This is a genomic window from Massilia sp. NP310 (assembly GCF_019443485.1).
GTDB classification, from domain to species: domain Bacteria; phylum Pseudomonadota; class Gammaproteobacteria; order Burkholderiales; family Burkholderiaceae_D; genus Telluria; species Telluria timonae.
The window spans coordinates 684,079-738,797 of record NZ_CP080379.1; the positions used below are offsets into that span (position 1 = coordinate 684,079).

A 54,719-nucleotide genomic window follows, 5' to 3' on the forward strand; every position below is an offset into this window, starting at 1 on the left:
GCGGGGATCGCCGGCGCGGCCTTGGCGCCGAAAGGCAGGGAAAAGGCGGGCGCCGCGGCCGCGGTGGCCACCGCCGTGCCGTTGGCCTACCTGACCCTGGCCGGGCGCAAGCAGGCGATGGCGCGCATCGGCCAGACCAGGAGCGGCTTGATCGAGGACGCGCTGGTCGTGGCCGCCGGCGCCGCGATCGTGGCGATGGCCACCAAGCCGCAGCGCGGCTACTGAGTCCTACAGGCGGCCGAGGCGCTCCAGCGCCAGTTGCAGCGTCGCGTCCTTCTTCGCGAAGCAGAAACGCACCACCCGCGATTCCTTCGGCTGGCCGTAGAAGGCCGACACCGGAATCGCCGCCACCTTGATCTCGGTGGTCAGCCAGCGCGCGAAATCCGCCTCGGACAGGTCGGACACGGCGTCATAGCGCACGCACTGGAAATACGTCCCATCCGACGGCAGCAGGGTAAAGCGCGAGCCGGCCAGGCCGGCGCGGAACAGGTCGCGCTTGGCCTGGTAGAAGGCGGGCAGGTCGCGCCACGGCGCCGGGTCTTGCAGGTAGGCCGCGATCGCGTGCTGCATCGGCGCCGTGACGCAGAATACGTTGTACTGGTGGACCTTGCGGAACTCGGTCATCAATGCCGCTGGCGCCGCCACATGGCCGATCTTCCAGCCGGTGACGTGGAAGGCCTTGCCGAAGCTCGACACCACGAAGGCGCGTTCGGCCAGCCTTGGGTCACGCGATACCGACGCATGCGGCTCGCCGTCGTACACCATGTGCTCGTAGACCTCGTCGGACAGCACCAGGATGGAAGTGCCGTCGACGATCGCCGCCAACGCATCGAGGTCGGCCTGGCGCAGGATGGTCCCGGTCGGGTTGTGCGGCGTGTTCACCACGATCATGCGCGTGCGCGGCGTGACCGCGGCGGCTACCTCATCCCACGGCACGCTGAATCCGGCCTCGTCGAAGCGCATCGCCACCGGCGCCACCACGCCGCCGGCCAGTGCGATTGCCGGCGCATAGCAGTCGTAGGCCGGCTCGATGACGATCACCTCGTCGCCCGGATGCACGACCGCGAGGATCGCCGTGTGGATGGCCTGGCTGGCGCCGACCGTGACGGTGATCTCGGTGTTGGCGTCGTAGCGGTGGCCGTAGGTCGCCTCGATCTTGGCGGCGATCGCCTGGCGCAGCACCGGCATGCCGGTCATGGGCGCGTACTGGTTATGGCCGGCGCGCATCGCCTCGGCCACCAGTTCGACCAGCTTCGGGTCGCAGGCGAAGTCGGGGAAGCCCTGGCCGAGGTTGACGGCGTCATGCTCGAGCGCCAGTTGCGACATCTGGGTGAACACGGTGGTGCCCACTTGGGGCAGGCGGGAGACCAGGGGAGGGAGGCTCATGGGCGTAGGCGGGTGGTGATGATGATGTTGGATAGCTTATTCTAGCTTGCCTTCGGCTCTGGCCTTGAGCCAGGCCTCGGGCAGCATGATGCGAAACAGGCCGGCCTGCGCCGTCTTGCGGCCCAGCTTGAGCAAGGCCTTGTCCTTGCTGATCAGGACCGCAGCGCCGGCGTCGCGCGCCAGTTCCATGAATTTCTGGTCGTCGCGGTCGGTGCACACCGGCAGGCGGATCGGCTTCGCTTCCGGCGCGACCAGGCGCAGCAGGGCGTCGAAGCGGGCCGCGGCCCGTTCGCGGCCGGCCTCGTCCAGCGGCAGATGCGGGTAGCGCAGCACGGCGAGGTATTCATCGCGGCATTCGGCGCGCGTGATCGCGTCGACCTGCTTCGTCTCGATGGCCGCCAGCAGCTCGGCCCAGCGCGGATCGTGGAACACGAACAGGTCGAGCAAGACGTTGGTGTCGATGACGATGGATTCTGCTGGAGCGGTTATCATGTAGCTTGTTTATTTGCGGAAAATTTTTGTTCGTTCATGCTGATTGTCCTGTCCCCCGCCAAGTCGCTCGATCTCGAATCGCCCCTGACCACCAAGCAACATACCACTCCCGACTTCATCCCGCAGGCCGCGGAACTGATCGAGGTGCTGCGCGATTATTCGCCGGCCCGGATCAGCGAGCTGATGGACCTGTCGGATGCCCTCTCGGTGCTGAACGTCGGCCGCTACGCCCACTGGCAGCCCGACCATGCCGAGGCGCGCCCGGCCATCATGTCGTTCAACGGCGACGTGTACACCGGCTTCGACGCCCCGAGCCTGGACGCGCAAGGGCTCAAGTACGTGCAGCGCCATGTGCGCATCCTGTCGGGCCTGTACGGCCTGCTGCGGCCGCTGGACCAGATGCATCCTTACCGCCTCGAGATGGGCACCAAGCTGGCCAACGCGCGTGGCAAGGATCTGTATGCGTTCTGGGGCGAGACCATCACCCGGGCGCTGAACCGCCAGCTGGCCGAGACCCGGTCCACGGCGCTGGTCAACCTGGCCTCGACCGAGTACTTCAAGTCGGTCAAGCCGAAGCTGCTCGATGCGCCGGTGATCGAGCCGGTGTTCCAGGACTGGAAGAACGGCCAGTACAAGATCATTTCGTTCTTCGCCAAGCGCGCCCGCGGCATGATGGCGCGCTATGCGGCCGATCGCGGCATCACCGATCCGGAGCAGCTCAAGGAATTCGACGTCGACGGCTATGCCTATGAGCCGGGCGCTTCGAAGGAGCGCGCGTGGGTGTTCCGCCGCCGGATCGACGCCTGAGCGAGGCCCGGGCCGAAAGGACCGCCGGCGCTGGACGGCGCCGGCGCTGTGATCTTATTCGACCGCGTCCTTCGGCGATGGCTTCGGCCCGCTCTTGGCCCAGAACTTCCACCATGGCGCCTCGCCGCGCGCGTTCGGATTGATGAAGTAGCTGTTCGGATAGTTGAGCAGGAACACGCGCTGGGTATCGTCGCGCAGCAGCGGCATGCCGAGCTTGTCGTAGCTGCGCATCATGATGAACAGCGCTTCTTCGCGCGCCGGCGCGTCGCTGTAGTTGGTCACCGCATCCTGGGCGCGGTTGAGCGCCGCCAGGTAGGCGCCGCGGCGATAGTAGTAATTGGCGACGTGCACTTCGTACTGCGCCATCGCGTTGATCAGGTAGCTCATGCGCTCGATCGAGTCTTGCGCATATTTGCTGTTCGGGAACTTGTCGACCAGGGCCTTGAAGGCGGCGAAGGCTTCGCGCGTCGCGCGCGGATCGCGTTCGGTCGGGTCTTGTTCGTAGACGAAGCTGAAGAAGCCGAGCTGGTCGTTGAAGTTGACCAGGCCGCGCAGGTAATACATATAGTCGACCTGGGCATGGTTCGGGTGCAGCTTGATGAAACGCTCGACCGCGGCCAGCGCCTCGGCCTGGTCGCCCGCTTTGTAGTGGGCGTAGGCGATCTCCATCTGCGCCTGCGTTGCATAGACGCCAAACGGGAAGTTGGTTTCGAGCCGCTGGAACAGCGGAATTGCGGCTTCGTAGTGCCCGCCGGCCATCTCATCGCGCGCCTCAGCGTATAATTTCTCCGCCGACCAGTTTTTGGATTCGTCGGCAGGCTTCGGCAGAACACTGCATGCCGAGAGGCCGACGAGGGCGCAAGTTGCGACCAACACAGACAATTTTTTTTGCATAGCTTTTTGCAGAGAAGTTTTACCTAGATTCAACGAACGGCTGATTATAGCCGATGGGACTGACGTGATATTAACTCCTGCGCCGGATTCGGCGGATTTACCTATTGACCCTGACTTTGACGATGAACTGGAGGCCGGGTTCGCCCCCGCGCCCGGCATCGACCTGTCGCCGATCACGCTGGCGCTGCAAGAGGAACACTGCGGCCAGCGCCTCGACAAGGTGGTGGCCGGCCTCGTGCCCCAGTTCTCGCGCAGCCGCCTGCAGCAATGGTTCGAAAGCGGCCACATCACGGTTGACGGCAAGCCGGCGCGCGGCAAGGACACGGCCTATGGCGACGAGACGATCGTCGTCGAACCGCAGGCCGCGCCCGAGGACACGGCGTTCGCGCCGGAGCCGATGGACCTGAACATCGTCCACGAGGACGACGACATCATCGTCATCAACAAGCCGGCCGGCCTGGTCGTGCATCCCGGCTCGGGCAACTGGAGCGGCACCTTGCTCAACGGCCTGCTGCATCACTGCCCGCAACTGGTGGGCGTGCCGCGCGCCGGCATCGTGCACCGCCTGGACAAGGATACCAGCGGCTTGATGGTGGTCGGCAAGACCCTGGCCGCCCAGACCGACCTGGTGCGCCAGCTGCAGGCGCGCACCGTCAAGCGCGAATACTTCGCGCTGGTCTGGGGCACGCCGCGCGCCTCGGGCACCATCGACAGCCCGATGGGGCGCGACGCCAAGGACCGCGTCAAGATGGCGGTCTCGAACAGCCCGTTCGCCAAGCCGGCGATCACCCATTACGAGCGCGTCGTCACCGGCGAGCTCGATCGTCGTCCGGTGTCGCTGGTGCGCTGCCGCCTCGAGACCGGCCGCACCCACCAGATCCGCGTCCATATGCAGTCGCTGGGCTTCGCGCTGGTGGGCGACGCCGTCTATGGCAAGCGCCACCTGACGCCGGTCTTCCACCGCCAGGCGCTGCAGGCGCGCCGCCTCGGCCTGGTGCATCCGGGCACCGGCGAGCAATGCGAATGGACGGTGCCGCTGGCCGACGACTTCGCCGCGCTGATCGCCCAGGCGGGCATCGAGGAGCCGCAGGACGGCGACGTCAAGAACGAGATCGACGACGAGGATGACGACGACGGCGTCGTCACCTACCGCGTATGACGCATCGAGCGCTTGGCGCCGCCGACCTGGTATGGCCGGACTGGCCCGACCTGCCGGCCTCGATCGGGGCGCTGGCCACCAGTCGCGATGGCGGCATCAGCGCCGCGCCGTATGACGACGGCAAGGGCGGCGGTGGCCTGAACCTGGGCCTGCACGTGAACGACGACCCGGACGCCGTGCGCGCCAACCGCGAGCGCCTGCAAGCCTGGCTGCCTGGTCGTCCGGCCTGGATCGCCCAGGTGCATGGCGCCGACGTGGTCGATGCCGTGAAGGTGGGGCCGGAGCGGCCGGTGTGTACCGGCGACGCCAGCACGGCGACGGCGCCGGGCATCGTGTGCGCGATCCTGACCGCCGACTGCCTGCCGGTGCTGTTCGCCGACCTCGATGGCAAGGTGGTGGGCGCGGCCCACGCCGGCTGGCGCGGCCTGGCCGGCGGCGTGCTGGGCGCGACCGTGAGCGCCATGCGCGCGGCCGGCGCCGGCGAAATCACCGCCTGGATGGGTCCGGCCATCGGTCCCGACGCCTTCGAGGTGGGGCAGGACGTGGTGGACGCCTTCGTGGCGGCGATCCCGGGGGAGGCCACGCGCGCCTGCTTCCGTGACTATCCTGACCGTCCGGGTAAATACCTGGCCGATATGTTCACCCTGGCGCGCCTGATGCTGGCGCGCGACGGCGTCGAACGCGTCCATGGCGGCGGCTTGTGCACCGCCAGCGCGCCCGAGCGCTTCTATTCCTACCGCCGCGACGGCGTCACCGGCCGTCAGGCCAGTTTGATCTGGATCAAGTGACAGATCGGCATCCTGGCCGATACTGCTCAGTCGCCGTCACCATCCGCATCCGATGGGGCGGCGGCATCCCCGGTTCCACCGTTCTCCCCCGGTTTGCGCGGGCCCTGCGCCGCCGTTCGGCTACGCTGCCGACGCCGCTTTGCGCCAGTGAGATAAAAAAGAATGGATAATGGCACTGCGCAATAAAAAACGAAGGTCATGATCCCGCCGACCACCGTCGGTTCGGTCGCCGCCATGAGCACGACAACATATATCCAGGCGATGGCGACGATCCACATGATGTTCTGTTTTTTTGGTTGAAGAGACGAGATTCTAACAACGGATGCCCACATGAACATGCCTGACCCGCAAGCTGTCGCCGCAACCTGGCTGTCCCAATTCACCGATCCCAAGGCCTGGGAGGGCTGGATGAAGATGGCGCCCATGACGCCGCCGCCGGCCTCGGCCAATCCGCTAACCGGTTTCCTGAAAGACGTCGGCGCCGGCATCGACCCGCTCAAGCTCGAATCGATCCGCGACGACTATCTCAAAAAGGGCGCCCAGCTGTGGCAAGATTTTGTGTCGGGCAAGACGCCCGAGCTGCATGACAGGCGCTTCTCGGCTTCCGAATGGACGGCGCATCCGCTGTCGGCATTCTCGGCCGCCTCCTATCTGCTCAATTCCGAGTTCATGCTGGCGCTGGCCGACGCGGTCGAGGCCGGCCCACGCGAGCGCCAGAAGATCCGGTTCGCGGTCCAGCAAATGGTCGACGCCATGTCGCCCGCCAATTTCTTCGCGACGAATCCGGAAGCGCAGAAGAAGATGATCGACACCAAGGGCGAGAGCCTGACCAAGGGCATGGCGAATATGCTGGCCGACCTGCAGAAGGGCCGCATCTCGCAATCGGACGAATCCGCCTTCGAGGTCGGCCGCAACGTCGGCAACACGCCAGGCCAGGTGGTGTTCGAGAACGAGCTGTTCCAGCTGATCCAGTACACCCCTGGCACGCCGACCGTGCGCAGCGTGCCGCTGCTGATGATCCCGCCGTGCATCAACAAGTTCTACATCCTCGACCTGCAGCCCGAGAATTCGCTGGTGCGCTACGCGGTGGAGCAGGGCAATACCGTGTTCATGGTGTCCTGGCGTAATCCGGACCGCAGCCAGGCGAACCTGCGCTGGGACGATTACGTCGAAACCGGCGCGATCCGCGCGCTGGACGTGGTGGGCGACATCACCGGGCAAGAAAAGGCCCATGTGTTCGGCTTCTGCGTCGGCGGCACGATCGCCGCCACCGCGCTGGCGGTGCTGGCCGCGCGCGGCCGCCAGCCGGCCGCCAGCCTGACGCTGCTCACGACCTTGCTCGATTTTTCCGATACCGGCGTGCTCGAAGTGTTCGTCGACGAGGCCCAGGTGGCGCTGCGCGAACAGACCCTGGGCGGCGGCGGCCTGATGCCGGGACGCGACCTGGCGACAACGTTCTCGGCCCTGCGTCCAAACGACCTGGTATGGAACTATGTGCAGCAAAACTATTTGAAGGGCAAGGAACCGCTGGCCTTCGACCTGCTGTACTGGAATGCCGACAGCACCAACCTGCCGGGGCCGATGTTCTGCTGGTACCTGCGCAACACCTACCTGGAAAACAAGCTCAAGAATCCGGGCGCATTGACGGTGTGCGGCGTGCCGGTCGACCTCGGCAAGATCGATGCGCCGGTGTTCATGTACGGCTCGAAGGAAGACCATATCGTGCCATGGCAGGCGGCGTATGCCTCGATGGGGCTGCTCAATCCGAAGAAGCCGAAGGCGAACCGTTTCGTGCTGGGCGCGTCGGGCCATATCGCCGGCGTCATCAATCCGGCGGCGAAGAACAAGCGCAGCTACTGGGTCAACGACGAGGTTGGCAAAGCGGGCGGAAAAGCCGGCGGAAAGTCGCGACCCAGGGACGATGCCGCCTGGTTCGACGGCGCGGTCGAGCACAAGGGGAGCTGGTGGCCGGAGTGGGCAAAATTCCTGGCGCAACACGGCGGCGCCGAGGTGCCGGCGCCAGAGACGCCCGGCAATGCGCAATACACGGCGCTGGAACCGGCGCCCGGCCGCTACGTCAAGGCGCGTGCCGATTGACGGCGGGAGTGGTTTGTTGACAGAAAAGCTAATACAGTGAATAAACTGGTAATTGCTGCACCTGCGTCAATTGCATGGTATGGTGTCTGCTGTCCGTTTACTGCCGACCTGGCAGCGGGGGGGGCAGGAGACGAACCGGCCATGCCGGCGCACACAATTCTAAGTACGAGGCTCACGAAGCCGCGGCGCAACCTATGGAACGAGAGATGAGCAGTGTGAAGAAAAGTACGGAACGCCTGATCAAGAAATACCCGAACCGTCGCCTGTACGACACGCAGACCAGTTCATACATTACGCTGTCCGACGTCAAACAGCTCGTGCTCGACGCCGACGAGTTCACCGTGGTCGATGCCAAGAGCAATGAAGACCTGACCCGTAGCATCCTGCTGCAGATCATCCTCGAAGAGGAAGCCAACGGCGTCCCGATGTTCTCGAGCTCGGTCCTGGCCCAGATCATCCGCTATTACGGCCACGCGATGCAGGGCATGATGGGTTCTTACCTGGAAAAGAACGTGCAAGCCTTCACCGACATCCAGAACAAGTTCACCAGCAACGCCGCCGGCGCGCTCGAAGGCAAGCCGTTCAGCCCCGAGATGTGGACCCAGTTCATGAACGTCCAGGGCCCGATGATGCAGGGCATGATGAACAACTACATCGACCAGAGCAAGAACCTGTTCCTGCAGATGCAGGAGCAGATGCAGAACCAGAGCAAGGCAATGTTCGGCGCTTTCCCGTTCCCGGGCATGCCGACCAATCCGACCGACAAGAAATAAGCGCGTCGCACAGCGCTGCAACACAGCGGCCCGGCGCTCCCACCGGGCCCCCGGGTTCAGGTACAATCGCGGATTGCCCAAATCATTTGTTGTCCGCCCATGCCTGAACTCCGTCGTAATCCTTCTGCCAACTCCAGCAGCATCGCGGCCGCCGCGAAAGCCCCAGCCATCGTCATCCCGACGCCAGCCGCGGGTGTGACTGCGCCGAAGGTCGGCTTCGTCTCGCTCGGCTGCCCGAAGGCGCTGGTCGATTCCGAGCAGATCCTGACCCAGCTGCGCGCCGAAGGCTACCAGACCGCCAAGTCGTACGACGGCGCCGACCTGGTGATCGTCAACACCTGCGGCTTCATCGACGCCGCGGTGCAGGAGTCGCTCGACGCGATCGGCGAGGCGCTGGCCGAGAATGGCAAGGTGATCGTCACCGGCTGCCTGGGCGCCAAGAAGGATGCCGCGGGCGACGACATCATCACCAAGGTGCACCCGAAGGTGCTGGCCGTGACCGGCCCGCACGCCGTGACCGAGGTGATGGAATCGGTGCACCTGCACCTGCCGAAACCGCACGACCCGTTCATCGACCTGGTGCCGGACCACGGCGTCAAGCTCACGCCCAAGCACTACGCCTACCTGAAGATTTCCGAAGGCTGCAACCACCGCTGCAGCTTCTGCATCATCCCGTCGATGCGCGGCGACCTGGTGTCGCGCCGCATCGACGAGGTGCTGCTCGAGGCTGAGAACCTGTTCAAGGCCGGCGTCAAGGAACTGCTGGTGATCTCGCAGGACACGTCCGCCTACGGCGTCGACGTCAAGTTCCGCACCGGCTTCTGGAACGGCCGTCCGATCAAGACCCACATGACGCAGCTGGTCGAAGCGCTGGGCCAGCTGGCGCGCCAGTACGATGCGTGGGTGCGCCTGCACTACGTCTATCCTTACCCGCACGTCGACCAGGCGATCCCGTTCATGGGCGACGGCCATGTGCTGCCTTACCTCGACATCCCGATGCAGCATGCGCATCCCGATGTGTTGAAGCGCATGAAGCGCCCGGCCAGCGGCGAGAAGAACCTCGAGCGCATCCTCAACTGGCGCAAGATGAACCCGGACCTGACGATCCGCTCGACCTTTATTGCCGGCTTCCCGGGCGAGACCGAGGCCGAGTTCGAATACCTGCTGGACTTCCTGAAGGAAGCGCAGATCGACCGCCTGGGCTGCTTCGCCTATTCGCCGGTCGAAGGCGCGACCGCCAACGAGCTGGCCAATCCGGTGCCCGAAGAAGTGCGCGAGGAGCGCCGCGCGCGCGTGATGCTGCTGCAAGAGGAAATCTCGGCCAAGCGCCTGCAGGCGAAGGTCGGCAAGACCTTGCGCGTGCTGGTCGACGAAGTCGGCCCGCGCGAAGCGATCGGTCGCTCGGCCGCAGATGCGCCGGAAATCGACGGCGTGGTCCACATCAAGCGTCCGCTGGTGCCGGGCAAGCAGAAGCTGGCGGTCGGCCAGTTCGCCGACGTGGTCGTGACCCGCGCCGATGCCCACGACCTGTGGGCCAACCCGCTCTGAAGCATTCATCACAACCCCGGCGCGCGAGTCCTATGAACGAGAAGTCGATCCAGACCACCCTGATCCATAGCGACTACGTCGCGCCGAGCGGCTTCGATGCCTTCCCGCCCGGCATCCACCGCGCGTCGACGGTGCTGTTTCCGAACACCGCGGCGATGCGCTCGACCGAGTGGCGCGACAAGCAGGCGTATACCTATGGCCTGCACGGCACGCCGACCACGTTTACGCTCGAGGCCAAGCTGGCCGAGATCGAAGGCGGCGCGCATTGCTTGCTGACGCCCTCGGGCCTGGCGGCGATCGCGATGGTCGACTTCGCCTTGCTCAAGAGCGGCGACGACGTCCTGCTGCCGGATAACGTCTACAACCCGAACCGCGAGCTGGGACGCTGGCTGACCCAGGACTTCGGCGTGTCGGCGCGCTACTACGACCCCATGATCGGGGCCGGCATCGCGGAGCTGATCCGGCCGAACACGAAGTTGCTGTGGACCGAGGCGCCGGGATCGGTGTCGATGGAAGTGCCGGACCTGCCGGCCCTGTGCCAGGCGGCCCATGCGCGCGGCGTGGTCGTCGCGCTGGACAACACCTGGGCGGCCGGGCTGGCGCTGCGCGGCTTCGACCACGGCGTCGACATCGTCATGCATGCGCTGACCAAGTACCAGTCGGGCGGCGCGGACCTCTTGATGGGCGCCGTGATCACGCGTGACAGGGCGCTGAACGACCGCATCGCCCAGGCGCATATGCGGCTCGGCATGGGCGTGAGCCCGGACGACGCCTACCTGGTGCAGCGCGGCCTGCCGACGATGAAGCTGCGCTTCGAGCGCCACGACGCCAGCGCGCGCGAGTTGGCGGCCTGGTTCAAGGCGCGCCCCGAAGTGAGCAAGGTGCTGCATCCGGCGTTCGAGGATTGCCCTGGTCACGCGTCCTGGAAGCGCGATTTCACGGGCGCCGGCGGACTGTTCTCGGTCGTGTTCGATCCGCGCTTTGATGAGGCCCAGGTCGACCGCATGGTCGACGCCTTGACGCTGTTTGGCATCGGCTACAGTTGGGGCGGACCGAACAGCCTGGTGATGCCGTACCGGATCAAGAGCCTGCGCGACAAGTGGGTCGATCCCGGCGTGCTGGTGCGCTTCAATGTTGGCCTGGAAGAGCCAGGCGACCTGATCGCCGATCTGGAACGGGCGTTCGGCCAGCTGTAAACTGGAAATGGGGCCTGGTCGGCCCCATTCGTTTTTAAACCGGCATTGCCCGGTTACTGTTCAGGTCGAGGAAGCCGCGCACCAGGCGGTAGGCCTTCCATACCCAGACCACGAACCACAGCAGGTAGGCGATCGGAATGCCGATCACGGTCATGAACAGCACGCCGCCGACCGCCATCCAGGCCACGTACCACCAGAACGAGCGGATCATCCAGGTGTGATGGCTGTGGACCATCGTCCCCGCGGTTTCCGGGCGCTTGATGTAGTTGATGATCACCGGGACGATCGACAGCATCCCGAGCGAAAAGAAGAACGTCAGCGCATGGATGACGTACAGGATGCGCGCCCACTGCTTGTTGTCCTCGACGCCTCGTTCCAAAACCAGTTCTTGCGACATAATGGCTCCTCATAAGGACGGGATCGGCCCCGTTCGTTGCCATTGTAGCAGCGTCGATCGCGCAGGCCCGGGTCATGCCGGCCGGAATCACGAAGGATTCAGCCTACATGTTGCTGGACCCAGGCCGCGAGCCGCCCCGCATCCATGGCGCCCGACTGGCGCGCGATCTCGCGTCCGCCCTTGAACAGCGCGAGCGTCGGGATGCTGCGGATCGCGAAGCGTGCGGACAGGTCCTGCGAGCGCTCGGTATCGACCTTCAGCAGGCGCACCTGTGGCTCCAGGCGCTGGGCGGCCTGGGCATACGCCGGCGCCATCATCTTGCACGGGCCGCACCATTCGGCCCAGAAGTCGACCAGCACCGGGATGTCGTTGCGGCCCACGTGGCGCTCGAAGCGGGCGCTGTCGACGTCCAGCGGACGGCCGCTGAAGATGGCTTGCGAACATTTGCCGCAAGTAGGGGCGTCCTGCAGGCGCGCCTGCGGCATGCGGTTGACCGCATCGCAGTGCGGGCAGACGACGTGGAGCGGGTCGCTCATGGGTGTTCTCCTTCGGTGTGCGATGACGGTATTGTAAGCGGCGCCGCGCAATCCCGTCGCCGCCCCAGCCATGCGCCGCGCCCGGCCCGACTTGCATAGAATCGGGGAAACGACACGACCACGATAGTCCCATGCCTCAAACCGAATCGCCCGGGCGCCTGCTCGTCGGCTGCGCCGGCTGGAGCCTGCCCAAGGCTTGCGCCGACGCTTTTCCCGTCGAGGGAAGCCACCTGGAACGGTATGCCGCCGTTTTCCCCACGGTGGAAATCAATTCCTCGTTCTACAAGCCGCACAAGCCGGAAACCTATGCCCGCTGGGCCGCGAGCGTCCCGGACGACTTTCGCTTCGCCGTCAAGGTGCCGCGCGCCATGACGCACGAGGCGCGCCTGCTCGAGGTCGACGAGCAGCTCGACCGCTTCCAGCGTGAGGCCGGCATGCTGGGCGACAAGCTCGGCTGCCTGCTGGTGCAGCTGCCGCCGCGCTTCGGCTTCACCGACGCGCCGGCGCATGCCTTCTTCGATGGCCTGCGCGCGCGCTTTGCCTGCAGCATCGCCTTCGAGGCGCGCCATGCGAGCTGGTTCTCGCAGCCGGCCACGGACTTGCTGCGCGAGTGCGGCGTGATCCGCGTGATCGCCGATCCGGCCGCCGGCCAGCCGGGACCGCACGAGCCCACCAGCGACAGCGAGGTCTACGTGCGCCTGCACGGCACGCCGCGCATCTATTACTCGCGCTATCCGCAACAAGAGATCGCACGCTGGCGCGCCGAATTCGATGCGCTGGTTTCCCAGGGGCGCAAGGTATGGTGCATCTTCGATAATACGGCGGAAGGCGCGTCCGTCCCGAATGCGTTGGAATTGATGCACGGATAGGTCGTGCAGGTAAATTAGGATTTTGCGATACTGCTGGCATCATGGTGACCGCGACTTTTCGTTTCTATCAGGAACTTAGCGAATTCCTGCCGCGCGAGCGGCGCGGCCGCACCTTCGCCGCCGATTGCGCGCGCCGGTCGACCACCAAGCACATGATCGAGGCGCTCGGCGTGCCGCATACCGAGGTCGAGATGGTGCTGGTCAATGGGGCCGAAAGCGGTTTCGACCGGATGCTGGAAGATGGCGACCACGTTGCCGTGTATGCGCGCTTCGCGCTGCTGGAAGTCGGCCCGCATGGCGGCGTGGGGCCGGAGCGGCTGCGCGAGCGCGCGCGCGAGCGCATGCGCTTCGTCGCCGACGCGCACCTGGGCGGCCTGGCGCGCCTGCTGCGCATGGCCGGCTACGACACGCTGTATGACAACCATTACCACGACGACGACGTCGCGGACCTGGCCGAAAACGACGACCGCATCGTCCTGACGCGCGATCGCGAGCTGCTCAAGCGGCGCTCGATCGTGCACGGCTGCTATATCCACGCCCTCGATCCGCCGCAGCAGCTGCGCGAGCTGTTCGGGCGGCTCGACCTGGCCGGCGGCGCGCGCCCGTTCTCGCTCTGCCTGCACTGCAACCTGCCGCTGCGCGCGGTCGACAAGGCGAGCGTGCTCGATCGCCTGCCGGCGTCGGTGCGCGCGCTGCACGACAGCTTCACCACCTGCGACAACTGCCTGCGGGTCTACTGGAAGGGTTCGCACTACCAGCGCATGGCGGCGCTGCTGGCGGCGCTCGGCCAGCGCAGCGAAGGCCCCCTGGACGACTTTGCCGATGTAGAATCGCCGGAGGAATCCGACTTCCATCCGTGAGCGTGACTACCTCTGCCGCAGCCTCATCCCATTCTCCGGCGTTGACCGCCGGCATGCCCCTGCGGGTCGAATGCCCGCCGGGCGCCTGCGTGTGCGAGCGCGAACGGGTGCTGGCCGACCCGGCGGCCGACCAGCGTCCCCTCCTGATCACGCGCCAGCAAGAGCAAAAGCTGATCGAGCGCATCGAACGCGTCGACAGCTATGCCGACCTGCGGCACGTGCAAAACCTGATCCGCAAGAACGTCGGCAGCGAGCTGCGCATCGCGCCCGGCCCCAACGAGGTGCGCACCGTGCGCGGCATCCTGATCGTGCTCGAGGAGCGTCCGGGCCTGTGCAAGAAGCTGCGCCAGTCGGTGCCGGCGGCGGTGCGGCGGCGCCTGGCCGAGCGGCCCGAGATCGCCTGGGCGATCCTCGATGCCCATGACCTGTTTGGCGCAGGCTGACGCGGAATGGGTGCGCTGCGGGCCTGGCCTGTACGCGAACCGTCCGGCTCTTATACAATCGATGACAGAGCGGCATCGGCCGCCCGTGAACCACCGCGCGCGGTTTTGTTCCTGCGCGCAGCATCCTGGAGAATCCCATGTCGGGCTATAGCATCAATATTGAAGAAAAAACGCTTGCAGGAAACAACTTCCGCGAAGTGCTGTACACCACCAAGCGCAGCCAGCTGGTCATCATGACGCTGCAGCCGGGCGAGGAGATCGGCCTCGAGCACCACGATGGCCACGACCAGTTCATCCGCGTCGAAGCGGGCGAGGGTGTGGCGCTGCTGGACGGCGAAGAGCACAAGCTGGAAGACGGCGTCGCCGTGGTGATTCCGGCCGGCACCGAGCACAACGTCATCAATACCTCGAAGACCGAGCCGATGCGTCTGTACACCCTGTACACCCCGCCGGAGCACCCGGATGGCATCATCCACGCCACCAAGGCCGAAGCGGACGAGTACGAGCGCCAGCACGGGCATTGATGCTCAGTAGGCGACAGAACACCGGGAGGGCAGCGAGCCGCTCCCGGCGCTCGCCCTCGTCGTCATGACAGGCCCAGGTCCAGACTGAGCCTGGTGACAATGACGTAGGTGAGAAGTGCCAGCCCCAGCAGCGACAGCACGAAGATGGCGGCTACCTTGGCCGCCGCGCGCAGCACCGCGCGCCTCTCCTCGATCTTCCCTTTCTTCCCCTGGTCGTAATGCCACTTGATGGCGAAGAACATGCCCGTGCCCAGCACGAGTCCCTTGAAGATGACGAAGACGACAGGGATCCATTCCATGATGTTGAGTACTTCCCGGCTATTTACTTGACACTGAATCGAGGAACGCGGCCTCGGGTCGTTGATTTGTATGGCGTAGGTGCCAGCATGTTGAGGCATACTACTTGAAAGCAATCTCCATACATCGAGACAAAATGTCCCAGTTGAAAGCCATACAAGATGATCAGGCGCCAGGCTGGTTGCCGCGCTTGGCCGTGCACGGCGGACCCCGGTTCTTACAGATTGCCGATGCCTTGCAGGCGGCGCTGGTGGATGGATCGCTGAAGCCGGGCGATCGTCTACCGCCGCAGCGCCAGCTGGCAGCGCAGTTGCACGTCGATTTGACGACGATCACGCGCGCCTACGATGAAGCCAGGCGCCGCAACTTGCTGGAAGGTCGGGGCGCCCGGGGCACGTATGTCGCGGCGCCGAAAGTCGAACTGAATCCGATCCTCGACCTGAGCATGAACACGCCGCCGCCGCCGGCTGGCGTGGACTTCGACGATTTGATGAAGCAAGGGTTGTCCCAGGTGTTGATGAGTGCGGACAGTGAATTGCTGATGACGTATCACCTGGGCGGGGGCAGCGACGCCGACCGCAAGGCCGGCGCGACATGGCTCGCACCGATGTTTGGGCAGCTGGATCCCGGCCAGCTCGTCGTCTGTCCGGGTGCGCAAGCGGCCATCGCCGCCGCCATCCTGGCGCTGACGGAGCCCGGCGCCGTCATCCTGGCGGAGCCGATGACGTATCCCGGCTTGCGCGCCGCGGCGACCCAGTTCGGCCGCCATATCGTCGCGGTGGAAGCGGACCGGCACGGGATGGTGCCCGGGATGCTCGAGGAGGCGTGCCGTCGGCATCGGCCCGGGCTGGTCTACCTCAATCCCACGCTGCAGAATCCGACCGCCATCACCATGCCGGAACGCCGGCGCAAGGAACTCGCCGCGATCGCGCAGCGCTGCAATGTGCGCATCCTCGAGGACGATCCCTACTGGCTCCTGGCCGACGCTGCGCCACCGCCTGTCGCCACATTCGCCCCGCAACAGGTGGTCTACGTCTCGACCCTGTCGAAATGCCTGACGCCCGGCTTGCGTGTCGCTTTCGTGCTGATTCGCGATCCGCACGAACGTGAACGTTTCCTGGCCGCGCTGAGATCATTCGCGCTGATGGTCGGCCCCTTGAGCGCCGCGCTGGCGACCCAGTGGATCCTCGACGGTTCGGCCGAGGGATTGATGCACGGCGTGCGTAACGAGGCGCGCCTGCGCCAGCGGATGGCGCGGGATATCCTGGCGGGGCGCGATCGCGGCCTCGGTGACGGCCTGCACGTCTGGCTCGAGTTGCCGTCGTACTGGAGCTCCTCGCAGCTGGCGCGGGCGGCCGACAGCGAGGGCATCGCGGTCACGCCGGCGGAAACATTCGCCACCGGCGGCGCAGCCGTGAACGCGATCCGCATTTCCCTGGGCAGCATCAAGGACCGTGGACGTTTGCAGGCGGGTCTTCAACGGCTGTCTCATCTGCTTGCGCGGCGGCCGGAGTCGTTCAGCGCTGCCGTGGTTTGACTGCCCAGGCAACAACGATCATTGAGCCGGGCATAAAGGCGACAAAGCCGGCATGCGCCGGCTTTGTTTCTTCTTTGTTGCTTACCAGCCGTAAGGCCAGCGCGTCCCGATACTCGCACCCCAGCCACGATGGCGGTGACCATGCCAGCTGCTGCGGCCGAAGTCGAAGCCCAGGCCGATCGAGATCGGCGGATACCAGTAGCGCGGCTGCTCGACGACCACCGGCTGCGGCACATAGACCGGCTGCTGCTGCACCCACACCGGTTGTTGCTGCACGACCACCGGTTGCTGGGTGCGATAGACCGGCGTCACCGACGTCGTCGTCCAGCCCGAGCCTGGCGCCGCAGTGGCGATCGGCGTCGAGGTGACGACCCCGCCCTGGCCGGAGGCCGCGACCTGGGCGCCGGTGCCGACCGGCACCGGGGTGACGGACACGACCCGCCATTGGCTGGGATCGGACGGTTGCGCGTAGGTATACGTCGGGCCGGGCGCGGCGCAGCCGGCCAGCAGGCCGAGTGACCCGAGAATGATGGCGATATTTTTCATGGCGGTCCTCCTGATATTGCCATCATACGGGCTACCCTGGCAGTGTGCTTATGCAATTACACCCTGTTACATGGCGCCCCGTCGCGGCAGGGCGCTAGGCGCCCATCAGCGACGACAGCGCCGCCAGCGGCACCGCCGCGGCCAGCGCCTCGTACCCGACGTCGTTCGGATGCAGTCGGTCGCCGCTATCGTACGCGGCGCGCAGCCGCTGCGGATCGTTCGGATCGCGCAGCGCCAGGTCGACGTCGGCCAGCAGGTCGAACGGCAGCGCGCTGCGCATCCAGGCATTGGCCGCCTGCCGCACCGCCTCGCGCGCCGGGGTGTAGTAGACGAAGCCGAGGAAGGGCGGCAGGGTCGCGCCGAGCACCGGGATGCCGTGCAGGTGGGCGCGCGCCACCAGCTGCAAGTAGCCGGCAATCAGGTCGTCGACCGGGATCGGCGCCGACGACGGGCTGTAGACGATGTCGTTGATGCCGATCAGCACCGCCAGCCCGCCTACGCCGGCGGTGGACAGCACGTCGCGGTCGAAACGCTCCAGCAAGTCTTTGCCGGCCAACAGGGCGGTGGGCGTATCGGCCAGCATGCGGTTGGCCGAGATGCCGCGGTTGACGACGCCGATGCGATTGCTGCCGAGCTCCAGCTGGATGCGGCGCGCCAGGAAGTCGGGCCAGCGCCGGTTGCCGTTCGAGGTGCTGCCCACGCCGTCGGTGACGGAGTCGCCCACCGCCACCAGCACCGGCGCCGCGCGGTCGACGTCGACTTCGGTGAGGAAGGGCCAGGAGGCGAAGGCGCGCTGGACCGGGAGCGAGGCCTGGGCGCCGAAGTCGCCCGTGGTCGAGGCATAGCTGGCCTGGTAGGCGGCGTTATGGATCGTGCTCGCCTGCACCGTGCCGGGGAAATACAGGCTGATCGCGAGGTCGGTGAGCGGCGCCACCGGCAGCGAGACCGGATCGGACACCACCGGCGCGCCGGCTGGAATCGTGACCGCGGTGCGCCCGCCGAAGGTGAGCTGGCGGCTGGTGCCGGCGGTGACGACGGCGCCGCCGGCGCGCAGGCCGACGTGGGCCCCGGTCAGCCGCAACGCGGTATCGCCCATCTCGTTCGACAGCCGGATGCGGATGCGGTTGCCGCCGAGGCTGGTGCGCACGATCAGGCGCAAGGTCTGGTTGGTGAAGGTCAGCAGCGAGGCGGACGGCGGCGGGCCGGCCGGCGCGCAGCCCCAGCACGCGCTCCAGCGCTCGGGCAGGCCCGCCTGGGCCTGCACGTCGGCCATCGGCGCGGCCAGCGCGCCCGCCAGGGCCGGCGCGCCGAGCAGGATGCGTCGTCGGCTCTGGTCGACGCCATGGCCGGCCTCGAGCTGCGACGGGGAAGGAGTGACAGGGGAGTCGGAAGCACTGGAATCCGGAAGGGACATGGCGGGCTCCTGAGTAAGGTCGAGAACTGGCGGTCGCGGTACGCGCGCCAGTCCACGATAGCGCAGAGCGCATGCGACGCGGGTACGGTCGCTTATATTGTTTGCGCTGCGTCGTGCGGATTTCTGATGGGCAGGGTTGCCAGCTAAAAATCAGCAGATGCCCAGGAACAGCAATGCAGAAAGGTCAGGCGAGAATGTTCAGCAAGCCGTCCAGGCCCGAGAAATTGAGGGCGACATTGGCCTGCTCGCGCACCACCGGCTTGGCGCGGAAGGCCACCGACAGGCCGGCGACGCCCATCATCCTGAGGTCGTTGGCGCCGTCGCCCATGACGATCGCCTGCGCTGGATCGATGCCGAGTTCCGCGCACACGCGCAGCACCGTGCGCTTCTTTTCCTCGGCGTCGACGATGCCGCCTAGCACGCGGCCGCTCAGCCTGCCGTCGATGACTTCGAGCACGTTGGCGTGGGTGTGGTCCAGGCCCAGGCGCGGCTTGAGACGGTCGGTGAAGAAGGTGAAGCCGCCCGACACCAGCAGGGTCTTGAGGCCGGCCGCCTGCACCGCCTGCAGCATCGCTTCGCCGCCCATCGAGATGCGCAGGCGTTCGTCGTAGACGCGCTGCAGCGCGCCCGCGTCCAGGCCCTCGAGCAAGGCGACGCGCCGCGTCAGGCTCTCCGAAAAATCGAGCTCGCCGCGCATCGCGGCCTCGGTGATCGCGGCCACCTGCGGCTTGAGGCCCTGCATGTCGGCGATCTCGTCGATGCACTCGATGGTGATCAGGGTGGAATCCATGTCCATCGCCACCAGCCTGAAGTCGGCCAATGTGCGGCCGGCCGCGATGAAGGTGGCGTCGACGCCGGCCTCGAAGGCGGCGGCGTCGATCTCCTGCCTGAGCGCGGCGCTGTATTCGACGCCTTCGGCGCGCAGGCAGCGCGCGCCGAGCGCGGTCAATCGTTGCGGCTTGGCCAGCCGCGCCAGGCGTTCGAGAGTCTGTTGGTCAGCCTGCGGTCCTTGCAGCACCAGGTTCGTGGTCATGAATGTCGTTCTCGTCAGGCGAGCAGTTGTTTGATGGTCTGTTTGATCTGGTTCACGCGCGCCGCCAGGTCGGGCATGCTGGCCGTGATGCGCAGCTTGTCCTGGCCGGCCAGCTTGACCTGGCGGTTCTTCTGGATCAGCGTGATGATCTTGATCGGGTCGATCGGCGGCTGTTCCATGAACTGCAGGCTGGCCGCCTCGCCATGGGCGTCGATCTTGACGATGCCCACGCTCCTGGCCGCGATGCGCAGGCGGTGCGTCTCGACCAGCGCCTTCACCGCATCCGGCATCTTGCCGAAGCGGTCGATCAACTCCTCTTGCATGCCGTCGATGCGGTCCTGGCTCTCGCAATTGGCCAGGCGCTTGTAGATCGACAGCCGCTCGTGCACGTCGCCGCAGTAGTCGGCGGGCAGCAGGGCCGGCACGTGCAGGTTGATCTCGGTGGTCGACGACAGCGGCGCCGCCAGGTCCGGCTCCTTGCCGGCCTTGAGCGCGCGCACTGCCTCGTTGAGCATGTCGGAATACAGCTGGAAGCCCACTTCGAGCATCTCGCCGGACTGGTTCTCGCCCAGCACCTCGCCGGCGCCGCGGATTTCCAGGTCGTGCATGGCGAGGTAGAAGCCGCTGCCCAGTTCTTCCATCTGCTGGATCGCGTCCAGGCGGCGCTGCGACTGCTTGGTCAGGTTCGACAGGTCGTTCACCAGGAGGTAGGCATAGGCCTGGTGGTGCGAACGGCCGACGCGGCCGCGCAGCTGGTGCAGCTGGGCCAGGCCGAACTTGTCGGCGCGGTGCATGATGATCGTGTTCGCGGTCGGCACGTCGATGCCGGTCTCGATGATGGTCGTGCACAGCAGGATGTTGAAGCGCTGGGCCACGAAGTCGCGCATGACCTTCTCGAGGTCGCGCTCGTGCATCTGGCCGTGGGCCACGCCGATGCGCGCCTCCGGGAGCAGCTCTTGCAGCATCGCGCGGCGGTTCTCGATGGTGTCGACTTCGTTGTGCAGGAAGTAGATCTGGCCGCCGCGCTTCAGTTCGCGCAGGCAGGCTTCGCGGATGATCGAGCCGTCTTCGCTGCGCACGAACGTCTTGATCGCCAGGCGCTTCTGCGGCGCGGTGGCGATGATCGAGAAATCGCGCAAGCCTTCCAGCGCCATGCCCAGGGTGCGCGGGATGGGCGTGGCGGTCAGCGTCAGCACGTCGACCTCGGCGCGCAGGGCCTTGAGCGCCTCTTTCTGGCGCACGCCGAAGCGGTGTTCCTCGTCGATGATCACCAGCCCGAGGCGCGTGAATTTCACGTCAGGCGACAGCAGTTTATGGGTGCCGATCACGATGTCGAGCGTGCCGTCGGCCATGCCCTTGATCGCGTTGTTGATCTCCTTGCCGGTGCGGAAACGCGACAGCTCGGCGATCTTGACCGGCCAGTCGGCGAAGCGGTCGGCGAAGGTCTGGGCGTGCTGCTCGGCCAGCAGGGTGGTCGGGGCCAGGATCGCGACCTGCTTGCCGCCCATGACGGCGATGAAGGCGGCGCGCAGCGCGACCTCGGTCTTGCCGAAGCCGACGTCGCCGCACACCAGGCGGTCCATCGGCCGGCCCGAGGTCATGTCCTTGATGACGTTGTTGATCGCCTCCGCCTGGTCCGGGGTCTCGTCGAAGCCGAAGCTCTGGGCGAAGTTCTCGTAGTCGATGCTCGAGTACTCGAACGAGTGGCCCTGGCGCGCGGCGCGCCGCGCGTACAGGTTCAGGAGTTCGGCGGCGGTGTCGCGCACCTGCTCGGCGGCCTTGCGCTTGGCCTTTTCCCATTGGCCCGAGCCGAGCGTATGCAGCGGCGCGTCCTCGGGCGAGGTGCCGGAATAGCGCGAGATCACGTGCAGCTGCGAGACCGGCACGTAGAGCTTCGTGTCCTTGGCGTATTCCAGGTGCAGGAACTCGGTCTCGCCTTCGCCCAGGTCCATGCTGGTCAGACCCATGTAGCGGCCGATGCCATGGTTGATGTGGACCACCGGATCGCCGATCTTGAGCTCCGACAGGTCGCGCACCATCGACTCGACCTGGCTGGTCGCTTCCTGCTTCTTCTTGCCGGCGCGCCGGCCCGAACCCGCATACAGCTCGGTTTCGGTGATGAAGACCAGGTGGCCCGATTCGGCGTCGAGCAGCTCGAAGCCGGCCTGCAGCGGCGCCACGCCCAGCGCGAGCCTGGCGTCGCTCTGGCGGAAGCCCTCGAAGCCCTCGACCGGCGCCAGCTCCAGCCTGTATTCGCCGAAGTACTGCTGCAGGGTCTCGCGGCGGCCGGCCGAATCGGCGCAGATCATCACGCGGGTGTCGCTGCGCTGCAGGTAGGCGCGCAGATTGGTCAGCGGATCGTCCAGGCGCCGGTTGACGGCGATGTCGGGGATCGGCGCCGACAGCTCCGAGGCTGGGGCGGCCGGATCGCGCGCGATATTCCAGCGGCCGTGCGGCTTGATGCAGGTGAAGAACTGCTCGGCGCCCAGGAACAGCTCGTGCGGCTCCAGGATCGGACGCTCACGGTCGCTCTTGAGGAAGCGGTAGCGCGACTCGGTGTCGAGCCAGAAGCGCTGGATCGCCGCGTCGATGTCGCCCACCAGGGCCACTGGAGCATCGCCCGGCAGGTAGTCGAACAGGTTGGCCGTCTCTTCGAAGAACAGCGGCAGGTAGTATTCGATGCCGGCCGAGGCGATGCCGTTGCCGATGTCGCGGTAGATCGGCGAGCGGGTCGGGTCGCCCTCGAACCGCTCGCGCCAGCGGCCGCGGAAGGCGGTGCGGGCCGCGTCGTCCATCGGGAACTCGCGGCCCGGCAGCAGGCGCACCTCTTTCACCGGATACAGCGAGCGCTGGGTGTCGGCGTCGAAGGTGCGGATCGATTCGATCTCGTCGCCGAACAGGTCGAGCCGGTACGGCAGCACGGAACCCATCGGGAACAGGTCGATCAGGCCGCCGCGCACCGAGTACTCGCCGGGCGACATCACTTGCGACACGTGGGTATAGCCCGCCAGCGTCAGCTGGGCCTTGAGCTTCGCCTCGTCCAGGCGTTCGCCCTGGCGGAAGAAGAAGGTGTAAGCGGCCAGGAACGAGGGCGGCGCCAGGCGCACCAGCGCCGTGGTGGCCGGCGCCACCAGCACGTCGCACTGGCCGTTGCGGATCTCGTGCAGGGTGGCCAGCCGTTCCGACACCAGGTCCTGGTGCGGCGAGAACGCGTCGTAAGGCAGCGTTTCCCAGTCGGGCAGCAGGTGGCAGGACAGCTTGCCGTCGGCAAACCAGGGGATTTCGTCGAGCAGGCGCTGGCCGTCGCTCGCATTGGCGACGACGACGGTGAGCATCTGGCCGTTGGCCTTCAGGGCCAGCGCGGCGGTGGCGAGGGCATAGGCGTCGGACGAGCCGTGCGCCAGCGGCAGGACGAAACGGTGACCTGGCTTGGGGAGGTGCTTCTTGAGATCGAAGGGCATGCAGCGTGCTGTTACGTTCGCGTCAAAAGTAGGCGTCAATTATAGACGAAGGCGCAATGGATCGCCTTCACGTGCGCCCCGACGCTTGCATCGACCCCGTTAACGTAATATTCTAAGTTACGAAAAAGCCCGATAAGGAATCCAATGTCCCATTTTCACGATCCGGCGATGGTGGCGCGCTACCACGAAGGCCCGCCGAAATTCGTCCCCGGCTTCGCCGACATGCAGCGCATGGCGCGGGTCCTGCTGGCCGAGCGCGCGCCGTTTGATGCGCGGGTGCTGGTGCTGGACGCCGGCGGCGGCCTGGAACTGAAGGCGTTCGCGGACGGCCAGCCGGCGTGGACCTTCGACGGCGTCGATCCGTCGGCCGCGATGATCGAGCTGGCGCGGCAACTGGTCGCGGCGCACGGCGACCGGGTGCGCCAGCCTGGCGGTGCTGGCCTCGGGGGCGTGCTCCGCGGCTGGATCTGCCGCGCCTGAAGAAGCGCAGTGGTTGTGGTCGGGCTGAAAGTCGCGCATGATCCTGTTTCCACAAAATAAATACAGGAGACCTTCATGCGCGCAGGCCTGGCCGCCGTATCCCTATCGATCGCATCCATGCTGCCCGCGCTGGCGCATGCGGCGCCGCCCGTCGACCTGGTCTTGTTCGACGGCGCGCCGCGTCAGGGCGTGACCATATCGGCGGTCGCTCCCGATACCGAGCATGTCCTGCTGGGCGAACGCGTCGACGCCGCTGCGGGCATCCGCGACACATTCCCCGGCAGCGCGATCGAACTGGCGCGCGGCGAAGGGCCGGGCGGCGGCAAGGCCTTGACCCTGCGCTGGAACAGGATCTGGAAAAGCGGCGTGCGCTTTGCCGGTCCGCCGTTCGACCTGCGGCCCTACCTGGCGGCCGGCACCCTGGCCTTCGACCTCAAGGTGGATGCGCTGGACCAGGGCGGGATCCTGTTCCGGGTCGGTTGCGGCGACGACTGCGAGCGCCACGTGTCCTACGTGCTGCCGGGACGCGCCGCCGAGGGCAAGGGATGGCAGCGCATCGTGCTGTCGATGTCGTGCTTCGCCCGCGACGGCGACGATTTTGGCGCCGTGAAGCGACCCTTCCTGCTCGAAGGCACCGGCAGCGGCCAGGTCGCCATCGCCAACGTGGCATTCTCCCAGGCCGGCACGCCCAATACCCCATGCCCCGACTGGCGCACGGTGGCCGTCACGCCCGACACCCTCAACGAATCGTGGTCCACCGCCTGGTGGCTGCCGCGCCATCGGCAAAAGCTGGAAGAGGCCCGGCGCATGGTGCTTGAGGGCCGCAGCCCGCAACTGGTCTTCATCGGCGATTCGATCACCCAGGGCTGGGAAAAGGAGGGCGCGCAGGTATGGCAGCAGCATTATGCGCGCCACCATGCGCTGGCGCTGGGTTTCGGCGGCGACCGCACCGAGAACGTGCTGTGGCGCCTGCAGCACGGCGAAGTGGACGGCATCGATCCAAGGGTGGCGGTGCTCCTGATCGGCACCAACAACACCGGGCATCGCCGCGACTTCCCCGCCATCACGGCGGCCGGCATCGAACGCAATCTCGAAGAACTCAAGGCGCGCCTGCCCCGCACGCGGATCCTGCTGCTGGCGATCTTCCCGCGCGATGCGGCGGCCGACGGTCCGCTGCGGCGCCTCAACGAGCAGGTCAATGCGCGTCTGCCGGCCCTGGCGGACGGGCGTCGCGTGTTCTTCCTGGACGTGAACAAGGCTTTCCTGGGAGCGGACGGCAGCCTGCCGGCGAACGTGATGCCGGACTGGCTGCACCCGAACGAAGCCGGCTATGCCATTTGGGCCAGGGCTATGCAGCCGGAGCTGGATCGCCTGCTGGCGTTGCCTCGGCTGTAGGCGCTGCGGACACCGTATCGGCCGCGCGCCGGTTCGCGATCCCGAACGGCACGTGCACCATCGGGATCGTGGCGCCGGGTCCGGAGTCGAGGTGGGCGAGCTGGTCGTCGAAGAAGATATGCGGCTTGAACACCGACAGCACGCGGCTCTTGTCCATCCCACCCAGGAAGAAGGTCTCGTCGGCCGACACGCCCCAGCTGCCCAGGGTGGTGACGACGCGCTCGTGCGCGGGCGCGCTGCGCGCCGTGATGATGGCGATGCGCACGATGCGGCGGTAGTCCGGGTCGTCGCGCTCGGCGGCCTTTTCGAGTTGCTGCAGCATGGCCAGCTTGCGGAACATGCCGGCCAGCGGGCCGGGCTGGTGAGGGCGCGCCACGTGCAGCGTCTCGTGGGCGTGGAACTCGCCCAGGCCGTCGCGCTTGTAAACCGTCTCGGATTCGTCGTCGGCCAGCACGCCGTCGAAGTCGAAGGCCACCCGCAGCTCGATGTCGTCTTCCTCGTCGGCGATGCGCGAGGGCAGCACCAGGCCGGCCGGATAGTCGACGTCGATCGCGCTCTTGACGTCTTCCTCGTTCGCGCTCAGGAACAGCGCGGCGTTGAAGGCCGGCAGGTAGGGGTAGGGCGATTTGCCGGTCATGAACACTGCGCGCGAGATATCGAGCCCGTAGTGGGCCATCGAGCGCATCACGCGCAGCCCCGTCTCGGGCGAGTTGCGCGAGAACAGGACGACTTCGACCGGCGCCTGCTGCGGGAAGCACTTGTTGATGCTGAGGAAGCGCCGGATGAACGGAAAGGCCACGCCGCGCGCCAGCACGACGTCGCGCTGGCGTTCCTGGTAGGCGCGGTACTCGTCGGGCCCATGTTCGAGATAGACCTGGTGCGATTCGGACAGGTCGAACAGCGCGCTGGAGGCGACGCCGATCACGAGTTTTTCTTCGATGGGAAAGGGCATTCAGGCGTCCTGTCGGTCGGATTGTTCGAGGAGTCGGTCGTAGACGTGGCGCGCCTCGGGCGGCAGCGCGAGCACGGCGCGCACGAACAGGGGCTGGCTGCCCATGGCCAGCATCTGCAGCTTGGCCAGCCGGTCGGCGTCCTGCAGCAGGGTCGGCAGGGCGCCGGCGTCGCCGGGGTGCGCGATCGCGTGGCCGATCGCCGGCGGCAGTTCCCACTCGTCGGCGATACGGGCCGAGATCAGGCGCGCCGCCGCCACCAGGCGCGCGCCGAAGTCATCGGCGTCGGGCAGGGCGCCCGGCGGCACCAGCTGCTCGACCACGCGAAAGGCCACCATCAGCCCGACGTTGTGCATCAGGCCCGCCAGATAGGCCTCGAAGGGATCGGCCCCGTGACGCGGCGCCAGCAGGCCGGCGGCCTGCGCGCACAGTTCGGACTGGCGCCACAGTGGCGGCGCGAGCAGCCGCAGCAGCGGTCCGGCCTGCTGGCTGATGATCGGTCGAAAGGCGACCCGCGCCAGCAACATGCGCAAGCCGTTCTGCCCCAGCAGCAGCACCGCGCCCTCGAGGCTGCGGATGGGGGACGCGGGCTGGTAATAAGGGCTGTTCACCTCGCGGATCACCTCGGCGACCAGCACCGGGTCCTGGGCCACCTGGCGCGCCAGCGCGCCGGCGCCCGTCGCATCCGAGCGCAGGCTGCGCAGCAGTTGCGGAATCACGGCGGGCACCCGCGGCACCAGCGCCGCCGCGCCGTGCGGATCGCGCGCCAGGCGCGCCAGCTCGTCGAGCACGGGGCCGTCGGGGGCGGGACGCCCTGTCACGTGCGGGCCGGCCAGCCAGTGGAAGAAAGCGAGATCGAGGTCGAGTTCCGCCAGTGTCGGATCGTCGGCGGCGGCGCCGGGACGATTTCCCGCGATGTCGGCAGGAACGGCGATCGGTACGCCCGCGTCGCGCGTGCCGAACAGGCGGGCGAGCCAGCGTTTCATGGGCGTGCGAAGTTCAGCGAAGTGGGCATGATTCCATTCTACAGCGAACAGCAAACGGCCCGGCCGCCGCTTGCGCGGCGCCGGGCCGTTTGCTGTTGCAACGCTTACTGGCCGTTGTTCGAGCCGGTGGTCGTGTGACCGGTATTGGTCGGGGTCGAGGCACTGCCGGTGGCGTTGGCCGGACCGGTATTCTGCACGTCGTTCGGGCTGATGCCCATCTGTGCATCGACGGTCGGGTTGCCGGTCGAACCAGCCTGGGTCGTGCCCATGGACGAGGAACCGCTGGTGGTGCCGGTCGAGTCGGTGGTGTTGCAGGCGGCCAGGGCAAAGGCCATCACGCCGCCCAGCAGTACGGTCTGGATCGTCTTCATCGTGCTTCTCCTTGATTGGTGAGGTTGCTCATCATGCGAGGTCAGCCGTACACATGAAATAGGAAGACAACGTCAATACCTGTAGGATCAGGCTCACGCATTGTGAGCCCAATTCAGGCGCTGCGACTCAGCGGCTGACAGGCATGTCCGTGGTCTGCTGGTTGTTGCTGGTGGTGCCCGCGGCGGCATTGACGCCGCTGGCGCCGTTCGCGCCCGAATTCCAGCTGTTTGCGCCGCCGTTGGTGCTCGGGGTTTGCACCCCGCTGCCGGTGGTCGCGCCGGTGCCGGTGCTGCCGCGCATCGAATCGGTCGTGGTGTCGGTCGTGTTGCAGGCGGCCAGGCCAAATGCCATCATGCCGGCGAGAACTGCGCTTTGAACGGTGCGTTTCATGGTGTTCTCCTTGGGTGCTTGAATGTTTGTATTCTCGCAACGCCGCCGCGACGCGAGAATAGGAACACATCGGATACCCCTGTAGGAATCCATCTTATCAGGCTGTGGCTGTTTCCAAGGCGAGCCAGTCGAGCAGTTCCGCCGCCGGCAGTGGCCGGCTGAAATAATATCCCTGCACCTTGTCGCAGCGCTGGTCGCGCACCACGTCGAGCTGCGAGCGGGTCTCGATGCCTTCGGCCACGGTCGTCATGCCCAGGCTCTGGGCGACCTTCACGGTGGCCTCGATCAGCACCCGGTGGTGCGAGCTGGTGTCGGCCTGGCACACGAAGGAGCGGTCGATCTTGACCGTGTCCACCGGCAGCAGGTGCAGGCTCGACAGCGACGAGTAGCCGGTGCCGAAATCGTCCAGCGCGAGCTTGACGCCGAGCGCCTTCAGCTCGTGCAGGCGCAGTTGCGTGTCCTGGTCCTGGGCCGCGAGGCTTTCGGTGACTTCGAGCTGCAGGCTGGCGGCCGGCATGCCGGTCGCGGCCAGCACGGCGGCGACGCTGTCGACCCAGCCGGCCTGGCCGAGCTGGGCGCGTGACAGGTTGACCGCCATCAGGCCCGGCGCCGCGGCGCCAAGGCTGGCCTGCCAGTCCATGAAGTCGCGGCAGGCGCGCGCCAGCACGAAGTCGCCCAGCGCGCCGATCAGGCCGCACTCTTCTGCCACCTGGATGAATTCGATCGGCGGCACGATGCCGCGCTGCGGATGGCGCCAGCGCACCAGCGCCTCGACCCCGGCGGCGCGATCGACGCCGCCGTCCGGCAGCAGGCGCACCACCGGCTGGTAGACCACGAACAGCTGTTCCTCGGCCAGGGCCTGGCGCAGGTCGGCCTCGATGTCGGCGCGCCGCGCCGCGCGCTCGCGCATGCAGGCTTCGAACACGGCATGCCGGTTGCCGCCGGCGCGCTTGGCCTCGACCATCGCGATGCCGGCGTCGCGCAGCAGGCTGTCGGGATCGTGCTCATCGCGCATATCGAGCGCCGCCGCATCCGGCCCCCAGGCCAGCCCCAGGCTGGCGCTGCACACGATCTCGTGGCCGCCGATCACATAGGGATGGGCGAGTGCTTCCAGCAGGCGCAGCGCGACCCGCTCGGCGTCGTGCCGCGCGCGCAGGCCGTCCAGCACCACGACGAATTCGTCGCCGCCGATGCGCGCCGCGAGCTGGCCGCTGCGGGCGGCCGGCTCGATCATCGTGGTGGGCGGGCGCAGGGCGCCGCGCAGGCGGTCGGCGATGTGCATCAACAGCTGGTCGCCGCCGGCCTGGCCCAGGCTGTCGTTGAGCTGGCGGAAGCGATCGCAGTTCAGGGTGAGCACCGCGAAGCCGAGTCCGTCCTGCGGCCGTGCCAGCAGGCGTTGCAGCTCGTCGCGCACCGCCGCGCGGTTGGGCATGCGGGTCAGGCTGTCGGTGCGGGCGGCGCTGCGCAGGCGGCGCGACAGCATCTCTTGCTCGCGCTGGACTTCGAAGGTGGCGTCGGCCACGGTGGCCATCAGGCGCTCGGGGTCGAGCTTCGTCAGGTTCAGCGACAGCACCTGCAGCGAGCCGCTGGCGGCGTGGTGCACGCCGACCGGCAGGCGCAGGCCTTCGCAGATCATGCCGGAAGGTTCGATGAAGGCCTCGACCATCGCCGGCAGCTGCGGCGCGACCGGCGCCAGCAGGTCGAACAAGTTGTCCAGGCCGGCGTCGGTGGCGAGCGGCATCAGGAGGTTCGAGGCCATCGGATTGAGCATCTCGACCGTGCCGTCGAGCGTGGTCTGCGCCAGGCCGATCGGGGCCCGGTACAGGAACTGCACCAGTGTTTCGTACGCGTCGCCTGGCTCATGCTGCATGGGCGTCCTCCTGGCGGCGCGCAGCCGTGTCTTGTGGCTTGCCGAGATCGCGCAGAATCAGGCAATAGGCGGGGCAGCAGGCGGCGCCATCGAGCTCGCCGGGCAGCGGCTCGCGCTCGGGCAGCGGCGCCACCAGCGTGCTGCCCCAGAACACGGCGCCGTCGGCGCGCAGGCGGCGGCCCTCGTCGAACGACCAGCCGCTGGCGTCGGCTTCGCGCAGGCGGTCCTGGCGGTATTCGAGCGCGATCGTGTCAGGCGGGTAGAAGATCGTGAACGGCCGGCCGACGGCCTCGGGGCCGAAACCGGTGACGCGTCCGACACTCGCGTTCCAGTCGCACAGCCGGCCCTGCAGGTCCAGACTCGCCAGAGCGTAATCCTGGACCCCGGCCAGGATGGCGCTCAGCCAGGCGTCGTTCTGGCGCAGCCGGCGCTCGCGCCGCACCTGTTCGGTGATGTCGTTGATCACCGCCATCACGCGTTCGGGATCGAGCTTGAGCAGGGTGAGCGCCAGGATCTGCGGCGCGCGCCTGGCGCCGGCGCCGGCTTCCAGGTAGACGTGCAGGCCGTCGCAAATCTTGCCGTAGGGTTCGCCATGCTGGGCAGTGCGCTCGCGCAGCTCGGGCGCCACCCGGGCCAGTGCCGTGAACAGGTTGTCCAGGCCGCCGTCGTGCGACAGCGGCATCAGGAGCTGGGCCGCGACCGGGTTCATCATGGTGACGTCGCCCTGGACGTTCGTCTGCACCAGGCCCACCGGCGCCAGGTACAGGAACTGGATCAGCGCCTCGTGCTCGGCGCCGAAATCGGGTGCATCGCGGCTCATCCAGGCTTACCGTGGCTGGCGCTGGACCAGCACGTAGCGCCGGCTCCCGCCCGGGTTCGACAGCAGGCGCAGCGCGACCTTGACCGGACGCATGCGCAGGGTCAGGACGTAGTCGATCGTGGCGTCCAGCACGCTGTTGTCTTCCTGGGCGTCTTCGAAACGCTGCGCCACCATGAAATTGTTCATGCAGGGCGCGACGTTCGTGAACAGGGGCTGGCCCAGCACCCGCTGGGGCGACAGGCCGGCCGCCTGGGATTCGAAGGCGTTGTACAGCGTGACGTTGGTGTCGGCGCCGAAGCCGATGACGCCGAAGTCGAGCGCGTCGAGTTGTTCCGGCGTGCATTGGTCGAGGCGCGCAGCCAGGTCGGGCGCGTCGAACGCGAGGGGCGTAACGGTCATGGTGTCGGAAGCCGCGACGCGGCTATTGAATATGAGAAACAGATGTTGGCATGTGAAAAGGCGCGGTGTCAATCGTGCGCGCCTTCGTCGCGTCACATTTTCGGTTGGTGTGCCGTTCCGACACACCCGGTACTTACAGATCGACCAGGTTGTCGAATCCGCCGAAGAACATGCGCTTGCCGTCGAAGGGCACGCCGCCCGGCTTCATCATGTCGGCCATGCGCGGGTCTTGCATCACTTTTTCCAGCACGGCGTCGCGGTGGCTGCGCGATTCATACACCGCCCAGGCCAGGATGACGGTCTCGCCGTCCTCCAGCTTGACGCTCTGCGGGAACGAGGTGTGTTCGCCCGGCTTGACGTCGTCCGCGATCCATTCGCGGTATTCGAGCGCGCCGTGGTCGCGCCATACGCTGCCCGACAGCTCGGCCTGGGCCCGGTACTGGTCGAGTTTCGATTTGGGAAGGGGAAGAACAAAACCGTCGACATACGCCATGATGATCTGCTATCGAAAAGGTGCCTAAACGTGCGCACCGTTCTCTTCCTGCCCCGAGCCGTCCTGTTGACCGTGCTCGTACCTGACAGGCGTGACTTTCCCGCCTGCCGCTGGAACCGCTCCAGCGGCAGTGCCATGCGTTGCCGCATGACTCGCCTCGGGTAGCGCCGTTCTCACCACGAGGGCGTCGGTGGCGAGCCGTTGCAGATTGATCGCGGCGTTCACATCACGGTCGTGACGGACACCGCAGGCGCAAATCCAATTGCGCTCACCGAGTTTCAACCCGGTGTAATGCGCGCCGCATGTCGAACACAGTTTGCTGGATGGATACCAGCGATCCGCCAGCACCAATAACGTGTCGTAACGTTGCGCCTTGTACTGGAGCTGACGCCGGATCTCGTAAAATCCAACGTCAGCGATCGCACGCGCCAGCCGATCGTTGGCCAGCATGCCGCTCACGTTCAGGTCCTCGATCGCTATCGCTTGGTTTTCGCGGCACAGTCGAGTAGTGAGCTTATGGATGAAATCGGTGCGTACGTGCGTGATGTGCGCATTTAGGCGCGCCAGCGCATGCGCATCCTTTTGTCGGTTGCGCGACACCGGCAAACGTACCCCTTTCGGGATCGCGCCCGTGATCCCGGCACCGGCCTTCGCTGCTTTCAGCTTGCGTGCATGGCGCCGCGAGCGGATGCGCAGGCGCCGCTGGCTTGCACGTAGCGGCCGTGGGGCCGCGATCTTCTCGCCGCTGGACAGAACGGCCGCGGCGCTCACGCCAAGATCGACCCCAACCACGCCATCGCCCTGACGCTGCAGACGGGCCAGTTGCTCCGGTAGCTTGACCTGCACGGCCAGATACCAATGGTCGGCTTCGCGCGATATGCAGGCGCCCATGATCTTGCCGGGGAGCCGTAGAACCTCGGTCAGCAAAACCTCGCCGATCTTTGGCAGCACGGCGCACTTGCCCTCAAAACGAATCTTGTCGTTGGCAATATAAAACGCGTCCCGGCAGCGACCTTTCCGTTTAAACGTCGGTGGATAGGCTTTCTTGCCGGCTTGCCGTTGCTCGACGTAGCGACGCCAAGCTCGCTGAAGATGCGCGAAAGGCTGTGCATGCGCATCGCGGTGGATTGTTCGCAACCACGGTTTGCCTTCGGCGTCGAGCCAGTCCGGGTGGGCATACTTGATGCCATTGAATTGCTTCTTGAGTTTCATGGCATCCGGCCGCTGGCCCAGCGCGGTTTGCCGCTGCCACTCTGCCAGCGCCCAGTTCCAGACCTTGCGCGCCGTCCCTGCCGCACGTGCGAAATAGTCGCGCTGCTCGGATGTGGCTTCAAGCCGGATGCGATGTGACAGCAACATTGCGCACATCCTTGTTCAATGCAACATCCAACTGGCGGCGATAGTTGCGCAGCCCATCTAAACGACTTGAAAAGCAATGCACGATGGTCATCATGTCTTGCACCATTTCCTGCTCGGGGGACAGGCGCTCCTGATTCAGTACGAGAAGCTCGCAGCCATGCACGTGCGCTATGTGTTCGAACCATTCGTACCCGAAGCGCGCCAGGCGATCCCGATGCGCCAGCACCAGGGTGCGGACCTCGCCTCGCCCGATCGCGTCGGTCAGCTCCAGCAAGCGCGGGCGCTTGAAATTGAGCCCGCCGCCGATCTCTTTGATGAACTCGACATTTGCCAGTCCACGGGCTGTGCAAAATTCTTCCAGAACCCGGCGCTGATTGCGTAAATCAGGCTTTTGCGCAGCGCTAGACACCCTACAGTAAGCGATGATCCGGTATGGCACCGGGCGTGACTGCAAGCCGATCCGCTCAGCAATCTGCGTTTCGCTATAGAGGCGCAGGCCGGTTGGGCTACGCGCCAATGGAGAGAACGTGCCACAGCGATCCCAGCGTTGCAACGTCTTGGGTGTCACGCCAAGCCGGCGCGCTGCCGCGCCGGTCTTCAGCATCATTTCCATGGTGTTCTCGCATGTACGCTTACGTAGATTCAGACACCATCATTGTGACTAGAGTTCCGCTCCTGTGAGGTGATGCATGAAGTGATGCGTGAGGTGTTGCTGAGAGAGTGTTGCTGAGAAGGTGTTGCTGAGAAGGTGTTGCTGAGAAGGTGTTGCTGAGAAATTGTGCGAACCGCACCCGTGCCGGCCGTCGGACTGCTGGCCGGGAACTGGTGAGATTACCACATGGATTACCACATGGATTACCACATGGGGTTTTGCGCGGGTGGTGGATTTGACGGCGCTGGCCCGGCCGCTGGCGCAGGGGCCGGCGCCAGCGGCGGACCTACCTGCGGCGCCACCTGCGGCAGAGCCTCGATGGCCGGCCGTTCGTCGAACGGCGAGGCGTCGGGCGGCACTTCCTGGCTGCCGGGCGGGATGTCCAGCGGCTGCTCGACGGGCGCCTGCTCGATGTCGATCGTGCGCGTCTCGCCGGCGTCGATGAATTCAGGGTAGATCCAGTCTTCGCCGTCGTGCACCACGTCCTCGGGCGGGGTGCGTTCCACGGGTGGCGCCTTGGCCAGCGCCGCCCGCATGTAGTCGATCCAGATCGGCATGGCGAGCGTCGAGCCGAACTCGCGCCCGCCCAGCGAACGCGGTTCGTCATAGCCCATCCACGACACCGCCACCACATTGCCCGCATAGCCGGCGAACCAGCCGTCGACGGCATCGTTGGTGGTGCCGGTCTTGCCGGCCAGGTCTTGCCGGCCCAGCTGTCTGGTGGCCCCGGCGGCGGTGCCGAAGCGGGCCACGTCGCGCAGCATGCTGTCGACCACGAAGGCGTTGCGCGCGGTGATTGCGCGATTGGCTTCGTTCTTCGCTTGGGGCGGCGCGGTCGCGAGGATGACGGCGCCGTTGCCGTCCTGGATGCGCGCGATCAGGTAGGGCTTGACCCGGTAGCCGCCGTTGGCGAACACCGCATAGCCGCCAGCCAGCTGCAGCGGCGTGACGGCGCCGGTGCCGAGCGCCATCGTGTAGTTCTTTGGGTGGCGCGCCAGGTCGAAGCCGAAGTGCTCCAGGTACTGATGGGCGAAGTCGACCGACACGGCGCGCAGCACGCGCACCGTCGGCACGTTCTTCGATTTCACCAGCGCCTGGCGCAGCGTGACCTCGCCGTCGAACACGCCGTCGTCGTTCTGCGGCGTCCAGGGCGTGTCGAGCGTGGCGCCGGGCAGCTCGATCGGCTCGTCCAGGATGCGGGTGGTCGGCGAATAGCCTTTTTCCAGCGCCGCCGAATACACGAAGGGCTTGATGCTCGATCCCGGCTGGCGCCAGGCCTGGGTCACGTGGTTGAACTTCTGCAGGTTGTAGTCGAAGCCGCCCACCAGCGCATGGTAGGCCCCGGTGTCGGCGTCGATCGCGACGAAAGCCGCGGCCACCTGCGGCACCTGGGTGATCGCCCAGTCGCCATCCCTGTCTTTGTCAGTGCGCTTGCTGATGCGGACGATGGCGCCCGGGGTGATCCTGACGTTCTCGCGCGCCTTGGCGGACAAGGCATTGGCCGCGAACCTGAGGCCGGCGCCGCGGATGGCGACTTCTTCGCCCTCCAGCGTATCGACCAGCACTTCCTGCGCACTCGCCTCGAGCACGACGGCCGGCAGCAGGCCGTCGCTGCCGGGGCGCTTCTGCAGCGCGTCGACGATCGCTTCCTCGCGTTCCTCGGCTTCCAGCGGCAACACGATGCGCGCTTCCGGGCCGCGGTAGCCATGGCGCTGGTCGTAGGCCAGCACGTTGCGCCGCACCGAGTCGTAGGCGGCGTTCTGCTCGGCCGCCAGGATGGTGGTGGTGACGGTGATGCCGCGCGTGTACGAGTCTTCGCCGAATTGCTGGTAGACGGCCTGGCGCGCCAGCTCGGCCACGTATTCGGCGCGGGTGTCGAAGGATTGGCCGGCGTCGTGCTTGACGCGCAGCGGTTCGGCCAGGGCCTGGCGGTACCGGGCTTCATCGATCTCGCCCAGTTCCAGCAGGCGCTTGAGGATGGCGTGCTGGCGCGCCTGCGCGCGCTTGGGATTGGACACCGGATTGGTGCGCGCGGGGTTCTGGGGCAGGCCGGCCAGCATCGCGGTCTCGGCCAGCGTGAGCTGGTCGAGCGTCTTGCCGAAATAGCTGCGCGCCGCGCTCGAGAAGCCGTACGAGCGCTGGCCCAGGTAGATCTGGTTCATGTACAGCTCGAGGATCTGGTCCTTGGTGAGCGAGTCCTCGATCTTGTAGGCCAGCGCGATCTCGGTGAGCTTGCGCGCGATGGTCTTCTCGTTGGTGAGGAAGAAGTTGCGCGCCACCTGCATCGTGATGGTCGACGCGCCTTGCCGGAAGCCGCCGCGCAGGTTGGCGCGCGCCGCGCCCAGCGCGCGGATGAAGTCGATGCCGCCGTGTTCATAGAAACGCGTGTCCTCGATCGCCAGCACGGCGGTCTTCATCATCGGCGGGATCTTCGCGATCGGCACGAAGTCGCGGTGCTCGACGCCGAACTGGCCGATCAGCACATTGTCGGCCGTGTAGATGCGCAGCGGGATCTTGGGACGGTAGTCGGTCACGGCGTCGATCGGCGGCACCTTGGGCAGGATCGCCGTCATCACGTAGACCACGGCGCCGGCGCCGACCAGCAGCACGGCTGCCAGCACGATCAGGATGAACGCACGAATGTGTTTCATGCGGATTGGGTGTCCAGACTTCTTGTCGGTGTCGCTCACTGCCTTACTCTCGCTATTGCGCCATATTTACGGCCATGAGCGGGCGATTATAATCGCTTTCAATCGGCGCTTTCTTTCCGTTCGTGCATGTGCGATATTCTCGCTTTGGTCCGCCGCCGGCATGGCGGGCCGCATCCGTAACGAAGGAATTCCATGCCATTCGACTCGAAACCGGTGGGCTTCAAGCCCTACATCCCCGCCACCGCCCAGCTGCCCGAGATGACCCCGCGCGCCCTGATCATGGGCGTCATCCTGGGCATGATCTTCGGCGCGTCCTCGCTCTACCTGGTGCTGAAAGTGGGCCTGACGGTCAGCGCATCGATCCCGGTGGCGGTGATCGCGATCACCCTGTTCGGCATGGCGAAGAAGCTCGGCGCGCGCGAATCGACGATCCTCGAGAACAGCGTGGCCCAGACCGCCGGTTCGGCCGGCGAATCGCTGGCCTTCGGCCTGGGCGTGACCATGCCGGCCATCATGATCCTCGGTTTCGACCTCGAGATCTCGCGCGTGATGCTGGTCGGCGTGCTGGGCGGCCTGCTCGGCATCCTGATGATGATCCCGCTGCGCCGCACGCTGATCGTCGACCAGCACCGCGAACTGAAATACCCGGAAGGCACGGCCTGCGCCGAGGTGCTCAAGGCCGCCGCCACCGACGTCTCGCGCGAGGCTGCCGGCGAAGTGCGCGATTCGGCGAGCGCGGAAGGCAGCGAGGCCATGAAGACGGCGAAGCGGCGCGCGATGCTGATCTTCGGCGGCTTCGGCATCGGCATCCTGTATAAGACCCTGAGCGTGTCGTTCAAGGGCTGGCGCGACACCATCAACTTCGAGTTCGGCGCGCCGCTCAAGACCGGCAGCATCGGCGCCGAAGTCTCGCCCGAACTGGTGGGCGTCGGCTACATCATCGGCCCGCGCATCGCCTACACGATGGCGGCCGGCGGCGTGCTGGCCTCGCTCCTGCTGGTCCCGATGATCAAGTTCTTCGGCGAGCTGGCGACCGTGCCGCTGTCGCCAGCCACGATCCCGATCCGCGACATGACGGGCGACGACATCCGCGCCTCGTACATCCTGTATATCGGCGCCGGCGCGGTGGCGGCCGGCGGCCTGATCTCGCTGGCGCGCTCGCTGCCGACGATCTGGAACGGCCTGCGCGGCGGCCTCGCAGGCGTGAGGCAGGGTTCGAAAGGCGACGAGTCGCTGCGCACCGACCGCGACATCCCGATGAAGTGGGTGATGATCGGCTGCCTGGCCATCATCGCCATCATTTCGCTGGCCGCGCCGCTGCACATGAACGTGCTGGGCGCGGTGCTGATCCTGGTGTTCGGCTTCCTGTTCGCCACCGTCTCGTCGCGCCTGACCGGCGAGATCGGCTCGTCGTCGAACCCGATCTCGGGCATGGCCGTGGCGACCCTGCTGTTCACCTGCCTGATCTTCCTGGTGATGGGCTGGACCGGCGGCCAGTACTACGTGACCGCGCTGTCGGTCGGCGCCATCGTCTGCATCGCCGCCAGCAATGCCGGCACCACCTCGCAAGACCTCAAGACCGGCTACCTGGTCGGCTCCACGCCGCGCATGCAGCAGTATGCGATCCTGTGCGGCGCCTTCGCCTCGGCCCTGATCCTGGGACCGATCCTGCTCAAGCTGAACGAAGCCGGCACCGTCTACGTGCCGGCGGCGCAGGTGGCGCCCGGCCTCACGGTCGACGCCTCCCAACTGACCGACACCGCGCAGCTGCAGGGCCCGCAGGCCAAGGACGACCCGAACACCTATAAAGTCTGGCACAAGACGGACACCGTGGGCGGCCCGGCCGGCAAGTACTTCGTCGACGCCGCGGGCAAGGTGGTGTACCTGGTCGACCCGGGCATCAACGGCCACCACAGCACGCGTCCGGACGGCACCGAGGTGAAGAAGTACGATGCGCCGAAGGCGGTCTTGATGTCCTACATCATCAAGGGCATCCTGGACCAGGAACTGCCGTGGACCCTCGTGCTGTTCGGCGTGATGATCGCGATCGTGCTGGAAATGGCGGGCATCGCCTCGCTGGCGTTCTCGGTCGGCGTCTACCTGCCGCTGGTGGCGACCCTGCCGATCGCGATCGGCGGCACCGTGCGCTGGCTGGCCGATCGCCGCAACAACAAGCTGCCGCACAACGCGCATCTCAATGAGGAAGAGCGCCAGGCCGCGGGCGACCGCAGCGCGGGCGTGCTGCTGGCCTCGGGCTATATCGCCGGCGGCGCGCTGGCGGGCATCATCATCGCCATCACGGCCGGCGTGTTCACCGACTTCGACGCCGCGATCGGCGCCTGGGCCCAGGCCTCGAACCCGTTCTTCGCCGGAGAGAGCGCGAACTGGCTCAGCATGATTCCGTATGGCGCCATCGTGCTGCTGCTGTGGTGGGTGGCGCGCGAGAAGGCGAAGAAGGCCTGAACCCAAAACGACAACGCCGGCTTCGCGCCGGCGTTGTGTTGGGTGGTCAGTCGATCAGACGTAGGCCAGGTCGTGTTGGCGGATCGCGCTGTCGATCCAGTCGTCGGCATGGCTGAAGCGGTAGCCGAGTTCTGTTGCGCGGCCGGTGTCGAGCGTCAGCGGCGTGAGCAGGTCGAACGGCGACGGACTGCCCGCGGCGACCTTGCGTGTGCGCGCCGCGACGCCCAGCGCCGCCGCCACGCGGCCATGCAGCTCGTAGGCCGAGAATGCGCCGTCGGACGCCGCGTTTACCGGCCCCGTGAAGTCCTGGGCGCCGGCCCAGACCAGGAAGTCGGCCGCCTCGCGCGCCTCCAGGAAGGAGGTGCGCGCCCTGGCGCTGGTGTACTGCAGCACGGCGCCCTGGCGCACCAGGTCGACATAATGGGCCAGGCGGCCGGTGAAATCGTCCGGTCCTCCCAGCACGTGGCCGAGGCGCGCGCTCACCACCGGCATGCTGCCGGCGCGGTACAGATAAGCCTCGGCCTGCACCTTGCCGGCGACATAGCTGCCCGTCGCGTGCGCCGGATCGTGCCATGGATAGGCGGTATCGATCCGCTGGGCGTCGACATGCAGCGATTCCTCGTCGAAGGCCTGCGACTGCGGTTCCAGCGCGCGGTAGACGTCGATGGTCGAGGTCATGACGTAGCGCCCGACGTTGCCGCCGAAGACGCGGCTCGAGATCGCCGCGTCGAGCGGCGAATAGCACATCTGGTCATAGATGATGTCGAACTTCACGCCGCCAAAGGCGGCGCGCATGGCGTGTTCGTTGCGGCGGTCGACCCGGACGCGCGTGATGCGCGCGCCGAAGGGATCCGGCGCGTAGCCGCGGGTGGCGATGGTGACGTGGTGGCCGGCCCGGACCAGGCGCTGCACCAGCAGCTTGCCGAAAAACCGGGTTCCACCGATCACGAGAATATTCTTGGGCATGGCGCTTCCTTGTGTGATCACCACTATTTTCCTAGCGGCAGTACAATTCATCAAACGAGAAAAAGACAGGTCAATGAATAAGAAAAACTTAGTCATGGAAGCCAAATGAAGGCCTTACGCAGTCTTTCCGGCCTGATCGACTTCGAATGCGCCGCGCGCTGGGGCAGTTTCAAGCTGGCCGCGCACGAGTTGCACAAGACGCCGGCCGCGGTCAGCCTCCAGGTCAAGCAGCTGGAGGAGAGCATCGGCTTCGCGCTGTTCGTGCGGCATCCGCGCCACATCGCGCTCACCGAAAAAGGGCAGGAACTGGCGATCGCCACCGCCCGCATGCTGGGCGAGCTGCGCGCCAAGGTCACCGCCTTGCAGAGCGGCGACGAAGAGGCGGTGCTGCGCATCGCCACCACCCATTCGTTCGCGATCAAGTGGCTGGTGCCGCGCATGCACCGTTTCACGAAACTGTATCCGGAGCTCGACATCCGGCTCGATTCGAACGACGCCCCGGTCGACCTGCAGGCCGACAGCACCGACGTCGCGATCCGCTACGGACCCGTGACCGACGGCGATCCGACGGTGCTGTTCCGCGAGCGGCTGGTGCCGGCCTACAGCCCGGAGCTGCTGGCGCCCGGCCAGGCGGCGCTGACCTTGGCCGACCTCACCGAGCATCGCCTGTTGATCGTGCACTCGCCCGAAGCCTGGCTGCAGCTGCTCAACGAGAACCGGGCGCTCAAGGGGGACTACGATTTCTCGCGCGCCTACAGCCACTGGGGCGTGCTGGTGCAGGCCGCGGTGGCCGGGCAGGGCGTGGCCCTGGTGCCGTACGGGATCGCGTTCCAGGACATCGCTTCCGGCGCGCTGCGCCTGATCCCCTGCCGCAGCGTGCCGTTCGCGAACGGCTACCGCTTTCTCGCCAATCCGCACAAGGAGCACATGCTCAAGGTGCGGCGTTTCCGCGAGTGGATGGTGGCCGAGATGGCGGCCATGAGCGCGCATCTCGATTACCGATAAGCGGCTTGGAATGCAAAACGGCGGCCCGCGGGCCGCCGTTTTCAATGAAGCAGGACGCGCTTACTTCACGCCGTGCATCAGTTTCTGGATCACCGGCGCCAGCAGCAGCAGCAGCACGCCGCCGCCCAGCAGCGACCAGAAGCCGAAGCTGTAGCCGCCCAGTGCCGACGCGACCGACATGCCGGATTCGCCCGAGACGTGCGAGGCGAAGATGCCGGACAGGTTGTTGCCGATGCCGGTCGACAGGAACCAGCCGCCCATCCCCAAGCCCACCAGGCGGGTCGGGGCCAGCTTGGTCACCATCGACAGGCCGATCGGCGACAGGCACAGCTCACCGATCGACTGGATCACGTAGACCGCGAACAGAGTCCAGAACGGGATCTTGCCGTTGTCATTGATCAGCTGCGACAGCGCGTACATCAGCAGGCCGAAGGCCAGCGCGTTGAACACCAGGCCGAGACCGAACTTGCGCGGAATCGACGGGTTCGCGTTGCGCTTGCCCAGCATCACCCAGATCGCGGCGATGATCGGCGCGAACACGATGATGGCGACCGAGTTCACCGACTGGAACCAGGCGACCGGGAAGATCCAGCCACCGAAGTCGCGGTCGACGATATTATCGGCCAGGAAGGTGAACGAGCTGCCGGCCTGCTCGAAGAAGCACCAGAACAGGATGTTGAAGAAGAAGATGATCATCATGGCCCAGGTCTTGTCGCGCGCGACCTTGCCTTCGCGGATGCCTTCCATGACCAGCATCGCGGCCAGGCCGACGAACAGGACGGTCAGGAGGATCTGCAGGTTGTTGGCGCCGGCCTGCAGCAGCAGGTACATGACCGGGATGACGACCAGCGCGCCGACGACCGTGAAGATCAGGCGCTTCGGATTGGCCAGGTCGCCGATCGGCGCGCCGATGCCCTTCAGGGACTTGCGGCCGATGTAGAACCAGACCAGCGAGATCAGCATGCCGATGCCCGAGGCCAGGAACACGATCTTGTACGACGGCATGGCCTGGGTGCCGAACACCTTCTCGGCCAGGATCTGGGTCAGGATCGGCGCGAAGAAGGCGCCGACGTTGATGCCCATGTAGAAGATGGTGAAGCCCGAATCGCGGCGGGTGTCGTTCAGCGCATACAGCTGGCCGACCATGGTCGAGATGTTCGGTTTGAACAGGCCGTTGCCGACGATGATGGTCGCCAGGCCCAGCTTGAAGACGTCATGGTTCGGGATCGAAATCATGAACAGGCCGGCCGCCATGAAGATGGCGCCGACCAGGATCGAACGCTGGTAGCCGATGATGCGGTCGGCGACATAGCCGCCGAAGACGGCGCCGGCATACACCAGCGCGAGGTAGGAACCGTAGGTCAGGTTGGCGTCGGCCTGGCCGGCCGCGTCGCCGCCGTAGAACTGGGCGACGATGTAAAGGACGAGTGCCCAACGAATGCCGTAGAAAGCGAAGCGCTCCCAGAATTCGGTCATGAACAGCATCCACAGCGGTGCTGGGTGGCCCATGATCTGCTTGAATTCTGGAAGAGGTCGGCTGGCGGGTGTAGTAGCTGCACCGCTCATGCGGTTCCTCCCGAAAATGTAATGACTGAGTAATAGTTATATGGAGCGGTTCGAAGCCCGAACATTCCAATAGGCAGGCATTCTAGTGCATATTCTTCATCGCAAGAAAGTTTTTTCCGGATGTGTTATTACGGTTCGAAGATGGTGCACCGCACTGTGCAAGCCTCACGATTTTGGGGCGAGCAGCGAGCGCGAATCGCGGCGGTTTGGCGTATATTGCTGTAAAGGCCGTAACGTTTCTAAGAAGAGAAGAGGAAAACCCCACCATGACCCACGACGTAGTCGATACACTCGTTTCACCCGAAAGCCTGCAACTGGTCGATACCCTGATTTCGCCCCAGGGACGGCTGGAAGTCCTGTCGAAGGCCGAAGTGGCCAAGCTGCTCGAGACCGGCAAGGCCGGCCTGTACGATGTCTTCCGCAAATGCGCGCTGGCGGTGCTCAATACCGGCAGCGACATCGACGACGGCAAGGAGCTGCTGGAGCGCTACGCCTCCTTCGACATCAGCATCCTGCAGCGCGAGCGCGGCATCAAGCTCGACATCCGCAACGCGCCGGGCAATGCCTTCGTCGACGGCAAGATGATCCGCGGCATCCACGAGCACCTGTTCTCGGTGCTGCGCGACATCGTGTTCGTCAATTTCGACGTCACCGACAATCCCAAATTCGACCTGACCCGCAGCGAGGGCATCACCGACGCCGTCTTCCACATCCTGCGCAACGCCAACGTGCTGCAGCCGCAGCGCAATCCCAACCTGGTGGTGTGCTGGGGCGGCCACTCGATCAGCCGCATCGAGTACAACTACACCAAGAAGGTCGGCTATGCGCTCGGCCTGCGCGAGATGGACATCTGCACCGGTTGCGGACCGGGCGCCATGAAAGGCCCGATGAAGGGCGCCACCATCGGCCACTCCAAGCAGCGTCTTGGCAGCGGGCGTTACCTGGGCATCTCGGAGCCGGGCATCATCGCGGCCGAGTCGCCGAACCCGATCGTCAACGACCTGGTGATCATGCCGGACATCGAAAAACGCCTGGAGGCCTTCGTGCGCACCGGCCACGGCATCGTCGTGTTCCCGGGCGGGGCCGGCACCGCCGAAGAGATCCTGTACATCCTGGGCATCCTGCTGCATCCGGACAATGCCGAGATCCCCTTCCCGCTGGTGTTCACCGGGCCGGCGTCCGCGCGCGATTACTTCACCCAGATCGATCAATTCATCGGCGTGACCCTGGGCGAACAGGCGCAGCGGCGCTACCAGATCATCATCGACGACCCGGATGCGGTGGCGCGCGCGATGCAGGCCGGCGTGCAAGAGGTGCGCGCCTTCCGCAAGGCGCACAGCGACGCCTATTACTACAATTGGCGGCTCAAGATCGACCACGAGTTCCAGAAACCGTTCAAGCCGACGCACGAGAACATGCGCAACCTCGACCTGCACCGCGGCATCCCGACGCACCTGCTGGCGGCCAATCTGCGCCGCGCCTTCTCGGGCGTGGTGGCGGGGAACGTGAAGGAAGAGGGGATTCGCGCGATCGAGCAGTACGGCAAGTACGAGATTCAAGGCGAGGCCGAGATCATGGGGCCGATGGATGCGCTGCTGGCGTCGTTCGTCGAGCAGAGCCGCATGAAATTGCCGGGCAAGGCGTATACGCCGTGCTATACGATCGTGCAGTAACGGTGGAATATCCGTGGGGTGGACGGCTTGCCGTCCACGCGTTCAACCGGCGTCGATTGACCGAGCATCCTTCAAACGATGTTTGAACGCGTGGACGGGAGACCCGTCCACCCCACGACATCGCCACAAACAAAAAAGCCGCCTTTCGGCGGCTTTCATCCATCAGTCTTCCTTGCGCAAGTGCGGGAACAGCAGCACGTCGCGAATATTCGGCGAGTCGGTGATCAGCATCATCAGGCGGTCGATGCCGATGCCGCAGCCGCCGGCCGGCGGCATGCCGTATTCCAGCGCGCGGATGTAGTCGGCGTCGTAGAACATCGCCTCGTCGTCGCCCGCATCCTTGGCGGCCACCTGGGCCAGGAAGCGCGCGGCCTGGTCTTCCGGATCGTTCAGCTCCGAGAAGCCGTTGGCGATCTCGCGGCCCACCATGAACAGCTCGAAACGCTCGGTCACGCCTTCGCGGGTGTCCGAAGCGCGCGCCAGCGGCGAGACTTCGGCCGGATAGTCGACGATGAAGGTCGGCTCCCACAGCAGCGCTTCGGCGGTCTCTTCGAACAGCGCCAGCTGCAGCGCGCCCAGGCCGGCGGTGGCGAACGGCTTGACGCCGAATTTGGTCTTCAGCTCGGTCTTGATGAACTCGGCGTCGTTCAGCTGCTCGGGGGTGTAGCCCGGGGCGTACTTGTCGATCGCCTCGACGATGGTCAGGCGCTGGAACGGCTTCGACAGGTCCAGCTCGCGGCCGCCGTAGCTCAGCACGGCGCTGCCCTGGGCGTCGATCGCGGCCTGGCGGATCACCTGCTCGGTGAAGTCCATGATCCACTTGTAGTCGGTGTACGCCGCGTAGAATTCCATCATCGTGAATTCCGGGTTGTGACGGACCGACACGCCTTCGTTGCGGAAGTTGCGGTTGATCTCGAACACGCGGTCGAAGCCGCCCACGACCAGGCGCTTCAAGTACAGTTCCGGCGCGATGCGCAGGTACATTTCCATGTCCAGCGCATTGTGGTGGGTGATGAAGGGCTTGGCCGCGGCGCCGCCCGGGATCGGGTGCAGCATCGGGGTCTCGACTTCCATGAAGCCGTTCTTTTCCATGAAGCGGCGCATCGACGACATCGCGGCGGTGCGCGCCTTGAAGGTGCGGCGCGTCTCTTCGTTCATGATCAGGTCGACGTAGCGCTGGCGGTACTTGGTCTCCTGGTCGGCCAGGCCGTGGAATTTGTCCGGCAGCGGGCGGATCGCCTTGGTGATCAGGCGCAGCGCGGTCACCTTGACGGTCAGCTCGTCGGTCTTGGTCTTGAACAGCGTGCCTTCGACGCCCAGGATGTCGCCCAGGTCGTAGCTGCGCAGCGCTTCCATGGCTTCCTCGCCGGCGTTGTCGAGGGCGATGTACACCTGGATGCGGCCCGATGCCGCCGGGCCGGAACTATCCTGCAGGGTGGCGAAGGCGGCTTTCTTGCCCGCTTCGCGGCGCAGCATCATGCGGCCGGCCAGCCTTACTGCGACCGGTTCGGCTTCCAGCTCTTCGCGGGTCTTGCCGCCATAGATTTCGACCAGGTCGGCGGCCTTGTGCTGCGGGACGAAGTCGTTCGGGAAGGCGACGCCTTTCTCGCGGATCGCACCCAGCTTGGCGCGGCGCTCGGCCATGATCTTGTTTTCGTCGGCCGCCAGCAGTGGAGCCTGTTCTTGGTTTTCGGTGTTCATGTAATTTGTTTCTAGTTTTGGTTGGTTCAGGCCAGCAGCGTCTCAACGTCCAGCTGCGTGAAATCGTTGACGACGGCGATGACGTTGTCGAACTCGGCGAAGGCCTGGGCCGGCAGGGTGGTGGTGAGCACCACCGCGCGCATGCCGGCGCGGCGCGCCGCTTCCACGCCCAGCGGCGCGTCCTCGAACACGATGCACCCGGCCGGCATCGTCTCGCAGCGGTCGGCCGCCTTCAGGAAAACGTCCGGATGCGGCTTGCCGCGCGGGACGTCGACCGTGCCGACGACCACCGCGTCGAAGCGGGGGCGCAAGTCCATCTCGTCGAGGATGAAGCGCGCGCTGCCGGGCGAAGCCGAGGTGGCCACCGCCAGTTTCCAGCCTCGGGCACGGCCGGCCTCGATGAAGGCATCGAAGCCGGGGAGGGTCGCGCGGTGCGGGCCGTACAGCTCGCGGTACAGATCTTCCTTCTCGTGGTTCAGCGTCGCCAGCTCGTCGTCGGTGAGGTCTTCGCGGATGTAGTGGCGCAGGATTTCCTTGCCCTGGCGGCCGGCCGTGTCGCGAAAGAAGGCATCGGGCTCGATGACTTTCCCGCGCCGCGCGAAGAAGGTGATCCACGCCTTGGTGTGGAAGTCCATATTGTCGACGATGGTGCCATCCATGTCGAAGATCAGCGCGCGGGCGGGAGTGGTCATCGGGGCTCTACCTTATTAAACGTTCTGCTTGAGGGATGCGGAGATGAAATCGTCCAGATCGCCGTCGAGCACGTTCTTGGTATTGCCCGTCTCGAAGCCGGTACGCAGGTCCTTGATGCGCGACTGGTCGAGCACATAGGAGCGGATCTGGTGGCCCCAGCCGACGTCGGTCTTGGAGTCTTCCAGTTTCTGCTGCTCGCTCATGCGGTTACGCAGTTCGAGCTCGTACAGCTTCGCACGCAGCATGTCCCAGGCCTCGGCCTTGTTGCGGTGCTGCGAACGGTCATTCTGGCACTGAACCACGATACCCGATGGGGCGTGCGTCAGGCGCACCGCAGAATCGGTCTTGTTGATGTGCTGACCGCCGGCGCCCGATGCGCGGTAGGTGTCGATGCGAACGTCGGCCGGATTGATCTCGATCTCGATCGAGTCGTCCACTTCCGGATACACGAACAGCGAGGTGAACGAGGTATGGCGGCCGTTGGCCGAGTCGAACGGCGACTTGCGCACCAGGCGGTGCACGCCGGTCTCGGTGCGCAGGTGGCCATAGGCATACTCGCCGTCGACCTTGATGGTGGCGGTCTTGATGCCCGCGACCTCGCCCTCGGACTGTTCGAGGATCTCGGCCTTGAAGCCCTTGCGTTCGCAGTAGCGCAGGTATTGACGCAGCAGCATCGAGGCCCAGTCCTGGGCTTCGGTGCCGCCGGCGCCGGCCTGGATGTCGATGAAGCAGTTCGCATGGTCCATCGGATTGCTGAACATGCGGCGGAATTCCATCGCCTCGATGACCTTCTGCACTTCATCGAGGTCGCCGGACACCGCTTCCATCGTATCGTCGTCGCCTTCTTCGCGCGCCATGTCGAACAGGTCACGGGCGTCAGCCAGGTCGCCCTTGGCTTTCTCGAGCACGAGGACGACGCCTTCCAGCGCCTTCTTCTCTTTGCCCATTTCCTGGGCTTTCTTCGGGTCGTTCCAGATGGATGGGTCTTCCATCTCCTGGTTGACCTGTTCTAGTTTCTCCGACTTCTTATCGAAGTCAAAGATACCTCCGAAGTTCGGCCTCACGACCGGTCAGGTCGTTCAGCAGGGCGGAAATGGCGTTGATGCGTTCGGCTTCCATGGTCTCGGCAGTCTCATTGGTTGGTTGAATCGAACCGGGGATTATACCCGACGTGGCCGTATGGATTGCCACGCTGGTAGCCACTGCCGTATCATCGGCCCGGTCTTGTTTCCCGGATTCCCCATGAACCGCATTTTGCGTTACCAAATTGGCATGGCCTTCGCGCCGCTGCTGCTCATCCTTCCCGTCCACGCCGCCCAGGCCCCGAGCGGTGCGACCGCCGTGCTGGCCGTGCTCGAGACGTCCGACCTGCATTCGAACGTGGTCGGCTACGATTACTACAAGCTGGCGCCGGACGCCTCGATCGGCTTCGACCGCACCGCCACGCTGATCCGCCAGGCGCGCAAGGAATTCGCCAACACGCTGCTGCTCGACAATGGCGACACGATCCAGGGCACGGCCTTCGCCGACTACCAGGCGCTGGTCAAGCCGCCGGCCTGCGACCAGGTGCTGGGCATCTATAAAATCATGAACGCGCTCGGCTACGAGGGCGGCACGGTGGGCAACCATGAGTTCAACTACGGCCTGCCATTCCTGAACCAAATCACGGGCAGCAGCTTCCAGGTCAAGGACGTCGCGCCGCAGGCCAAGCCCTGCGCCGGCCCGAACTTCCCGATCGTGCTGGCCAACATCCATAGCCTGCAGACGAACGGGCCGCTGTTCGCGCCCTACAAGATCATCGACAAGAAGATCGTCGCGACCGGCAAGGATGGCAAGCAGGTCGAGAGCACCGTCAAGGTGGGCATCATCGGCTTCACGCCGCCCGAGATCATGGCCTGGGACAAGCGCTGGCTCGAGGGCCGCGTCAAGCCGGTCGACGTCAAGGCCAGCGCCGAGCGCTACATCCCCGAGATGCGTAAGAAGGGCGCGGAACTGGTGGTGGTGCTGGGCCATTCGGGCCTCGACGACGCCGCCTATTCGCCGAAGATGGAACACACCAACTGGCACCTGGCCAAGGTGCCGGGCGTCGACGTGGTGCTGATGGGTCACTCGCACCAGCTGTTTCCGAACAAGGACAGCAGCGTGCCCCAATTCAACCTGCCGGGCGTGGACAAGGCGCGCGGCCTGGTGAACGGCGTGCCGGCCGTGATGCCGAGCCAGTGGGGGAAACACCTGGGGGTCGTTCAACTCCACCTGAAGTCGGACGGCAAGCGCTGGACGGTCGAGAAGGACAAGACCGTGGTCGAGGCGCGTTCGACCCAGACCGCGCCGAAGACCTTCGCCGCGCCGGACCCTGAAGTGACGGCGCTGGTGCGCGCCGAGCACGAGGCGACCATCGCCTACGTCAAGACGCCGGTCGGCAGGTCGGCGTTCCGCATGACGACCTATTTCGCCGACGTCGGCGATCCATCGGCGCTGGAAGTGGTCAACCGCGCCCAGGCCGAGTATGTCCGTAAATACGTCCAGGCCAACCTGCCGCAGTACGCGACGCTGCCGGTGCTGTCGGTGACGGCGCCATTCAAGGCCGGTTTTCCGACCGTGGCCGACTACACCGACGTGCCGGCCGGCGACCTGGCCTTGAACAACGCGGCCGACCTGTACCTGTTCCCGAACTCGCTGTATGCGGTGAAGGTCGACGGCGCGGGCCTGAAGGCGTGGCTGGAAACGGCGGCGGGGCGCTTCAACACCATCGATCCCGCGCAGCGAGAGGCGCAGGAGCTGGTCAATAGCCGCTTCCCGAGCTTCAACTTCGACACCATCACCTCGCCCGACGTGAGCTACGAGATCGACGTGACGCGTGCGCCGGGTGAGCGCATCCGCAAGCTGTCCTACGGGGGCAAGCCGGTCGAGCCGACGCAGGAATTCCTGGTGGCGACCAATAACTACCGCGCCAGCGGCGGCGGCGACTTCCCGGGCCTGGATGGCAGCAATGTGGTGCTGGCTTCGCCCGACAATAACCGCGACATCCTGATCGACTACATCCGCAATGCCAGGGAACTGAGCCGCAAGGCCCAGGGCGCGGCGCGCAGCTGGCGCTTTGCCCAGGTGAAGACTGCCGGGCCGGTGGTGTTCCATTCGGCGCCGGAGCTGGTCGCGCTGGCGCGGGAGGCGGGGATCGACAACGTCAGCCAGTTGAAGGCCGACGATGGCAGCGGCAAGGGCACGGCCTTGTACGCGGTGGACCTGTCGAAGTAAGCGAAGCAACAACGTTAAGCAAAAACGCCGGCGACTGCCGGCGTTTTTTTTAATGCAGCTGCTTTTTCTCGGGCTGCACCAGCACGAACGGGCTCACCACCGACGCCCACAAGACCTCGTCGGCCTCCGACCAGCCCTGCGCCTGCGCATCGCTGACCTTGGCCACACTGCCTTCGTTCATCCAGCGCGTCACGCTGTCGCGGTCGTCGTGGGCGATGCGCAGGGCGACGTCGATCAGGTCCAGCGCTTCGCTGACCCAGATCACCGAGCCGCTGGCGAAGTGGCGCTGCAACTCGCTCCACTTGATGCGGCCGGTCTCGCGGTTGATCTTGTCGTGCAGTTCGGTGTCGTTCTCGGGTTTGGTTTTCATCGTGAATCTGTTCAAAGAATCTCGACCGCAGGATGCGGCGAACCCGCCCATGTTAACCGATAGGTCTGCGCCTTGCGCACATTGCCGACCAGCGCCGGCCGGAAGCAGGCCAGGCAGGTGCCGCCCGGGTGCCGCACGCTGGGGTAGATGACGCCCATCGATCCGCCGTCGAGGAGTTCGTTGGCCAGCGCCTGCGAAGCGACGTAGCTGCCCGGGTCGAGACAGCCCTCGTAGGCGGCGATGCCGCGCACGTCATGGAAGCTGGCGCTGAAGTCGGCCAGCAGGCACTGGTAGGTGACGCTGTCGTCGAAGCGGTCGATCTCGGCGTATTCCACGGTCTTGTGGAAGATCACCTCGGCCAGCGACGTCTCGGCATCGAAGCCGCAATACCAGGCGCCACGGTCGCCGTCATTGAAGCGGCTGCCCTCGGGCCGCGCATAGGTAAAGGCGGCATTGATGATGCGGAAGTTCGGCACGCCGAACACCAGCTCGTCCATGCCGATGCCCGGCAACAGCCCGGACTCGCCGCGCAGGCGGTCGTTGGTGGCGTTATCGAGGTCGAACAGGTCGCGCAGCACGTCGTCGCCGTCGGCCAGCGGCGCCAGCACCGACTCTTCCATGTCGGCGAAGCGCGAGGGGATCAGGCGGCAGGTATCGTTCTGGCGCAGCAGGGTCAGGCGCGGCCGTAGATTGCCCATCGTTTACAGGCCGCCGCGGCGGGCGTCGAGCAGGCGGCGCACGCTCTGCATCGCGAGCAGGCCGCCGCCGAGCATGAAGGCGAGCGGCGTGCGGCCGGCGAAGATGGGGTTGGTGTTGGGCAGCTGGACCCATTCGTCGGCCAGCTTGTCGCCGTACAGGATGTGCAGGCTTTTATAGATGCCGAGCAGGTAAGAAATGCGGGTGATGCGGTCGACTTCGAGCACCCGGTCGGGGTTCTTCTTCCAGTCGTAGAACGCCGAGGACGACAGGCCGCCGAGCAGTTCGCGCGCATCGTCGTCGCGCAGGTTCCAGGCCGTCGCCAGCCGGAAGAAACCCTTCAGCGCCGACTGCGACAAGCGCTCGCGCTCGGCCCGCGAATGGAGGTCAACCAGGGTTGCCGGCTCGAAGCGGCTCTTGGGGTAGGCGTAGGCTAGGCTCATGATTCCTCCGGTTATGGAGTGGTTATACTCCGTTTCAGGATAGCGCGCAAGGAGCGGTTGTCAAGCGGGCCGCCCCGTGACAGAATCGCTCAATTGCCAAATAGCAAAGTTTCGACCTCGCGGAATGCGCCTCAGCTCGCTATCATTGATCGTCGTCTGCCTGGTGGCCGCCATCGCCGCCGGCCGTGCGCGTGTTTCGCACGACGATTTGCGCAACCAGGTGATGGCGCACGAGCGCGCCTTCGCCGCCACCATGGCGGGGCGCGACTTCGAGGGCTTCGGCCGCTACCTGTCGCGCGAGGCGGTGTTCATGACGGGCAGCGACGCCCAGCGCGGCAAGGACGCGGTGCTGAAAGCCTGGCGCCGCTACTACGACGGCCAGCAGCCGCCGTTCTCGTGGGAACCCGAGCAGGTGGAAGTGGTCGAGTCGGGCACGTTGGCCTACAGCAGCGGCCCGATCCGAGATGCGGCCGGCCGCCGCATCGGCAGCTTCAACACGGTGTGGCGGCTGGAAGCGCCGGGGAGATGGGCGGTCGTGTTCGACCGCGGGTGCGACTGCAGGAAGTAGTCGTGAGGAGAAGTTGGGGCGACGCGTGCGCCGCCCCGTTGACGCTTTAGTCTGCGCCCAGGCCCGTGGCGATGGCCGCATCGGCGCCGGCGCCCGCGCTGAGCATCCAGCCCGTCATCAGGAGATAGAACATCAGCAGCGTGAACAGCACCGACACGCGGCGCGCGTTGATGCCTTCGAACAGCGGTTTCTTGCCATAGGCGACGCCGACGAAATAGGCGCCGAACACGGTGGCCATATAGTGCACCGCGCCGAAGGTCTCGCCCAGCTCGCCCTTGCGCGGATGGTCGACCAGCAGGTGCGACAGGATCACCAGGATCAGGTACGGCACCGACGCGGCCAGCGGCGGCAGGTACAGGCCGAAGCGCTCGACGAAGGCGCGGATCGCCGGACGCTTGAGCGCCAGCAGCGGCAGGAACAGGTTGTGGATCAGGCCGGTGATGACGATGACCTTCAGCAGCACGGCCTTGTGCAGGCTTTCCTTGCCAAAGCCCAGGTTGTGCAGATTGGTCTCGGCCTGGCGGTTATTTTGCAGGAACCATTCCGGCGACTGGATCTGCAGGATGCGCTGGAACCAGCTGATCTCTTCCAGCGCGGCCAGGGCGACCAGGCCGGTCAGGCCGGCCAGCACCAGCACGCCGAGATTGAACCCCTCGGTCTTCCAGCGGTCGAGCGCGACATAGCCGAGCAGGCCGGAGGTCAGCGAGAATGCCAGGAACTGCATCCATTCGACGATGCCGTCTTCTACCAGCAGGCGCGACAGCTCATGCGGATTGTTGGCCCAGATCAGGGCCAGCAGCAGGCAGAACGCGTTGATGATGGTGGCCGAGATGATCACCGGATGCTTGTACCATTTGTTATCTACCACTAAATTACTCCTTCAAAGACGAAAAATGTTCGGCCGCCAGCGGCCGCAGTCCTGGGGCCGACCCTGGCGCCGGGACCGGATCGGGTTCGGGTTCCGCCAGGCGGTCGGAAGCGCGGCGTCCGGTGCGGCGCAGCGCGGCGGCCAGCAGCACGGCCACGGCCCAGGCCCACAGCAGCGGGTCGATCAGGGCATCCCACAGGTTGCCGGTCGGCAGGCGCAGCAGGGCGAAGAGGGCGAGCGCGCCGAGCAGGCTCGCCGCCGGCCCGCGCGCATGGCCACGCACGATGGCCACCACGCAGACGATGGCGGCGGCGATGCCGAGCAGCGGCGCGCCGGCCTGGCCGAAGCCGGCATAATAAAAGCCGCGCGCCAGGAAGCCGACGGCGTCGAGATACAGCAGGGCGCCGCTGACCACCAGCACGCCGGCCAGCGCCTGCGGCATCACCTGGCTGCGGCGGATGCCATGCCAGCGCTCGGCCAGGCGCAGCAGGCAGCAGCCGACCAGCAAGCCGCTCGGATACTGGAAGGCAAGGCCCAGCCACCAGGCCGGCGACAGTTCGCCCGGCAGGGCCATCGCCGCCAGCGCGAGCGCCAGCACCGCGGCCAGCGCCACGCGCGACATCGGCGCCGAGCGGCGCCACAGCGCGCACACCAGGGTGGCGAGGACGATCGCCCAGCCGAGGCGGCCGTACAGCATTTGCAGCGAGAGATCCGGCAGGTTCATCAAATCGATCCTCCGGCGTTGATGCGATAGCGGTGGTGGGCGATCGCCTGGCGCTGCCAGGTGTACGTCACGTGCAGTTCGTTGCCAACCTGCTGCAGGGTCGGATACGAGAACTCGTCGCCGGCCTTGCCCTTGGCGATGTCGGCCACCGTGCGCCAGGCGCGCATATCGTCGGAAATCGACAGGCGCAGCACGCTCCGCGCTGAAGCGTCGTCGGCGGCGTGGTTGTGCAGCATCAGGAACTGGCCGCTGGACAGGCGAATGGCCGCCATCGAGGTATTGTGGTTGGGCAGGTCGAGCGCCGGCAGGTCTTGCCAGGTGGCGCCGCCATCGAGGCTGGCCGCGTGCTGCATGCGGCGCGCGTCGCTGTCGTCGCGCAGCAGGGCGCGCACCTCGGTCTTCGACACCGCCACGATGGCCGGTTGCAGGGTCGAGGTGCTTTGGCCGATGCGCGCCAGCGAGGTCGGGTTGCCCTGGGCGTCGAACGCCATCAGCATCGGATACTTGTTGCCGATCTCAAAATAGACTGGTAGCCACCAGCCGCCGTCGCTGAGCGCCAGCGGCGAGGTGCGCACCAGCGCGCTGGTGTTGAACAGTGGCGAGGTCGGCAGCACGCGGCGCATGCGGAAGCTGGCGCCCTGGTCGTTCGAGACGATGTGGGCGATGCGCGACGCCGCCCAGCCGCCGAGGCCGGTGGCGACGACGTACAGGTGGATCTTGCCCTCGCGGTCGGTCCAGGCGACCGGATTGCCGATGCGGCGCACGCCGAAGCCGAGCGCGGCGCCGAGCGACTCGCGGCTGGCGACCATCCACGGCGCGCTCCAGGCGCCATTGGCCCAGGTCGAGGCATACACCTTGACGTCGGGGCCGCTCTCGCGGCTGCCGGCCCACCAGAAGGCCAGCATGCGGTTGCCCGGCAGCGGCGTCATCGAGCTGGCGTGGGCCGACGGCATGCCCTGCGGCGCGGGAATATGGGTGCTCGACAGTTCGGTGAGCGTGACCGGGCCGCCGCGCATGGCGCCGGCCAGGCTCGGCTGGCCGGCGGCGTGGGCGCTGCGGCTCCAGCGCAGGCCCTCGGCGCCGATCATGAGCAGCACGAGCAGCACACAGCCGAGCAAGACGAGATTGCGGGGGCGCGGCTGAGGGATCTGGGGATTCTCCATTCGCTTCCAGTAGAGGGAACCCAGCTTTGCGTCCTGCACCGCGGGTTCGAGCATTGAACGTCCCGGGAGGCGAGGATGTCGCTGCGGGGTTGCTAGCGCTAAATGGCCAGCCAGCAAAAGGCGCTATCGTACCGGAAAGCCACGGAAAACACATCAGTCAGAGGCGATATCGGTCCGAAATCGATGCCTGGACAGGCGTCATGACACGCTGGATACCGCCAGGTAAGGGCAGATCATGGCAAGCTTGCCAAGTTATCGGCAATTTCTCGATAACAAGCCCACAACTCCGCCTGCAACTGCCCCTATACTTGCGATTTCGACAGCCCGGACTCTGCTGCATGCGTACTTTACCCGTACTACTCATCCTGATCCTTGTCTTGCTTGGGGCTGGGTGTGCGAACCAACATCCTTATTTCGACTCCAGCAAGCCGCACCACCGGCCCGAAGGTTTCGCCAACAACTACCCGAACAACCCCGCCTACCAGCGCCCGACACTCGGCTTCTTCGAGGGCTGGGCGGCGCGCATCAGGAACTGGACCGAGGACGCATCCGTGCGCGCCCCGAGCGCGCCGATTCCGACGGTGGCGCCCGACCTGGCCTTCATCCACGCCAACCGCGGCACCCCGGCGCTGACCTGGATCGGCCATGCGACCTTCCTGTTCCAGACCGGGACGGGCGTGAACCTGCTGTT

General features: G+C 66.0%; 54 protein-coding genes (2 of these 54 only partly in view). 21 read left to right on the plus strand and 33 right to left on the minus strand.

From position 1 onward, the window contains the following. Positions 1–225, plus strand: partial view of a hypothetical protein gene (locus KY496_RS03170; RefSeq protein ID WP_184237574.1) — the final stretch only. 252 nt of this gene lie to the left of the window's left edge; 225 of the gene's 477 nt are visible here — the last part of the coding sequence; its start codon lies beyond the left edge, outside the window; its stop codon occupies positions 223–225. 3 nt (positions 226–228) lie between these two features. On the opposite strand, the gene KY496_RS03175 is transcribed toward KY496_RS03170, so the two are convergent. Continuing rightward, positions 229–1,386 carry a pyridoxal phosphate-dependent aminotransferase gene (locus KY496_RS03175; RefSeq protein ID WP_219863843.1) on the minus strand — a complete coding sequence of 386 codons (1,158 nt, stop codon included), beginning with the start codon at positions 1,384–1,386 and terminating at the stop codon, positions 229–231. 36 nt (positions 1,387–1,422) lie between these two features. Beyond that, positions 1,423–1,878: a putative toxin-antitoxin system toxin component, PIN family gene (locus KY496_RS03180; protein WP_005670167.1), complete on the minus strand. Its 456-nt coding sequence runs from the start codon at positions 1,876–1,878 to the stop codon at positions 1,423–1,425. A 36-nt stretch (positions 1,879–1,914) separates the two neighbouring features. On the opposite strand from KY496_RS03180, the gene yaaA reads away from it, so the two are divergent. Continuing rightward, positions 1,915–2,685 (plus strand): peroxide stress protein YaaA, encoded by a 771-nt coding sequence (gene yaaA, locus KY496_RS03185; RefSeq protein WP_005670169.1) that lies wholly within the window; start codon positions 1,915–1,917, stop codon positions 2,683–2,685. Between the two features lie 54 nt (positions 2,686–2,739). Here yaaA and KY496_RS03190 read toward each other — a convergent pair whose 3' ends face one another. Continuing rightward, positions 2,740–3,579 (minus strand): outer membrane protein assembly factor BamD, encoded by an 840-nt coding sequence (locus KY496_RS03190; RefSeq protein WP_005670171.1) that lies wholly within the window; start codon positions 3,577–3,579, stop codon positions 2,740–2,742. Positions 3,580–3,643: 64 nt separating this feature from the next. Here KY496_RS03190 and KY496_RS03195 point away from each other — a divergent pair, with 64 nt between their 5' ends. Together KY496_RS03195 and pgeF are read left to right on the plus strand one after the other, a co-directional pair. Continuing rightward, complete coding sequence (locus tag KY496_RS03195; RefSeq protein WP_005670173.1) at positions 3,644–4,738, plus strand: RluA family pseudouridine synthase; 1,095 nt, start codon at positions 3,644–3,646, stop codon at positions 4,736–4,738. Then, positions 4,735–5,526: a peptidoglycan editing factor PgeF gene (gene pgeF / locus KY496_RS03200; RefSeq protein WP_005670175.1), complete on the plus strand. Its 792-nt coding sequence runs from the start codon at positions 4,735–4,737 to the stop codon at positions 5,524–5,526. The genes KY496_RS03195 and pgeF overlap by 4 nt, the downstream gene beginning before the upstream one ends. 26 nt (positions 5,527–5,552) lie before the next feature. Here the strand turns inward: pgeF and KY496_RS03205 are convergent, their stop codons facing one another. After that, positions 5,553–5,858: a hypothetical protein gene (locus tag KY496_RS03205; RefSeq protein WP_085986727.1), complete on the minus strand. Its 306-nt coding sequence runs from the start codon at positions 5,856–5,858 to the stop codon at positions 5,553–5,555. Between KY496_RS03205 and phaC the strand changes: the two genes are divergently transcribed. The 4 genes from phaC (at position 5,857) to KY496_RS03225 (ending at position 11,140) form a co-directional block, all read left to right on the plus strand. Then, positions 5,857–7,623: a class I poly(R)-hydroxyalkanoic acid synthase gene (gene phaC, locus KY496_RS03210; protein ID WP_219863845.1), complete on the plus strand. Its 1,767-nt coding sequence runs from the start codon at positions 5,857–5,859 to the stop codon at positions 7,621–7,623. The genes KY496_RS03205 and phaC overlap by 2 nt on opposite strands. A gap of 206 nt (positions 7,624–7,829) precedes the next feature. After that, positions 7,830–8,396 (plus strand): polyhydroxyalkanoate synthesis repressor PhaR, encoded by a 567-nt coding sequence (phaR, locus tag KY496_RS03215; RefSeq protein WP_005670179.1) that lies wholly within the window; start codon positions 7,830–7,832, stop codon positions 8,394–8,396. Positions 8,397–8,495: 99 nt separating this feature from the next. Continuing rightward, on the plus strand, positions 8,496–9,944 hold the full coding sequence (rimO, locus tag KY496_RS03220) for a 30S ribosomal protein S12 methylthiotransferase RimO (RefSeq protein WP_221434644.1): 1,449 nt from the start codon (positions 8,496–8,498) through the stop codon (positions 9,942–9,944). A 32-nt stretch (positions 9,945–9,976) separates the two neighbouring features. Further along, entirely contained in the window at positions 9,977–11,140 is a 1,164-nt protein-coding gene (locus KY496_RS03225; protein ID WP_219863847.1) for a cystathionine beta-lyase, read from the plus strand. Positions 11,141–11,174: 34 nt separating this feature from the next. Here the strand turns inward: KY496_RS03225 and KY496_RS03230 are convergent, their stop codons facing one another. Together KY496_RS03230 and trxC are read right to left on the minus strand one after the other, a co-directional pair. Further along, positions 11,175–11,537, minus strand: coding sequence for a hypothetical protein (locus KY496_RS03230; protein ID WP_005670185.1), 363 nt, complete (start codon positions 11,535–11,537; stop codon positions 11,175–11,177). A 98-nt stretch (positions 11,538–11,635) separates the two neighbouring features. Next, complete coding sequence (trxC, locus tag KY496_RS03235; RefSeq protein ID WP_005670187.1) at positions 11,636–12,073, minus strand: thioredoxin TrxC; 438 nt, start codon at positions 12,071–12,073, stop codon at positions 11,636–11,638. A gap of 131 nt (positions 12,074–12,204) precedes the next feature. Between trxC and KY496_RS03240 the strand changes: the two genes are divergently transcribed. The 4 genes from KY496_RS03240 (at position 12,205) to KY496_RS03255 (ending at position 14,769) form a co-directional block, all read left to right on the plus strand. Continuing rightward, entirely contained in the window at positions 12,205–12,942 is a 738-nt protein-coding gene (locus KY496_RS03240) for a DUF72 domain-containing protein (RefSeq protein ID WP_219863848.1), read from the plus strand. A 41-nt stretch (positions 12,943–12,983) separates the two neighbouring features. Continuing rightward, complete coding sequence (locus KY496_RS03245) at positions 12,984–13,802, plus strand: Mut7-C RNAse domain-containing protein (protein WP_219863851.1); 819 nt, start codon at positions 12,984–12,986, stop codon at positions 13,800–13,802. A 53-nt stretch (positions 13,803–13,855) separates the two neighbouring features. Further along, the gene (locus KY496_RS03250) at positions 13,856–14,245 is read left to right on the plus strand and encodes a hypothetical protein (RefSeq protein ID WP_071363920.1); all 390 of its coding nucleotides are present in this window, start codon (positions 13,856–13,858) and stop codon (positions 14,243–14,245) included. A gap of 137 nt (positions 14,246–14,382) precedes the next feature. Beyond that, positions 14,383–14,769, plus strand: coding sequence for a cupin domain-containing protein (locus KY496_RS03255; protein WP_005670194.1), 387 nt, complete (start codon positions 14,383–14,385; stop codon positions 14,767–14,769). A 62-nt stretch (positions 14,770–14,831) separates the two neighbouring features. Here the strand turns inward: KY496_RS03255 and KY496_RS03260 are convergent, their stop codons facing one another. Further along, a complete protein-coding gene (locus KY496_RS03260; RefSeq protein WP_005670196.1) occupies positions 14,832–15,068 on the minus strand; it encodes a hypothetical protein in 237 nt (78 codons plus the stop codon). A 134-nt stretch (positions 15,069–15,202) separates the two neighbouring features. On the opposite strand from KY496_RS03260, the gene KY496_RS03265 reads away from it, so the two are divergent. After that, positions 15,203–16,603: a PLP-dependent aminotransferase family protein gene (locus KY496_RS03265; protein WP_219863853.1), complete on the plus strand. Its 1,401-nt coding sequence runs from the start codon at positions 15,203–15,205 to the stop codon at positions 16,601–16,603. An 81-nt stretch (positions 16,604–16,684) separates the two neighbouring features. Here KY496_RS03265 and KY496_RS03270 read toward each other — a convergent pair whose 3' ends face one another. The 4 genes from KY496_RS03270 to mfd form a co-directional block, all read right to left on the minus strand. Continuing rightward, positions 16,685–17,149 (minus strand): hypothetical protein, encoded by a 465-nt coding sequence (locus KY496_RS03270; RefSeq protein WP_071363084.1) that lies wholly within the window; start codon positions 17,147–17,149, stop codon positions 16,685–16,687. Positions 17,150–17,243: 94 nt separating this feature from the next. Next, on the minus strand, positions 17,244–18,563 hold the full coding sequence (locus KY496_RS03275; RefSeq protein WP_005670203.1) for an SGNH/GDSL hydrolase family protein: 1,320 nt from the start codon (positions 18,561–18,563) through the stop codon (positions 17,244–17,246). A 184-nt stretch (positions 18,564–18,747) separates the two neighbouring features. Continuing rightward, a complete protein-coding gene (gene serB / locus KY496_RS03280; protein WP_219863854.1) occupies positions 18,748–19,596 on the minus strand; it encodes a phosphoserine phosphatase SerB in 849 nt (282 codons plus the stop codon). Between the two features lie 14 nt (positions 19,597–19,610). Next, positions 19,611–23,057 carry a transcription-repair coupling factor gene (mfd, locus tag KY496_RS03285; RefSeq protein ID WP_184237544.1) on the minus strand — a complete coding sequence of 1,149 codons (3,447 nt, stop codon included), beginning with the start codon at positions 23,055–23,057 and terminating at the stop codon, positions 19,611–19,613. Between the two features lie 144 nt (positions 23,058–23,201). Here mfd and KY496_RS03290 point away from each other — a divergent pair, with 144 nt between their 5' ends. Together KY496_RS03290 and KY496_RS03295 are read left to right on the plus strand one after the other, a co-directional pair. Next, complete coding sequence (locus KY496_RS03290) at positions 23,202–23,537, plus strand: class I SAM-dependent methyltransferase (RefSeq protein ID WP_005670209.1); 336 nt, start codon at positions 23,202–23,204, stop codon at positions 23,535–23,537. A gap of 75 nt (positions 23,538–23,612) precedes the next feature. Further along, a complete protein-coding gene (locus KY496_RS03295) occupies positions 23,613–24,932 on the plus strand; it encodes a GDSL-type esterase/lipase family protein (RefSeq protein WP_219863856.1) in 1,320 nt (439 codons plus the stop codon). Here KY496_RS03295 and KY496_RS03300 read toward each other — a convergent pair. From KY496_RS03300 to KY496_RS03350, 11 genes are all read right to left on the minus strand, one after another. Beyond that, positions 24,886–25,884 (minus strand): 5'-nucleotidase, encoded by a 999-nt coding sequence (locus KY496_RS03300; RefSeq protein ID WP_219863857.1) that lies wholly within the window; start codon positions 25,882–25,884, stop codon positions 24,886–24,888. The genes KY496_RS03295 and KY496_RS03300 overlap by 47 nt on opposite strands. After that, positions 25,885–26,868: an HDOD domain-containing protein gene (locus tag KY496_RS03305; protein ID WP_219863858.1), complete on the minus strand. Its 984-nt coding sequence runs from the start codon at positions 26,866–26,868 to the stop codon at positions 25,885–25,887. A gap of 104 nt (positions 26,869–26,972) precedes the next feature. Further along, positions 26,973–27,239, minus strand: a complete 267-nt coding sequence (locus KY496_RS03310; RefSeq protein ID WP_005670219.1) for a hypothetical protein — start codon at positions 27,237–27,239, stop codon at positions 26,973–26,975. Positions 27,240–27,366: 127 nt separating this feature from the next. Next, on the minus strand, positions 27,367–27,630 hold the full coding sequence (locus tag KY496_RS03315; protein WP_184237529.1) for a hypothetical protein: 264 nt from the start codon (positions 27,628–27,630) through the stop codon (positions 27,367–27,369). Positions 27,631–27,727: 97 nt separating this feature from the next. After that, positions 27,728–29,500, minus strand: coding sequence for a bifunctional diguanylate cyclase/phosphodiesterase (locus KY496_RS03320; RefSeq protein ID WP_219863861.1), 1,773 nt, complete (start codon positions 29,498–29,500; stop codon positions 27,728–27,730). Next, on the minus strand, positions 29,490–30,320 hold the full coding sequence (locus KY496_RS03325; RefSeq protein WP_219863862.1) for a PAS domain S-box protein: 831 nt from the start codon (positions 30,318–30,320) through the stop codon (positions 29,490–29,492). The genes KY496_RS03320 and KY496_RS03325 overlap by 11 nt, the downstream gene beginning before the upstream one ends. A gap of 6 nt (positions 30,321–30,326) precedes the next feature. Further along, positions 30,327–30,719, minus strand: a complete 393-nt coding sequence (locus KY496_RS03330) for a PAS domain-containing protein (protein WP_005670224.1) — start codon at positions 30,717–30,719, stop codon at positions 30,327–30,329. Positions 30,720–30,852: 133 nt separating this feature from the next. Then, positions 30,853–31,212, minus strand: a complete 360-nt coding sequence (locus KY496_RS03335; protein WP_184237523.1) for a DUF1428 domain-containing protein — start codon at positions 31,210–31,212, stop codon at positions 30,853–30,855. A 24-nt stretch (positions 31,213–31,236) separates the two neighbouring features. Next, positions 31,237–32,571 carry an RNA-guided endonuclease TnpB family protein gene (locus tag KY496_RS03340; RefSeq protein ID WP_184237518.1) on the minus strand — a complete coding sequence of 445 codons (1,335 nt, stop codon included), beginning with the start codon at positions 32,569–32,571 and terminating at the stop codon, positions 31,237–31,239. Beyond that, entirely contained in the window at positions 32,543–33,184 is a 642-nt protein-coding gene (locus KY496_RS03345; protein ID WP_005668480.1) for an IS607 family transposase, read from the minus strand. Before KY496_RS03345 ends, KY496_RS03340 begins: the two co-directional genes overlap by 29 nt. 242 nt (positions 33,185–33,426) lie before the next feature. Continuing rightward, a complete protein-coding gene (locus tag KY496_RS03350) occupies positions 33,427–35,874 on the minus strand; it encodes a penicillin-binding protein 1A (protein WP_229520405.1) in 2,448 nt (815 codons plus the stop codon). Between the two features lie 192 nt (positions 35,875–36,066). On the opposite strand from KY496_RS03350, the gene KY496_RS03355 reads away from it, so the two are divergent. Further along, on the plus strand, positions 36,067–38,337 hold the full coding sequence (locus tag KY496_RS03355) for an OPT family oligopeptide transporter (protein ID WP_219863866.1): 2,271 nt from the start codon (positions 36,067–36,069) through the stop codon (positions 38,335–38,337). Positions 38,338–38,391: 54 nt separating this feature from the next. Here KY496_RS03355 and KY496_RS03360 read toward each other — a convergent pair whose 3' ends face one another. Then, the gene (locus KY496_RS03360) at positions 38,392–39,303 is read right to left on the minus strand and encodes an NAD-dependent epimerase/dehydratase family protein (RefSeq protein WP_219863868.1); all 912 of its coding nucleotides are present in this window, start codon (positions 39,301–39,303) and stop codon (positions 38,392–38,394) included. Positions 39,304–39,408: 105 nt separating this feature from the next. On the opposite strand from KY496_RS03360, the gene KY496_RS03365 reads away from it, so the two are divergent. Continuing rightward, the gene (locus tag KY496_RS03365) at positions 39,409–40,308 is read left to right on the plus strand and encodes a LysR substrate-binding domain-containing protein (protein WP_219863869.1); all 900 of its coding nucleotides are present in this window, start codon (positions 39,409–39,411) and stop codon (positions 40,306–40,308) included. Positions 40,309–40,368: 60 nt separating this feature from the next. Here the strand turns inward: KY496_RS03365 and KY496_RS03370 are convergent, their stop codons facing one another. Beyond that, on the minus strand, positions 40,369–41,874 hold the full coding sequence (locus tag KY496_RS03370; RefSeq protein WP_005670232.1) for a peptide MFS transporter: 1,506 nt from the start codon (positions 41,872–41,874) through the stop codon (positions 40,369–40,371). 266 nt (positions 41,875–42,140) lie between these two features. Here KY496_RS03370 and ppnN point away from each other — a divergent pair, with 266 nt between their 5' ends. After that, entirely contained in the window at positions 42,141–43,547 is a 1,407-nt protein-coding gene (gene ppnN, locus KY496_RS03375) for a nucleotide 5'-monophosphate nucleosidase PpnN (protein ID WP_005670233.1), read from the plus strand. A gap of 162 nt (positions 43,548–43,709) precedes the next feature. Here the strand turns inward: ppnN and lysS are convergent, their stop codons facing one another. From lysS to prfB, 3 genes are all read right to left on the minus strand, one after another. Then, positions 43,710–45,248 carry a lysine--tRNA ligase gene (lysS, locus tag KY496_RS03380; RefSeq protein ID WP_219863871.1) on the minus strand — a complete coding sequence of 513 codons (1,539 nt, stop codon included), beginning with the start codon at positions 45,246–45,248 and terminating at the stop codon, positions 43,710–43,712. Between the two features lie 26 nt (positions 45,249–45,274). Next, positions 45,275–45,940: an HAD family phosphatase gene (locus tag KY496_RS03385; protein WP_005670235.1), complete on the minus strand. Its 666-nt coding sequence runs from the start codon at positions 45,938–45,940 to the stop codon at positions 45,275–45,277. A 15-nt stretch (positions 45,941–45,955) separates the two neighbouring features. Continuing rightward, a protein-coding gene (gene prfB, locus KY496_RS03390) for a peptide chain release factor 2 (protein ID WP_184237501.1) occupies positions 45,956–47,060 on the minus strand; the annotation gives its coding sequence in 2 pieces (ribosomal slippage) (positions 45,956–46,978 and positions 46,980–47,060; 1,104 coding nt in all). Between the two features lie 123 nt (positions 47,061–47,183). Between prfB and KY496_RS03395 the strand changes: the two genes are divergently transcribed. Beyond that, on the plus strand, positions 47,184–49,196 hold the full coding sequence (locus KY496_RS03395) for a bifunctional 2',3'-cyclic-nucleotide 2'-phosphodiesterase/3'-nucleotidase (RefSeq protein ID WP_219863873.1): 2,013 nt from the start codon (positions 47,184–47,186) through the stop codon (positions 49,194–49,196). 49 nt (positions 49,197–49,245) lie between these two features. Here KY496_RS03395 and KY496_RS03400 read toward each other — a convergent pair whose 3' ends face one another. The 3 genes from KY496_RS03400 to KY496_RS03410 are packed head-to-tail and all read right to left on the minus strand — an operon-like array spanning position 49,246 to position 50,705. Beyond that, positions 49,246–49,566: a DUF2288 domain-containing protein gene (locus KY496_RS03400; RefSeq protein ID WP_219863875.1), complete on the minus strand. Its 321-nt coding sequence runs from the start codon at positions 49,564–49,566 to the stop codon at positions 49,246–49,248. Between the two features lie 11 nt (positions 49,567–49,577). Beyond that, positions 49,578–50,264: an RES domain-containing protein gene (locus KY496_RS03405; protein WP_219863876.1), complete on the minus strand. Its 687-nt coding sequence runs from the start codon at positions 50,262–50,264 to the stop codon at positions 49,578–49,580. A gap of 3 nt (positions 50,265–50,267) precedes the next feature. Then, the gene (locus KY496_RS03410; protein WP_005670241.1) at positions 50,268–50,705 is read right to left on the minus strand and encodes an antitoxin Xre/MbcA/ParS toxin-binding domain-containing protein; all 438 of its coding nucleotides are present in this window, start codon (positions 50,703–50,705) and stop codon (positions 50,268–50,270) included. A gap of 124 nt (positions 50,706–50,829) precedes the next feature. On the opposite strand from KY496_RS03410, the gene KY496_RS03415 reads away from it, so the two are divergent. Beyond that, positions 50,830–51,273, plus strand: coding sequence for a DUF4440 domain-containing protein (locus KY496_RS03415; RefSeq protein ID WP_005670243.1), 444 nt, complete (start codon positions 50,830–50,832; stop codon positions 51,271–51,273). Between the two features lie 46 nt (positions 51,274–51,319). Here the strand turns inward: KY496_RS03415 and KY496_RS03420 are convergent, their stop codons facing one another. From KY496_RS03420 to KY496_RS03430, 3 genes are read right to left on the minus strand one after another with little or no spacing between them, the layout of a single operon-like run. Further along, positions 51,320–52,141: a hypothetical protein gene (locus tag KY496_RS03420; protein ID WP_219863878.1), complete on the minus strand. Its 822-nt coding sequence runs from the start codon at positions 52,139–52,141 to the stop codon at positions 51,320–51,322. A 4-nt stretch (positions 52,142–52,145) separates the two neighbouring features. Then, on the minus strand, positions 52,146–52,865 hold the full coding sequence (locus KY496_RS03425; protein WP_219863880.1) for a hypothetical protein: 720 nt from the start codon (positions 52,863–52,865) through the stop codon (positions 52,146–52,148). Then, positions 52,865–54,028, minus strand: coding sequence for an exo-alpha-sialidase (locus KY496_RS03430; RefSeq protein WP_229520406.1), 1,164 nt, complete (start codon positions 54,026–54,028; stop codon positions 52,865–52,867). Before KY496_RS03430 ends, KY496_RS03425 begins: the two co-directional genes overlap by 1 nt. 338 nt (positions 54,029–54,366) lie before the next feature. Between KY496_RS03430 and KY496_RS03435 the strand changes: the two genes are divergently transcribed. Further along, positions 54,367–54,719, plus strand: partial view of an MBL fold metallo-hydrolase gene (locus tag KY496_RS03435; protein ID WP_219863882.1) — the beginning only. 736 nt of this gene lie beyond the right edge of the window; only the first 353 of its 1,089 coding nucleotides appear in the window; it begins with the start codon at positions 54,367–54,369; the stop codon falls past the right edge of the window.

What these genes read in the sequence shown, in the direction of transcription:
- KY496_RS03180 (WP_005670167.1), bottom strand. Translation starts at nt 1,878, where the DNA reads ATGATAACCGCTCCAGCAGAATCCATCGTCATCGACACCAACGTCTTG.
- KY496_RS03320 (WP_219863861.1), bottom strand. Translation starts at nt 29,500, where the DNA reads ATGCAGCATGAGCCAGGCGACGCGTACGAAACACTGGTGCAGTTCCTG.
- KY496_RS03295 (WP_219863856.1), top strand. Translation starts at nt 23,613, where the DNA reads ATGCGCGCAGGCCTGGCCGCCGTATCCCTATCGATCGCATCCATGCTG.
- lysS (WP_219863871.1), bottom strand. Translation starts at nt 45,248, where the DNA reads ATGAACACCGAAAACCAAGAACAGGCTCCACTGCTGGCGGCCGACGAA.
- KY496_RS03365 (WP_219863869.1), top strand. Translation starts at nt 39,409, where the DNA reads ATGAAGGCCTTACGCAGTCTTTCCGGCCTGATCGACTTCGAATGCGCC.
- yaaA (WP_005670169.1), top strand. Translation starts at nt 1,915, where the DNA reads ATGCTGATTGTCCTGTCCCCCGCCAAGTCGCTCGATCTCGAATCGCCC.
- KY496_RS03395 (WP_219863873.1), top strand. Translation starts at nt 47,184, where the DNA reads ATGAACCGCATTTTGCGTTACCAAATTGGCATGGCCTTCGCGCCGCTG.
- KY496_RS03355 (WP_219863866.1), top strand. Translation starts at nt 36,067, where the DNA reads ATGCCATTCGACTCGAAACCGGTGGGCTTCAAGCCCTACATCCCCGCC.
- KY496_RS03265 (WP_219863853.1), top strand. Translation starts at nt 15,203, where the DNA reads ATGTCCCAGTTGAAAGCCATACAAGATGATCAGGCGCCAGGCTGGTTG.
- KY496_RS03315 (WP_184237529.1), bottom strand. Translation starts at nt 27,630, where the DNA reads ATGAAACGCACCGTTCAAAGCGCAGTTCTCGCCGGCATGATGGCATTT.
- KY496_RS03405 (WP_219863876.1), bottom strand. Translation starts at nt 50,264, where the DNA reads ATGGGCAATCTACGGCCGCGCCTGACCCTGCTGCGCCAGAACGATACC.
- KY496_RS03255 (WP_005670194.1), top strand. Translation starts at nt 14,383, where the DNA reads ATGTCGGGCTATAGCATCAATATTGAAGAAAAAACGCTTGCAGGAAAC.
- KY496_RS03190 (WP_005670171.1), bottom strand. Translation starts at nt 3,579, where the DNA reads ATGCAAAAAAAATTGTCTGTGTTGGTCGCAACTTGCGCCCTCGTCGGC.
- ppnN (WP_005670233.1), top strand. Translation starts at nt 42,141, where the DNA reads ATGACCCACGACGTAGTCGATACACTCGTTTCACCCGAAAGCCTGCAA.
- KY496_RS03340 (WP_184237518.1), bottom strand. Translation starts at nt 32,571, where the DNA reads ATGTTGCTGTCACATCGCATCCGGCTTGAAGCCACATCCGAGCAGCGC.
- serB (WP_219863854.1), bottom strand. Translation starts at nt 19,596, where the DNA reads ATGACCACGAACCTGGTGCTGCAAGGACCGCAGGCTGACCAACAGACT.
- KY496_RS03175 (WP_219863843.1), bottom strand. Translation starts at nt 1,386, where the DNA reads ATGAGCCTCCCTCCCCTGGTCTCCCGCCTGCCCCAAGTGGGCACCACC.
- KY496_RS03205 (WP_085986727.1), bottom strand. Translation starts at nt 5,858, where the DNA reads ATGTGGGCATCCGTTGTTAGAATCTCGTCTCTTCAACCAAAAAAACAG.
- KY496_RS03370 (WP_005670232.1), bottom strand. Translation starts at nt 41,874, where the DNA reads ATGAGCGGTGCAGCTACTACACCCGCCAGCCGACCTCTTCCAGAATTC.
- KY496_RS03270 (WP_071363084.1), bottom strand. Translation starts at nt 17,149, where the DNA reads ATGAAAAATATCGCCATCATTCTCGGGTCACTCGGCCTGCTGGCCGGC.
- KY496_RS03325 (WP_219863862.1), bottom strand. Translation starts at nt 30,320, where the DNA reads ATGAGCCGCGATGCACCCGATTTCGGCGCCGAGCACGAGGCGCTGATC.
- mfd (WP_184237544.1), bottom strand. Translation starts at nt 23,057, where the DNA reads ATGCCCTTCGATCTCAAGAAGCACCTCCCCAAGCCAGGTCACCGTTTC.
- KY496_RS03330 (WP_005670224.1), bottom strand. Translation starts at nt 30,719, where the DNA reads ATGACCGTTACGCCCCTCGCGTTCGACGCGCCCGACCTGGCTGCGCGC.
- KY496_RS03250 (WP_071363920.1), top strand. Translation starts at nt 13,856, where the DNA reads ATGCCCCTGCGGGTCGAATGCCCGCCGGGCGCCTGCGTGTGCGAGCGC.
- KY496_RS03335 (WP_184237523.1), bottom strand. Translation starts at nt 31,212, where the DNA reads ATGGCGTATGTCGACGGTTTTGTTCTTCCCCTTCCCAAATCGAAACTC.
- KY496_RS03430 (WP_229520406.1), bottom strand. Translation starts at nt 54,028, where the DNA reads ATGGAGAATCCCCAGATCCCTCAGCCGCGCCCCCGCAATCTCGTCTTG.
- KY496_RS03360 (WP_219863868.1), bottom strand. Translation starts at nt 39,303, where the DNA reads ATGCCCAAGAATATTCTCGTGATCGGTGGAACCCGGTTTTTCGGCAAG.
- KY496_RS03425 (WP_219863880.1), bottom strand. Translation starts at nt 52,865, where the DNA reads ATGAACCTGCCGGATCTCTCGCTGCAAATGCTGTACGGCCGCCTCGGC.
- trxC (WP_005670187.1), bottom strand. Translation starts at nt 12,073, where the DNA reads ATGAGCGACCCGCTCCACGTCGTCTGCCCGCACTGCGATGCGGTCAAC.
- KY496_RS03230 (WP_005670185.1), bottom strand. Translation starts at nt 11,537, where the DNA reads ATGTCGCAAGAACTGGTTTTGGAACGAGGCGTCGAGGACAACAAGCAG.
- KY496_RS03410 (WP_005670241.1), bottom strand. Translation starts at nt 50,705, where the DNA reads ATGAGCCTAGCCTACGCCTACCCCAAGAGCCGCTTCGAGCCGGCAACC.
- KY496_RS03305 (WP_219863858.1), bottom strand. Translation starts at nt 26,868, where the DNA reads ATGAAACGCTGGCTCGCCCGCCTGTTCGGCACGCGCGACGCGGGCGTA.
- KY496_RS03275 (WP_005670203.1), bottom strand. Translation starts at nt 18,563, where the DNA reads ATGTCCCTTCCGGATTCCAGTGCTTCCGACTCCCCTGTCACTCCTTCC.
- KY496_RS03415 (WP_005670243.1), top strand. Translation starts at nt 50,830, where the DNA reads ATGCGCCTCAGCTCGCTATCATTGATCGTCGTCTGCCTGGTGGCCGCC.
- phaC (WP_219863845.1), top strand. Translation starts at nt 5,857, where the DNA reads ATGAACATGCCTGACCCGCAAGCTGTCGCCGCAACCTGGCTGTCCCAA.
- KY496_RS03400 (WP_219863875.1), bottom strand. Translation starts at nt 49,566, where the DNA reads ATGAAAACCAAACCCGAGAACGACACCGAACTGCACGACAAGATCAAC.
- KY496_RS03240 (WP_219863848.1), top strand. Translation starts at nt 12,205, where the DNA reads ATGCCTCAAACCGAATCGCCCGGGCGCCTGCTCGTCGGCTGCGCCGGC.
- KY496_RS03260 (WP_005670196.1), bottom strand. Translation starts at nt 15,068, where the DNA reads ATGGAATGGATCCCTGTCGTCTTCGTCATCTTCAAGGGACTCGTGCTG.
- KY496_RS03310 (WP_005670219.1), bottom strand. Translation starts at nt 27,239, where the DNA reads ATGAAGACGATCCAGACCGTACTGCTGGGCGGCGTGATGGCCTTTGCC.
- phaR (WP_005670179.1), top strand. Translation starts at nt 7,830, where the DNA reads ATGAGCAGTGTGAAGAAAAGTACGGAACGCCTGATCAAGAAATACCCG.
- pgeF (WP_005670175.1), top strand. Translation starts at nt 4,735, where the DNA reads ATGACGCATCGAGCGCTTGGCGCCGCCGACCTGGTATGGCCGGACTGG.
- KY496_RS03290 (WP_005670209.1), top strand. Translation starts at nt 23,202, where the DNA reads ATGTCCCATTTTCACGATCCGGCGATGGTGGCGCGCTACCACGAAGGC.
- KY496_RS03385 (WP_005670235.1), bottom strand. Translation starts at nt 45,940, where the DNA reads ATGACCACTCCCGCCCGCGCGCTGATCTTCGACATGGATGGCACCATC.
- rimO (WP_221434644.1), top strand. Translation starts at nt 8,496, where the DNA reads ATGCCTGAACTCCGTCGTAATCCTTCTGCCAACTCCAGCAGCATCGCG.
- KY496_RS03300 (WP_219863857.1), bottom strand. Translation starts at nt 25,884, where the DNA reads ATGCCCTTTCCCATCGAAGAAAAACTCGTGATCGGCGTCGCCTCCAGC.
- KY496_RS03345 (WP_005668480.1), bottom strand. Translation starts at nt 33,184, where the DNA reads ATGGAAATGATGCTGAAGACCGGCGCGGCAGCGCGCCGGCTTGGCGTG.
- KY496_RS03245 (WP_219863851.1), top strand. Translation starts at nt 12,984, where the DNA reads ATGGTGACCGCGACTTTTCGTTTCTATCAGGAACTTAGCGAATTCCTG.
- KY496_RS03225 (WP_219863847.1), top strand. Translation starts at nt 9,977, where the DNA reads ATGAACGAGAAGTCGATCCAGACCACCCTGATCCATAGCGACTACGTC.
- KY496_RS03350 (WP_229520405.1), bottom strand. Translation starts at nt 35,874, where the DNA reads ATGAAACACATTCGTGCGTTCATCCTGATCGTGCTGGCAGCCGTGCTG.